The organism is Pontibacter sp. FD36, assembly GCF_015686655.1.
Taxonomy (GTDB): domain Bacteria; phylum Bacteroidota; class Bacteroidia; order Cytophagales; family Hymenobacteraceae; genus Pontibacter.
This window is the reverse complement of the sequence record NZ_JADPMP010000006.1, coordinates 230,687-288,357: the sequence shown is the minus strand read 5'-3', so window position 1 is coordinate 288,357 and position 57,671 is coordinate 230,687. Positions and strand designations below refer to the sequence as shown.

Annotated in this window: 47 protein-coding genes and 1 pseudogene (2 of these 48 running past the window's edge); 20 read left to right on the top strand and 28 right to left on the bottom strand. The window is 50.8% G+C overall.

Going from position 1 to position 57,671, the window contains the following annotated elements:
• Together I0P70_RS10490 and cmk are read right to left on the bottom strand one after the other, a co-directional pair.
• Positions 1–136, bottom strand: partial view of a 4-hydroxy-3-methylbut-2-enyl diphosphate reductase gene (locus tag I0P70_RS10490; RefSeq protein WP_196117451.1) — the 5' portion only. Its footprint begins 749 nt before the window's first position; the window shows 136 of its 885 coding nt (coding positions 1–136); its start codon is at positions 134–136; its stop codon lies beyond the left edge, outside the window.
• 12 nt (positions 137–148) lie between these two features.
• On the bottom strand, positions 149–850 hold the full coding sequence (gene cmk / locus I0P70_RS10485) for a (d)CMP kinase (protein ID WP_196117448.1): 702 nt from the start codon (positions 848–850) through the stop codon (positions 149–151).
• 259 nt (positions 851–1,109) lie between these two features.
• Here cmk and ade point away from each other — a divergent pair, with 259 nt between their 5' ends.
• Both ade and I0P70_RS10475 read left to right on the top strand, forming a co-directional pair.
• Positions 1,110–2,744 (top strand): adenine deaminase, encoded by a 1,635-nt coding sequence (gene ade, locus I0P70_RS10480; protein ID WP_196117446.1) that lies wholly within the window; start codon positions 1,110–1,112, stop codon positions 2,742–2,744.
• A gap of 20 nt (positions 2,745–2,764) precedes the next feature.
• Complete coding sequence (locus I0P70_RS10475) at positions 2,765–3,640, top strand: sulfite exporter TauE/SafE family protein (RefSeq protein WP_230392118.1); 876 nt, start codon at positions 2,765–2,767, stop codon at positions 3,638–3,640.
• A 165-nt stretch (positions 3,641–3,805) separates the two neighbouring features.
• On the opposite strand, the gene I0P70_RS10470 is transcribed toward I0P70_RS10475, so the two are convergent.
• Positions 3,806–4,243 (bottom strand): response regulator, encoded by a 438-nt coding sequence (locus I0P70_RS10470; RefSeq protein WP_040574137.1) that lies wholly within the window; start codon positions 4,241–4,243, stop codon positions 3,806–3,808.
• Positions 4,244–4,418: 175 nt separating this feature from the next.
• Positions 4,419–5,402 (bottom strand): annotated as a pseudogene (locus I0P70_RS10465) (PLP-dependent cysteine synthase family protein); the annotation flags it as partial.
• A gap of 224 nt (positions 5,403–5,626) precedes the next feature.
• Between I0P70_RS10465 and sucD the strand changes: the two are divergent.
• Positions 5,627–6,520 carry a succinate--CoA ligase subunit alpha gene (gene sucD, locus I0P70_RS10460; protein WP_007659826.1) on the top strand — a complete coding sequence of 298 codons (894 nt, stop codon included), beginning with the start codon at positions 5,627–5,629 and terminating at the stop codon, positions 6,518–6,520.
• A gap of 82 nt (positions 6,521–6,602) precedes the next feature.
• Here sucD and I0P70_RS10455 read toward each other — a convergent pair whose 3' ends face one another.
• Positions 6,603–7,550 (bottom strand): hydrogen peroxide-inducible genes activator, encoded by a 948-nt coding sequence (locus I0P70_RS10455; RefSeq protein ID WP_196117443.1) that lies wholly within the window; start codon positions 7,548–7,550, stop codon positions 6,603–6,605.
• A 201-nt stretch (positions 7,551–7,751) separates the two neighbouring features.
• Between I0P70_RS10455 and I0P70_RS10450 the strand changes: the two genes are divergently transcribed.
• A complete protein-coding gene (locus tag I0P70_RS10450) occupies positions 7,752–8,225 on the top strand; it encodes a Dps family protein (RefSeq protein ID WP_196117441.1) in 474 nt (157 codons plus the stop codon).
• 92 nt (positions 8,226–8,317) lie between these two features.
• Here I0P70_RS10450 and rny read toward each other — a convergent pair whose 3' ends face one another.
• The 6 genes from rny to I0P70_RS10420 all read right to left on the bottom strand — a co-directional run bounded on the left by rny (position 8,318) and on the right by I0P70_RS10420 (position 15,680).
• On the bottom strand, positions 8,318–9,883 hold the full coding sequence (gene rny / locus I0P70_RS10445) for a ribonuclease Y (protein ID WP_196117438.1): 1,566 nt from the start codon (positions 9,881–9,883) through the stop codon (positions 8,318–8,320).
• 119 nt (positions 9,884–10,002) lie between these two features.
• The gene (locus I0P70_RS10440; protein ID WP_007659821.1) at positions 10,003–10,287 is read right to left on the bottom strand and encodes a cell division protein ZapA; all 285 of its coding nucleotides are present in this window, start codon (positions 10,285–10,287) and stop codon (positions 10,003–10,005) included.
• Positions 10,288–10,377: 90 nt separating this feature from the next.
• Entirely contained in the window at positions 10,378–10,674 is a 297-nt protein-coding gene (locus tag I0P70_RS10435) for a hypothetical protein (RefSeq protein ID WP_196117436.1), read from the bottom strand.
• Positions 10,675–10,676: 2 nt separating this feature from the next.
• Positions 10,677–13,094, bottom strand: coding sequence for a phenylalanine--tRNA ligase subunit beta (gene pheT / locus I0P70_RS10430; RefSeq protein ID WP_196117434.1), 2,418 nt, complete (start codon positions 13,092–13,094; stop codon positions 10,677–10,679).
• Positions 13,095–13,385: 291 nt separating this feature from the next.
• On the bottom strand, positions 13,386–14,018 hold the full coding sequence (locus tag I0P70_RS10425) for a DUF1684 domain-containing protein (RefSeq protein WP_196117432.1): 633 nt from the start codon (positions 14,016–14,018) through the stop codon (positions 13,386–13,388).
• A gap of 39 nt (positions 14,019–14,057) precedes the next feature.
• The gene (locus I0P70_RS10420; RefSeq protein WP_196117430.1) at positions 14,058–15,680 is read right to left on the bottom strand and encodes a glycerol-3-phosphate dehydrogenase/oxidase; all 1,623 of its coding nucleotides are present in this window, start codon (positions 15,678–15,680) and stop codon (positions 14,058–14,060) included.
• A gap of 241 nt (positions 15,681–15,921) precedes the next feature.
• Between I0P70_RS10420 and I0P70_RS10415 the strand changes: the two genes are divergently transcribed.
• The 8 genes from I0P70_RS10415 (at position 15,922) to I0P70_RS10380 (ending at position 22,800) form a co-directional block, all read left to right on the top strand.
• Positions 15,922–16,866 (top strand): polysaccharide deacetylase family protein, encoded by a 945-nt coding sequence (locus I0P70_RS10415; protein ID WP_196117558.1) that lies wholly within the window; start codon positions 15,922–15,924, stop codon positions 16,864–16,866.
• A gap of 52 nt (positions 16,867–16,918) precedes the next feature.
• Positions 16,919–18,778 (top strand): pyruvate kinase, encoded by a 1,860-nt coding sequence (locus I0P70_RS10410; protein ID WP_196117428.1) that lies wholly within the window; start codon positions 16,919–16,921, stop codon positions 18,776–18,778.
• A gap of 54 nt (positions 18,779–18,832) precedes the next feature.
• Positions 18,833–20,509 (top strand): right-handed parallel beta-helix repeat-containing protein, encoded by a 1,677-nt coding sequence (locus I0P70_RS10405; protein ID WP_196117427.1) that lies wholly within the window; start codon positions 18,833–18,835, stop codon positions 20,507–20,509.
• A gap of 139 nt (positions 20,510–20,648) precedes the next feature.
• Positions 20,649–20,822 (top strand): hypothetical protein, encoded by a 174-nt coding sequence (locus I0P70_RS10400; protein ID WP_196117425.1) that lies wholly within the window; start codon positions 20,649–20,651, stop codon positions 20,820–20,822.
• Positions 20,823–20,913: 91 nt separating this feature from the next.
• Complete coding sequence (locus I0P70_RS10395) at positions 20,914–21,360, top strand: hypothetical protein (protein ID WP_196117423.1); 447 nt, start codon at positions 20,914–20,916, stop codon at positions 21,358–21,360.
• Positions 21,361–21,453: 93 nt separating this feature from the next.
• Positions 21,454–22,002, top strand: a complete 549-nt coding sequence (locus tag I0P70_RS10390; RefSeq protein ID WP_196117421.1) for a GNAT family N-acetyltransferase — start codon at positions 21,454–21,456, stop codon at positions 22,000–22,002.
• A 73-nt stretch (positions 22,003–22,075) separates the two neighbouring features.
• Complete coding sequence (locus I0P70_RS10385) at positions 22,076–22,594, top strand: hypothetical protein (RefSeq protein WP_196117419.1); 519 nt, start codon at positions 22,076–22,078, stop codon at positions 22,592–22,594.
• Between the two features lie 5 nt (positions 22,595–22,599).
• Positions 22,600–22,800: a YwbE family protein gene (locus tag I0P70_RS10380; protein ID WP_196117417.1), complete on the top strand. Its 201-nt coding sequence runs from the start codon at positions 22,600–22,602 to the stop codon at positions 22,798–22,800.
• A 127-nt stretch (positions 22,801–22,927) separates the two neighbouring features.
• Here I0P70_RS10380 and radC read toward each other — a convergent pair whose 3' ends face one another.
• Positions 22,928–23,626 carry a DNA repair protein RadC gene (gene radC / locus I0P70_RS10375; RefSeq protein ID WP_196117415.1) on the bottom strand — a complete coding sequence of 233 codons (699 nt, stop codon included), beginning with the start codon at positions 23,624–23,626 and terminating at the stop codon, positions 22,928–22,930.
• Between the two features lie 186 nt (positions 23,627–23,812).
• On the opposite strand from radC, the gene I0P70_RS10370 reads away from it, so the two are divergent.
• The 4 genes from I0P70_RS10370 (at position 23,813) to uvsE (ending at position 27,936) form a co-directional block, all read left to right on the top strand.
• Positions 23,813–25,048 carry a metallophosphoesterase gene (locus tag I0P70_RS10370; protein ID WP_196117413.1) on the top strand — a complete coding sequence of 412 codons (1,236 nt, stop codon included), beginning with the start codon at positions 23,813–23,815 and terminating at the stop codon, positions 25,046–25,048.
• 365 nt (positions 25,049–25,413) lie between these two features.
• The gene (locus I0P70_RS10365) at positions 25,414–26,109 is read left to right on the top strand and encodes a hypothetical protein (protein ID WP_196117411.1); all 696 of its coding nucleotides are present in this window, start codon (positions 25,414–25,416) and stop codon (positions 26,107–26,109) included.
• 205 nt (positions 26,110–26,314) lie between these two features.
• On the top strand, positions 26,315–26,962 hold the full coding sequence (locus I0P70_RS10360; protein WP_196117410.1) for a carboxypeptidase-like regulatory domain-containing protein: 648 nt from the start codon (positions 26,315–26,317) through the stop codon (positions 26,960–26,962).
• Positions 26,963–27,042: 80 nt separating this feature from the next.
• Positions 27,043–27,936: a UV DNA damage repair endonuclease UvsE gene (uvsE, locus tag I0P70_RS10355; protein ID WP_196117408.1), complete on the top strand. Its 894-nt coding sequence runs from the start codon at positions 27,043–27,045 to the stop codon at positions 27,934–27,936.
• A 6-nt stretch (positions 27,937–27,942) separates the two neighbouring features.
• Here the strand turns inward: uvsE and I0P70_RS10350 are convergent, their stop codons facing one another.
• The 4 genes from I0P70_RS10350 to I0P70_RS10335 form a co-directional block, all read right to left on the bottom strand.
• Positions 27,943–28,440 carry a DUF4112 domain-containing protein gene (locus tag I0P70_RS10350; RefSeq protein WP_196117406.1) on the bottom strand — a complete coding sequence of 166 codons (498 nt, stop codon included), beginning with the start codon at positions 28,438–28,440 and terminating at the stop codon, positions 27,943–27,945.
• A gap of 67 nt (positions 28,441–28,507) precedes the next feature.
• Complete coding sequence (locus I0P70_RS10345) at positions 28,508–28,738, bottom strand: hypothetical protein (RefSeq protein ID WP_230392117.1); 231 nt, start codon at positions 28,736–28,738, stop codon at positions 28,508–28,510.
• A 146-nt stretch (positions 28,739–28,884) separates the two neighbouring features.
• Positions 28,885–31,731: a pitrilysin family protein gene (locus I0P70_RS10340; RefSeq protein WP_196117404.1), complete on the bottom strand. Its 2,847-nt coding sequence runs from the start codon at positions 31,729–31,731 to the stop codon at positions 28,885–28,887.
• 267 nt (positions 31,732–31,998) lie between these two features.
• Positions 31,999–32,379, bottom strand: coding sequence for a hypothetical protein (locus I0P70_RS10335; RefSeq protein WP_196117402.1), 381 nt, complete (start codon positions 32,377–32,379; stop codon positions 31,999–32,001).
• Between the two features lie 246 nt (positions 32,380–32,625).
• Between I0P70_RS10335 and I0P70_RS10330 the strand changes: the two genes are divergently transcribed.
• The gene (locus tag I0P70_RS10330) at positions 32,626–32,778 is read left to right on the top strand and encodes a hypothetical protein (protein WP_196117400.1); all 153 of its coding nucleotides are present in this window, start codon (positions 32,626–32,628) and stop codon (positions 32,776–32,778) included.
• A 122-nt stretch (positions 32,779–32,900) separates the two neighbouring features.
• On the opposite strand, the gene I0P70_RS10325 is transcribed toward I0P70_RS10330, so the two are convergent.
• From I0P70_RS10325 to I0P70_RS10280, 10 genes are all read right to left on the bottom strand, one after another.
• Positions 32,901–34,199 (bottom strand): sugar MFS transporter, encoded by a 1,299-nt coding sequence (locus I0P70_RS10325; protein WP_196117397.1) that lies wholly within the window; start codon positions 34,197–34,199, stop codon positions 32,901–32,903.
• Positions 34,200–34,322: 123 nt separating this feature from the next.
• Positions 34,323–36,662, bottom strand: a complete 2,340-nt coding sequence (locus I0P70_RS10320; protein ID WP_196117395.1) for a glycoside hydrolase family 20 protein — start codon at positions 36,660–36,662, stop codon at positions 34,323–34,325.
• A gap of 365 nt (positions 36,663–37,027) precedes the next feature.
• Positions 37,028–39,001, bottom strand: coding sequence for a glucosamine-6-phosphate deaminase (nagB, locus tag I0P70_RS10315; protein WP_370583197.1), 1,974 nt, complete (start codon positions 38,999–39,001; stop codon positions 37,028–37,030).
• Complete coding sequence (locus tag I0P70_RS10310; protein ID WP_196117391.1) at positions 38,989–40,242, bottom strand: ROK family transcriptional regulator; 1,254 nt, start codon at positions 40,240–40,242, stop codon at positions 38,989–38,991. The genes nagB and I0P70_RS10310 overlap by 13 nt, the downstream gene beginning before the upstream one ends.
• Before the next feature lie 375 nt (positions 40,243–40,617).
• Positions 40,618–41,826 carry a C40 family peptidase gene (locus I0P70_RS10305; protein ID WP_196117389.1) on the bottom strand — a complete coding sequence of 403 codons (1,209 nt, stop codon included), beginning with the start codon at positions 41,824–41,826 and terminating at the stop codon, positions 40,618–40,620.
• A gap of 83 nt (positions 41,827–41,909) precedes the next feature.
• Entirely contained in the window at positions 41,910–43,169 is a 1,260-nt protein-coding gene (locus I0P70_RS10300) for a DUF819 domain-containing protein (RefSeq protein ID WP_196117387.1), read from the bottom strand.
• Positions 43,170–43,229: 60 nt separating this feature from the next.
• On the bottom strand, positions 43,230–44,312 hold the full coding sequence (locus I0P70_RS10295) for an aminotransferase class I/II-fold pyridoxal phosphate-dependent enzyme (protein ID WP_196117384.1): 1,083 nt from the start codon (positions 44,310–44,312) through the stop codon (positions 43,230–43,232).
• On the bottom strand, positions 44,312–45,331 hold the full coding sequence (locus tag I0P70_RS10290; protein WP_196117382.1) for a dipeptide epimerase: 1,020 nt from the start codon (positions 45,329–45,331) through the stop codon (positions 44,312–44,314). The genes I0P70_RS10295 and I0P70_RS10290 overlap by 1 nt, the downstream gene beginning before the upstream one ends.
• A 250-nt stretch (positions 45,332–45,581) precedes the next feature.
• Positions 45,582–46,883 carry a D-alanyl-D-alanine carboxypeptidase gene (locus tag I0P70_RS10285; protein ID WP_230392116.1) on the bottom strand — a complete coding sequence of 434 codons (1,302 nt, stop codon included), beginning with the start codon at positions 46,881–46,883 and terminating at the stop codon, positions 45,582–45,584.
• 28 nt (positions 46,884–46,911) lie between these two features.
• On the bottom strand, positions 46,912–47,826 hold the full coding sequence (locus I0P70_RS10280) for an N-acetylmuramoyl-L-alanine amidase (RefSeq protein WP_196117380.1): 915 nt from the start codon (positions 47,824–47,826) through the stop codon (positions 46,912–46,914).
• Positions 47,827–48,564: 738 nt separating this feature from the next.
• Between I0P70_RS10280 and I0P70_RS10275 the strand changes: the two genes are divergently transcribed.
• The 3 genes from I0P70_RS10275 (at position 48,565) to I0P70_RS10265 (ending at position 54,105) form a co-directional block, all read left to right on the top strand.
• Complete coding sequence (locus I0P70_RS10275; protein WP_196117378.1) at positions 48,565–51,612, top strand: glycoside hydrolase family 3 N-terminal domain-containing protein; 3,048 nt, start codon at positions 48,565–48,567, stop codon at positions 51,610–51,612.
• 51 nt (positions 51,613–51,663) lie between these two features.
• A complete protein-coding gene (locus I0P70_RS10270; protein ID WP_196117376.1) occupies positions 51,664–52,839 on the top strand; it encodes an acyltransferase family protein in 1,176 nt (391 codons plus the stop codon).
• Between the two features lie 522 nt (positions 52,840–53,361).
• Positions 53,362–54,105, top strand: coding sequence for a DeoR/GlpR family DNA-binding transcription regulator (locus I0P70_RS10265; protein WP_196117374.1), 744 nt, complete (start codon positions 53,362–53,364; stop codon positions 54,103–54,105).
• Positions 54,106–54,179: 74 nt separating this feature from the next.
• Here the strand turns inward: I0P70_RS10265 and I0P70_RS10260 are convergent, their stop codons facing one another.
• Both I0P70_RS10260 and I0P70_RS10255 read right to left on the bottom strand, forming a co-directional pair.
• Positions 54,180–56,987 (bottom strand): FAD-binding and (Fe-S)-binding domain-containing protein, encoded by a 2,808-nt coding sequence (locus I0P70_RS10260; RefSeq protein WP_230392115.1) that lies wholly within the window; start codon positions 56,985–56,987, stop codon positions 54,180–54,182.
• Positions 56,988–57,081: 94 nt separating this feature from the next.
• Positions 57,082–57,671: the final stretch of a sodium:solute symporter gene (locus I0P70_RS10255; RefSeq protein ID WP_196117370.1), read on the bottom strand. It continues 937 nt past the right edge of the window; only the last 590 of its 1,527 coding nucleotides appear in the window; its start codon lies off the right edge, out of view; its stop codon occupies positions 57,082–57,084.

The window sequence follows — 57,671 nt, the reverse complement described above, 5'->3', positions numbered from 1 at the left end:
TCACTTCCATGCTGTTGTGCACGATATCACCCAGACAATAGAGCTCTTCGCAGTTCTCCATTTCATCCTCCGCCATCTGAATGGCGAATTCCACACCAAAACAATAACCGGAATTCTTGTCTATCGTTACATTCATCTCTTCTTTCCTCTATTCCTGCAAAGCATAATCACTGTTGAAGATACGGGAAGTTACTTTATTAATCACAAACTCTACCTGCTCATCAATGGTCATGTGCGACGTGTCCAGTAAAAAGGCATCGTCTGCGCGGCGCAGCGGACTTTCGGCTCGGGTCGAGTCGATCAGGTCACGCTTGAGCAGGTTTTCCTTTATCTCACCGAGGTTGATCAGCTGCTTTTTAGCCAACAGTTCATCCTGACGGCGCTTGGCGCGGGTGTCCACGTCGGCTGTCATAAAGATCTTCACTTCTGCATCCGGGAACACAGCTGTACCAATATCACGACCATCCATCACCACACCGCGTTTCTTTCCCATTTTCTGTTGTTGGGCCACCATGGCGCGACGCACTTCCTTTACGACACTTACCTCACTCACCTGATTGGAGATGTACATCTTGCGGATCTCGTCTTCCACATTCAGCCCATTGAGGAATACTTCGTTTCTTTTGGCCTTTGGGTTATAATGAAAAGTAATATCTATTTTATCCAGTGCGTCCTTCACCTCCTTAGGGTTGGTGAGACTCACGTGGTGCTCCAGAAAATAAAGCGTAACCGCACGGTACATAGCCCCGGTATCGATATAAGCGTAGCCCAGTTCGGCAGCCACCAGTTTGGCCGTTGTACTTTTACCGCACGAGGAGTAGCCATCTATGGCGATTACAATTTTTTTCATGGTAAGCTCTCAGAAATTAATTCGAATCACAAGGGCAGGGCACATTGCCGCGCTTGCTCTTTTTCATGTAGGAAGCCGTCTTTTTCTGCTGTGGTGTTTTAGCTGTGCAACCCGCCAGAGTGCCGGAGGACAAAACACATGCAACGATCAGGTATGAAATTATCTTTCTCAAAACGACTTAATTTAACGCAAATATAAAGTAATTTACGGGTTCAATCCCCATCAGCGGGCATTTTATATCAACAAGACAGTCCTACCCATGCATAGCTCCTACACAATCAGCGGACGCATCATCGACCTGCACCAGCAAGAGATTTTTGAGGGAACGGTCCATGTGTCAAACGGCCGCATTTCTAAAATAGTTCGTGAGGCAACGGCCTCTTCCAGTTATATTTTACCAGGCTTTGTGGACGCCCACGTGCACGTGGAAAGTTCCATGCTCGTACCTTCCGAATTTGCCCGGCTGGCTGTGCCGCACGGCACTGTTGCCACCGTATCGGACCCGCACGAGATCGGCAATGTGCTGGGTATAGCCGGTGTGGAGTATATGGTGGAGAACGGAAAGAAGGTGCCGTTTAAGTTTTACTTCGGAGCTCCCTCCTGCGTACCTGCCACACCCTTCGAAACAGCTGGCGCCGAGATAACGGCCGTCGACATCGAAACCTTGTTTCAGCGCGACGAGATCAAATACCTGGCCGAGATGATGAACTGGCCCGGCGTGCTTCACCGCGACCCGGTAGTGATGGAAAAGATCGAGCTGGCTAAGAAATATGGCAAAGCTGTGGATGGACACGCACCCGGTTTGCGCGGTGAGCAGGCGGCGCTTTACGCATCGGCTGGCATCACCACCGACCACGAGTGTTTTACAGCTGAAGAGGCACTCGACAAGCTCGCTGTAGGCATGAAGATATTGATCCGCGAAGGCAGTGCCGCCAAAAATTTCGAGGCGCTTATACCTCTACTCGCCACCCACCCGGACAGCATTATGTTCTGCTCCGACGACAAGCACCCCGACAATCTCGTGGAAGGGCATCTGAACCTGCTCGTGAAGCGGGCCCTCGCCAAAGGCCACGATCTGTTCCATGTGCTGCGTGCCGCCTGCCTTAACCCGGTGGAGCACTACAAGCTGGAGGTCGGTCTGCTCCGTGAAGGAGACCCTGCTGACTTCATCGTGGTAAACAACCTGGACGATTTTATAATCGAAGCCACCTACATCAACGGTGAAAAAGTAGCAGATAACGGCAAATCGAACATCGCTTTTACGCAGAGCGAAGAGATCAACAACTTCAACACTGAACCCAAAACACCAGAGCAATTCAGACTACCCGGCAATAGCGCCAGCAAGATCCGGGTAATCGAGGCTTTTGACGGCCAGCTGATTACGCATCAGGTATGGGCTGATCCGAAAATCGAGAATGGTTTTATACAGTCAGATGTGGCGCAGGATGTGCTGAAGATCACAGTTGTGAACCGCTACGAGAACGCTGAACCGGCCGTGGCCTTCATCAAGAATGTAGGTATACAGCGCGGTGCCATCGCTTCCTCGGTGGGCCACGACTCGCACAACATCATTGCAGTGGGGGTGGATGACGAAAGTATTGCCCGCGCCGTGAACCTGATCATCAGCGCAAAAGGCGGTGTAGCCGCTGTGGACGGCGATAACGAACAGTTATTGCCGCTGCCGGTAGCGGGAATTATGTCAGCTGCCGATGGATACGAAGTAGCTAATGCGTACTCGGCCATCGACCGCATGAGCAAAGAGATGGGCAGCAAACTGGCTTCTCCTTTCATGACGCTCTCGTTTATGGCATTGCTCGTTATACCTTCGCTCAAACTCAGCGACAAAGGATTGTTTAACGGTGATGACTTTAAATTCGTACCTGTAGCTGAATAGTATACCTTGCCACAAAAGGTATGATACCACGGCCCTACGGGGCTTCGCAAATGGAGGAATTTATCATTTTTCTGGTCGGTGCGCTCGTGAGCGGGTTTGGCACCATTATCGGTTTCGGGGGAGGCGTGTTCATGGTGCCGATCCTGATCATCTTTTTCGGATACAACATCGAGATCGCCATCGGGGCCACTATGTCGGCACTTGTGCCGGCTTCTATCATTGCCTCTGTCTTCAACCTCCGCGACCGCAGCATCGACTACCTGGTAGGCTCGCTCATTCAGTTTCCAGCGGTAGTGGGCACGGTGCTGGGTGCCTTTATGGTAGCCTTTTTACCCGTAACAGAGCTTCAGGTGATTTTTGCGCTCTTTGTAGTGACCGTGGGAATCTTTATGGTGAAGCCTCAGCAAAAAGAAAAGCATATCCGCCACTCCGGCATGATGTACCGAATACGCCGCGTGCCGACTTCCTTTATCCGGAAGAACAGAGCCAAGCACCTGGCTTACCGGCTCAATGGCGGTGTTGTAGGAGTTTTTGGTTTTGCTTCAGGTATAATAGCCGGCCTCTTCGGTATAGGAGGCGGCTTCCTGCAAACTCCCATGATGATCAAACTGTTCCGGATACCACCTCAGATCGCCACTTCCACCTCTCTATTCATTCTGGTTATCACAAGCTTCACCGGTTTTATCAGCCACTACCTGCTTGGCAACGTCATCTGGAGCCGCAGTCTGCCGCTCATGGCAGCCTTTGCCCTTGGGGCCATCGGCGGAAACATGCTTAAGAAACGACAGGGCAAAATGCAGGATATCGAAAAGCTGATCGGCATCGGCCTGCTGCTGGCAGGATTAGGTGTTATTCTGAACCTGCTGATCAAGTCCAATTTCGGCTTTTCGTTTTAGGTATAGCTTAGAACCCTGTCGCAACAGTCTATTCATACTCAGAAACAGGTCTCCACTTGAAATCCCTATTGCGTTTCTTTCCTATACCCTCCTAAAGCAGAAAGAGCCGATGCACAGCCTGTGAACAGGCAAGCGCATCGGCTCTTCTTTGTAACATTGCTTTTTCTATGCCTCCTGTTTCGCGGAGCTAAAGTGCTTATCGATCAGATTCTTTACTTTATCTGCCGTAAGGGGCTTTGTCAGATATTCTGCTGAATACTTCTGAGCTGCATCCGTATCCTGTGGATGGGTAGAGGTAGTCAGTACGGCCAGTATAATGTTCTTTCTGAACTCCGGGTTCAACCGCTCATACAGGTCCAGCATTTCAAATCCATCCATCACCGGCATGCTGATGTCCAGGAATATCAATTCCGGCTGAAAATAATTCCCATCCGTCTGCTCGTAGTTGTTGTTACTCACATTGTACAGATAGTCGAATGCCTGCTTGCCGTTTACAAACGTGCGTATATTATCGGTCACCTGCATTCGCTCCAGCAAACGTTGGTTCAGGAAATTTGTGGTGTCGTCGTCGTCAATAAGAAGAACGCCTGATAATTTTTTCATAAATACACTATACCCAGCTTGTAATAATACGCAAGCTGTCTATTCCAAGCTGACGTTTCTGAGAAGATGAAATAATACGGTACCCGAGGCTATGTATTTACCGCAGCACAAGGTACACAATTGAAAGCCTGAAACAAATTCTAAACTTCCAATTTCGTTATAACCAGATTGTTTAGTCGATATAGCCCTGCGAGCGCATCCACTCGTCGTTGTAGATCTTGCCCAGGTAGCGTGTGCCATGGTCGGGCAGCAATACAACGATGACATCGTCCTCTGTCAGGTTGTTTTCGCGGGCGTACTCTAATGCTCCGTACACAGCTGTACCGCTCGACCAGCCTACAAAAAGGCCTTCTTCATTGGCCAGGCGGCGGGTCATCACTGCACCATCTTTGTCAGTCACCTTCACAAAAGTATCGATCACGTCAAAGTCCACATTCTTGGGCAGGATGTCTTCGCCTATACCTTCGGTGGCATAAGAGTAGATCTCATTCTCATCAAATATGCCGGTTTCTTTGTATTTCTTGAAAACCGAACCATACGTATCTATACCTACAGTGGCCAACTCCGGCTTACGCTCCTTCAGGTAACGCGAAATACCAGTTACGGTACCGCCTGTGCCTACACCTGTGATGAAGTGCGTCACTTTGCCCTCAGTCTGTTCCCAGATCTCAGGACCAGTGCTCTCATAGTGCGCTTTCCAGTTTGAGAGGTTGTCGTACTGGTTTGGGTAGAACGAGTTTGGAATCTCTTCATTGAGGCGCTTAGCCACTGAATAGTATGAATCCGGATGGTCAGGAGACACATTGGTAGGGCATACTCTTACCTCAGCGCCAACAGCACGCAGAATGTCCATCTTCTCCTTGCTCTGCTTGTCAGCCAGCGTAAAGATGCACTTGTAGCCTTTGGCGATCGCTGCCAGTGCCAGCCCCATGCCTGTATTACCGGAAGTACCTTCTATGATGGTGCCGCCCGGCTTCAGGATGCCTGCTTTCTCGGCGTCTTCGATCATTCTGATCGCCATGCGGTCTTTCACAGAGTTGCCAGGGTTCATGTACTCTACTTTGGCCAGCACTGTAGCCTTAATGCCATCAGTTACGTTGTTAAGCTTTACTAAGGGAGTGTTACCGATTGCCTCGGTTATATGTTTCAGGTATTTCATTTAGATGCTTTTTTGAGATACGGGTGCAAAGGTACGTAATTATAATCATAGTTGACAGGTATAGCTGTCTGCCTTTCGTACAACAGTGGGCATACCTATTCCCGTTCCGCCGGGCTGATTCTGAGCCTATATTAGGTTTAACTATTTTTTGGAAGGGCCACAAAAAAGGCTATTTTTGCACTACCTTATTTTAGACCATCATTCATCAACTTAATAAGATACACATGAGTGTTTTAGTAAATAAAGATTCGAAAGTGATCGTGCAGGGCTTCACTGGCTCAGAAGGCTCGTTCCACGCCTCTCAGATGATCGAGTACGGCACCAACGTAGTGGGTGGTGTTACACCGGGCAAAGGTGGCAACAATCACCTCGACCTGCCTGTTTTCAACACAGTGGAAGAAGCTGTAAAGAGAACCGGTGCTGATGTTTCTATCATCTTCGTGCCACCAGCTTTCGCTGCTGACGCGATCATGGAAGCTGCTGACGCGGGCATCAAAGTAATCGTTGCGATCACAGAAGGCATTCCTGTAAAAGACATGGTGATGGCCAAAAACTACCTGAAAGGCAAAGATGTGACCCTGATCGGTCCTAACTGCCCGGGTGTGATCACGCCAGGTGAGGCGAAAGTTGGTATCATGCCAGGTTTCGTGTTCAAGCCAGGCCGTATCGGTATCGTGTCTAAGTCAGGTACCTTGACGTACGAAGCTGCTGACCAGATCGTGAAGGCTGGCCTTGGTGTATCTACTGCCATCGGTATCGGTGGTGACCCAATCATCGGTACGCCAACCAAAGACGCTGTACAGCTGCTGATGGAAGATCCAGAGACAGACGCGATCGTAATGATTGGTGAGATCGGTGGTAACTACGAGGCTATGGCTGCGAAGTATATCAGCGAGACTGGCAACAAGAAGCCGGTAGTTGGTTTCATCGCTGGTCAGACTGCTCCCGCTGGTCGTCGTATGGGCCACGCTGGTGCAATCGTAGGTGGTGCTGATGATACAGCTGCCGCTAAAATGAAGATCATGCGTGAGAACGGTATCCACGTGGTTGACTCTCCTGCTGAGATCGGCGCTACGATGGTAGAGGTGCTGAAAAGCGCTGGCATGATCAACGCTTAATTTGGTTTGCTATACCTGTCTACAGGTATAAACATAGAAACGGGCTGCTTCGAAAGAGGCAGCCCGTTTTTTTTCTACTCTTCTAATTCCCCCTCACTCCAACCACCTGCTCTTTCTTTCGGTTGCGGATGTGGGCAGGTATAGCCGCTACAATTTCCTGCTGCAGCGCGTCGATCAGTTTCTTTTTCAGGAAGCTGCGGTGCACGACCAGACTCACCTCCCGCTGTGGCTGGGGTTCCTGGAAGGTATGAACCAGCGCCTGTTTCTCTTCAGGTATATCCAGCACTGAAAGCTCCGGCAACAAGGTGAGGCCACGCTGTGTCTCTACAATCCGCTTAAGCGTTTCCAGCGATCCGCTCTTGTAATCCAAATGCCCTGCGCCGCTTAGGCCGCTCCCAGACCGGTTGCAGATATTGAGCACCTGACTCCTGAAACAGTGTCCTTCGTTCAGGACCCACAGCTCGTCCAGATCAAGTTGCTCCGGGCTAATGGCTTTGCTTTGGGCCAGCGGATGGGCTGGGTTAATGTACGCTACAAAAGCCTCGTAGAACAGGGGAAGCTCTCTGATAGACTTATCCTCCAGTGGCGTCACCAGCAGTCCTACGTCCAGCAATTCATAGTTCAGCTTCTGCACGATCTCCTCCGTCAGCAGTTCCTGCACCACCAGCCGCACATCGGGGTACTTCTCCATAAAGCTAGTCACGAAAAGCGGGATCAGGTAGGGAGCAAGAGTCGGTATCACGCCCACCCGCAACTCGCCGCTCAGTTCCTGCTTCTGGTTCTGCACAATCTCTTTGATCTTCTTTGCCTCAGCCACTACGATGCGTGCCTGGGCTATAACCTCTTTGCCCAGCTCGGTCGGGCGCACCGGTACTCTGCTTCTATCAAAGAGCTGTACTCCTAACTCCTCTTCCAGCTTCTGCAGCTGCATGCTTAGGGTGGGCTGCGTGACAAAGCAATGCTCCGCTGCCGTGGCAAAATGACGGTGTGTATCTACCGCCAAAAGGTATTCCAATTGTACCAGTGTCATGTTAATAACCGTATAGTGGTAATATAAATGTACGTTGTAGTATACGACTTCTGCTTCTGGCTGTCCTTATATCCAAATGTCGCAACACCCGCTAAGTTATAGAACATAACTATATATCCATAGACATAATTGATTTGATTGATAACCCAACAGGCAATATATTTGTATATACAAACAATGAAAGACAAAACGCAAAGAACTATGAATAAGCTAACGAATATCGGATTGGAAAAACAAGACTCAGTAGAGATTGCTGACAAGCTGAACGAGCTCTTGGCCAACTACCACATTTACTATCAGAACCTGCGCGGTTTCCACTGGAACATCAAAGGTATACACTTCTTCCAGTTACATGCCAAGTATGAAGAACTTTACAACAGCGCTTTGGCTCGGATTGATGCCTTGGCAGAGCGTATCCTGACAATCGGACAAAAGCCGCTGCATACCTTCTCAGATTATCTGCGCGTGTCCAGCATTCAGGAAACATCAAACCTGAGCGGTGACAAGGAGACTGTGGAGGCCACGCATCAGAACCTGTCCGTGATCGTGAACCTGGAGCGCGAGATACTGGCGATGGCCGCAGAGCGCGACGACGAGGGTACGGTGGCACTCGTGAGTGAAGACATCAACGAAAATGAAAAGACGCTTTGGATGCTAAGAGCCTTCCTGAGCTAAGATAATAAGTGATGATTGGTTTTAGTTTAATGCAAAAGCCGCCTGCTACAGTTGTAACAGGCGGCTTTTTGTTTTATACCTGAGGCTATACCTTACTTGGCGTAGCTGATGGCTCTCATTTCGCGGATCACCGTGATCTTGATCTGGCCTGGGTACTGCATTTCCTTCTCGATCTTTTGAGAGATGTCGAAAGAAAGCTGTGCGGCTTTTTCATCGCTCACATTGTCGGCATCTACCATGATGCGGAGCTCACGACCGGCCTGAATGGCGTAGCACTGGTTCACCCCGTCAAACGATACGGCAGCTGCCTCCAGATCCTTCAGACGCTTGATGTACGACTCCATGATCTCGCGGCGGGCACCTGGTCTTGAACCAGAGATAGCATCGCAGGCCTGAATGAGCGGAGAAATCATTGCGGTCATCTCGATCTCGTCGTGGTGAGCGCCGATGGCGTTGCAGATATCCGGATGCTCCTTGTATTTCTTGGCCAGTTCCATACCGATAATCGCGTGTGGCAATTCCGGCTCGTCTGGCGTTACTTTACCAATGTCATGCAACAGACCGGCACGCTTGGCATGCTTCACGTTCAGACCAAGTTCTGCAGCCATCGTGGCGCACAGGTTGGCTACTTCGCGTGAGTGCTGCAGTAGGTTCTGACCGTAAGACGAACGGAAGCGCATACGTCCCACCATCTTGATCAGTTCCGGGTGCAGACCGTGTATACCTAAGTCGATGGCGGTACGCTCACCGATCTCTACGATTTCTTCCTCAATGTTTTTGCGGGTCTTCGAAACCACCTCCTCGATACGAGCCGGGTGGATACGACCGTCGGCCACTAAGCGGTGCAGCGACAGACGCGCAATCTCGCGGCGAACCGGGTCAAAACCAGAGATGATGATTGCTTCCGGCGTATCGTCCACGATAATTTCCACACCTGTAGCGGCTTCAAGGGCACGGATGTTACGGCCTTCACGACCGATGATCTTGCCTTTGATGTCGTCGCTTTCGATGTTGAAAACAGAAACGCAGTTCTCAATGGCGTGCTCCGCAGCAGTGCGCTGAATGGTCTCCACCACGATTTTCTTCGCTTCTTTTGTAGCGGTGAGTTTGGCCTGGGCTACGATGTCTTTCACATAAGAAGAAGCATGGGACTGGGCTTCGCTCTTCAAGGCTTCCACCATCTGCTCGCGGGCTTCGGCGGCGGTCAGGCCGGCGATTTTCTCCAGTTGGGCCACTACCTCGTTATGCTGCTGCTCTACATCTTCTTTGCGTTTTTTGAGCACTTCCAGTTGATGATCGAGGGCTTCTTTCTCTTTGTCGAGTTCGGCTTCGCGGCGCTTGGTCTGCTCCATTTGCTTGGCTACGTGCTGCTCGCGCTGCTTTACCTTGTTCTCATTCTGAATGATGATGTTTTTCTTCTTGTTCGACTCTTCCTCGAACTCAGACTTCAGCTTCAGGAATTTCTCCTTCGCCTCCAACATGCGGTCTTTCTTGATGCTCTCGGCGTTGATCTCAGCCTCGCGAATGATGGATTTTGCCTTCTGGCGGGCGGCTTCTTCCTGCTGCTTGTATACCTTCTGCAGCATGACACGCCCTATGTACACGCCCACTCCGAGCGCTACAATGGCAGTGATTAAAATGAATAAAATATCGGGCATAACTATAAGCTTTTATGGTTTATAAAAACTATAGCAGTACCTGCAGCAGGACAGTGAAGTGGTTTTGCGAACCACACCTTAGTTAAAGAGGCTGCTTGGGAAGCCGCCTCGGAATATGTTTACTTACTTGATGATAAGAGATCGTCCAGTACGCTCAGTTGCTCTCCCACTTTAGCCAGATGGTTGTTTTTGTCATCCTCCAGTTTCAGCTTGTCCACCATGGTCTCAAAAGCCACCATGGCCAGCAAATCCTGCTTATCCTGTATGCCAAACTGGTCTTTGAAAAAGCGCAGACGCTCGTTCAAAAGTTTACCTACAACCCGAAGCCTTTCTTCTTCTTCTTCCTTCACCCGCATCGGATACTCGCGTTCTGCGATGCGAATCTTAATTGCTAATTCACCCATCCGTTGCGTTCTTTTGGTATAGGGCTACCTCGTTTCTTTGCTTTCCTGCAATGGCCAGCCGTGTATCCGGCTTCGGCTCACTGCCTCCCGCTAGTCACGCAAGTAGGCGATACACTTATCAATTTCCCTTATATATTCGTTTAACTTCAGCTTTAACTCTGTCGAATTTGCAGTGTTTCCTGCTATCGCATCTACAATCTTAACAATATTCTCTTGATTTTGAAAATTTTTTATTTGCTGTTCTCTCTCTTCTAACAGCGCCTCCAGCGATTTAATTTCTTCCTGAGCGGCGACAAGCTTGTGTATCACGTCGTCGTGCTTGTTAAGAAGCTTGCGTACTTTGTCCTCAATGGACTGAAGCTGTTGCAGTTGTTTTTCTTTTGCCATAACTATTTGCGGATAATAGCTCCCAGCTGTTTTTCAAATTGCTGCATCAGGCGGTTCATTACGCCATCGATCACTTTGTCGGTCAAAGTTTGCTGGCGATCCAGCAACGTAAAGCTCAAGGCGTAGGCTTTCTTGCCTGCGGCAATTTTGTCGCCCTCGTACACATCAAACACGTTCACACCTTGCAAAAGCTTGCGCTCGGTGCGCAGGGCCACTTGCTTCAGCTGCTCAAAGGTCAGGTTCCTATCCACTACCAGTGACAGGTCGCGGCGCACTTCCGGGAACTTCGGCAGTTCCTCGGCTACGAGTTTGTCTTTGTATTTCTTTAGGAGATAGTCCCAGTTGAGTTCGGCGTACCATACCTGCTCTTTCACATCGACAACTTTGGTCACGGCCGCATCCAGCAAACCAACCTGCGCGATCACGGTGCCGTTCTTCACATAAGCTATACCCTGGCGCATGTAGCGGCTCTGCTCAATGGCCTGCACTTCGTAATCGGCGGCGTTGAGTTTCTGCAGCACATTCTGCACCACACTGGCCAGATCATGGAAAGCCACTTTCTGTGCAGGCTGCTTCCAGCTTTCGGCTGTGGTGTTGCCTACCATATAAAGCGCCAGTTTACGGCTCTCCTTGTAGCCATCTTCCAGCTGCTCGTATACCTTGCCGAGTTCGTATATCTTCAGGTCACGCTGACGGCGGTTGATGTTGTAGCGGAGCACTTCCAGACCCGAGAACACCATGCTTTTGCGCAGCACGTCGAGGTCCTCACTATTGTAATTGAGCACCTTCACCAGTCCGGCCGTCTCCCCGTCTCCGCCAGCGGCATAGTATTTGGAGTTGGTGATGGAGTTAGTGATGATCTCGTGGAAACCGTTTGCCGAGATGTAGTCCAATATCGTCTTGTTGACATCTTCCGGATAAGGTTTCGGGAAGCTAGCCATGTACATAGTGGCCATGTGCTCGCTCACCTCGATGTTGTTGAAGCCGTAGATGCGCAGGATCTCCTCCACCAAGTCAGCTTCGCGGGTCACATCGACTTTAAACGGAGGCACCGATACGTGCAGCTTCTCTTCCGTTTCGCCGGTGATTTCTATACCTAAATCGGTCAGGATAGCTTTCATGCGCTCGGCACCGATGTGCTGGCCGATAAGCGAATGGGCTCGTTCGATGTCCAGCGTCAGTTCTAAGTTTTGAACAGGCTGTGGGTATACATCCACAATTTCAGAGCTGATCTCACCGCCCGCTACTTCCTGCACCAGCAATGCGGCACGTTTCAGAGCAGTGATCACCATGTTTGGATCGGTACCACGCTCGAAGCGGAAAGACGCATCAGTTTTAAGGCCGTGCGCCATACCTGTGCGGCGGATGTAGTCAGGTGAGAAATAGGCACTCTCAATGAAAATGCTTGTCGTTTCGTCTGAAACACCAGACTCCTGTCCACCAAACACGCCGCCAATGGCCATTGGCTCTTCAGCATTGCAGATTATCAGGTCATTAGCCTTGAGCTTACGCTCTACACCATCCAGGGTCACGAACTTGCTGTCAGCCTCGGCGGTCTTCACCACAATCTTATCGCCTTTGATCTTGTCCGTATCGAAAGCATGCAGGGGCTGCCCCAGCTCGTGCAGCACGTAGTTGGTTACGTCCACGATGTTGTTGATCGGAGCCAGGTCGATGGCACGCAGGCGCTTTTGCAGCCACTCTGGTGAAGGGCCTACTTTCACGCCGCTCACGGTGACACCGGCGTAGCGCGGACAGGCCTCTGTATTTTCAATCACCACCTCGATCGGGCGGGAATTGTTATGCACTGTAAAGTCCTCCACAGAAGGCAAGGTATAAGGCACGCGCAGCAGCGCTTTCAGGTCACGGGCCACGCCTAAGTGCGAAGCGGCATCGGCACGGTTTGGCGTCAGGCCGATCTCGAACACCTTGTCAGAGCGCAGTCCGAAGTACTCAGCGGCAGGTGTACCGTTTGGCAGGTCAGTGTCGAGCACCATAATACCGGCATGCGAAGTACCTACGCCAATTTCATCTTCGGCGCATATCATACCCTCGGAAGCAGCACCGCGTATCTTCGATTTCTTGATTTTGAAAGCCTCACCGCCTGTTGGGTAGAGTGTGCTGTTCACGATCGCTACCACCACTTTCTGTCCAGCGGCCACGTTGGGCGCACCGCATACGATCTGGCTTGGCTCACCTGTACCGATGTCCACAGTCGTTATACTTAGACGGTCGGCGTCAGGGTGACGCTCACAGGTCAGTACTTCGCCTATCACGATGCCCTCCAGGCCTCCTTTTACCTGATCGAAGTTATGGATTGCCTCCACCTCCAGACCTGCGCCTGTCAGCAAGGCACCTGTTTCTTCAGCGGTTTTATCTATATGAATGAGTTGTTTCAGCCAGTCGAATGAAATCAGCATGGTTATTTCTGTTGTTCTGTAAGGTATAGCCTCGTTCGGTTGAAGCTAATTCCCAAAATTAAGGATTTTTCTTTGCTCTTCGACAAAAGACATCAGTACAAAAGCCTACATGTTCATAGAATTTTGGCCCAGGGACAGTTTCCCCGAAGCCAGGTCACACAAGATACACTTCGTAATTAGCCCAATTGCTTTACTCCTGCCGCTCATCCCAACACTGCTTCGGATTTGCAGGTCTTTGTCAGTTCATCGAAGTTAAGCCAGGTGACAAGCTTCATGTCTGGCTAAAAGCCTCTACTCCACCACCGGATGTACTTTTTCGTAGTTTTTCTCGCCAGCCTCCACCGCTACGCTCAGGCGATTCTCTTTGGGTGGCACAGGACATACGTACTCAGGATTATAAGCACAGAAAGGACTGTAGGCGCGGTTAAAGTCGAGGGTTGCCGTTGTAGCCCCTTCTTTGAACGGCACATCCAGGTAGCGGCCGCCGCCATAGGTGTCGAAACCGTTTGTTTTGTCAGTGAAGGGCACAAATAACTTTTCCTCCTGCTCTTTTACTTTTTTATAGAGTGTGAGGCGCTGCGGCTCACCGTGCAGCTCGAAATTGGCAAAAGCGTAACGCAGGTAGGCTTCGGTGCTGCCGTTGGTCATAGGCATGTGCAGCGTGTCTTTGGGCTCAATATCCTCCAGCTTCACCTTCACGCGGTAGTCCAGGTTGGGTTCGTAGTACACCAGGTTGGTGAACATCCTGCGGTCGGCTTCCTCAAAAGGACTGTTAGTGCGGCTCCTGAACGACAGGTCTTTGTCTTCGCGCTCTTTCTGCAGCGGAATCAGATAATTGTCGTCACTCATAAAGGACTCACGCACAAAATAAAAAAGTACCAGCGCGATGCCGGCTATAATAATGAGCTTAATGGGTCGTTGCATTGGGTCAGGTGATTTTACTGCAATTTCGGAAAAATTTCGTCAAAGTGCCCGCACGGCAGACTTTTCAGTGGCTTGCGGCAGGTAGTACTTCGCCAGCAACTCGAAGGCTGCCACCTGCTCCCGCTGCCACACCTCGTCGTGATTGAGTTCCCGAGCCAGGACAGTAGCTACTACAGGCGCCATTTCCAAGGCGGCACGTGCATCCAGAAAAAGTACTCTTAATCGCCGCGCCAGCACATCTTCCACGGTGCGGGCCATTTCGTGGCGCACCGCCCAGACTACTTCAGCCAGGGTATAGCTAAAGTCAGGGTGCAGCTTTTGCGCCAACTCAGGCTCAGACTGCGTCAGGGCTTGCAGATCAGGCGCATCGCTGCCATAAGCGGACAGCCCGGGAGGCAGTGAACTGCTCCAACCGCTTCGCTCAGGTATAGCACCATGGATGGCCAGCTTTTTGGTAATACAAGTTTTATCGGGCAGACCCGCTACCTGAATAGCCTCGTTCACGGTTTCTTCGGCCATCTGGCGGTACGTGGTCCACTTCCCCCCTGTGATAGTGATTAATCCTGAAGATGCCACCAGCAACTTATGACTGCGGGAAATCTCTTTGGTATTGCCTGTTTTGCTATCGGGAGCGGCCAGGGGGCGCAGTCCGGCATGCACACTTAGCACATCTTGCCGCGTTGGGGCTTTCAGTAGATAAGCCCCTGCAGTTTGTAGAATAAAGTTGATCTCGGCATCGAGCGCCACAGGTTCCAGGCTCAGTTCCTGCAGCGGTGTATCGGTCGTGCCAACCAGCACCTGGCCCTGCCAGGGAATGGCAAAAAGCACGCGCCCATCAGGCGTTTCAGGTATCATCATGGCTGTATCGCCTGGCAGAAAGGACTTGTCGAGCACCACGTGTACGCCCTGACTGGGCATCACCAGCGGTTTTTGGTCAGGCTGATCAAATTGCAAGATCTTGTCCACATACACGCCTGTGGCATTCACTACCGCTTTGGCCTTTAAGGTATAGGGCTGGCCACTTTCCACCTCCTGTGCTTCTACCCCGGTCACTTTTCCATCAGCACCTTTCATTAAGCCAGTCACACGAACATAATTCAGCACCGTGCCGCCCTGTTCGGCACAGGTCTGAGCGATGTTCAGGGCGAGGCGGGCGTCGTCGAACTGCCCGTCGTAGTACACAATACCGCCTTTCAGATTTTCGGATTTTATGGTGGGCATCTGCTCAAACACGGTTTTGCGGCTCCACCAGGAGGTGCGACCCAGGCTATACCTACCCGCCAGCAGATCGTAGAGCGTTAGGCCCGTGCCATAGAAAAAACGTTGCCACCAGCTGTAACAGGGGATAACGAAGGGCTGCACCGACACCACATGCGGGGCGTTGCGCAGAAGGAGCCCCCGCTCCCGAAGTGCTTCGAACACCAACCGGATATTGCCCTGCGCCAGGTAACGCACCCCACCATGCACCAACTTGGTACTGCGACTCGAGGTACCCTTTGCAAAGTCGGACTGCTCAAGTAAGAGCGTCTTATACCCACGCGAAGCAGCATCCAGAGCTGTTCCCAAACCTGTGGAGCCGCCGCCGATCACGAGCACATCCCACTTAGGCACCTCAGCAAGCTGCCGCAGCATGGCTTCACGGTTAAAGGGTATAGCTGGCATCGATTTTCAGGTATAGTAGGTAGATTTCTGGAATATGATAGCTCCATCAAGATAAGTAATTTTCGCTTTATAAACCTTTCTCAATATTAGGTTTCGAAAGGTGTTGCGCAATTCAACTGTACATTAAGCCTTCCTGCTTGCAGACATGCATCTCCATCGTGCTTCACTATAAATTATCAGAGCGAATGACGTGGAATCAACACAGAAAATCGCTAACATTATACCGCTTACAAATCTTACCATGAACTACCCTTACTCCCGCCTTCGCTTACCAATCATCACCTTTTTATCTACTTTTCTGTTCAGTCTGCCATCTTGTATGCAGGGGGGTAAAACTGCCGAGGCTCAGTCGCCAGTTGAAGCCGCTATACCTGTTTATTCCAATGCTAACAATACCGCTACACCTACTCCTGACACTCTGACTTTACAGGCAGCTATGCCTGAACAATCGGCTCAGCCTGCTGCTGTTGTGACAAGCTCCATAGCCGATGCCGAGACCATCATTGCCCGCAAGCAGGTCCCTATTCTGTGTTACCACCAGGTGCGCGACTGGCGCGAGAAGGATTCCAAGCAAGCCAAAGATTATATCATACCGGAAGAACGTTTCAAAGAACACATCAAAATTCTGGCCGATAGCGGCTATCAGACCGTGCTGCCTGACCAACTCAAGGCTTACCTGACCACAGGCGCCCCACTTCCCGAAAAGCCCGTGATGCTCACTTTTGATGACACCAGCCTGGGACAATACACCGTGGCCGCACCTGAACTCGAGAAGTACGGTTTCAAGGGAGTTTTCTTCATCATGACCGTGTCGCTGGGCCGACCCAACTACATGAGCAAGGCGCAGGTAAAAGAGCTTTCAGACCGCGGGCACGTGATTGGCTCGCATACCTGGGACCACCAGAACGTGAAAAAATACCAAGGCCAGGACTGGGTAAAACAGGTGGAAAAACCGTCACGGCAGCTCACCGAGATCACAGGTAAACCGACTGAGTACTTTGCCTACCCTTTTGGGCTTTGGAACCCAGAGGCTATACCTGAACTCAAACAAAGGGGCATGGCCGGAGCTTTTCAACTCGCTGGTAAGCGTGATCCGCAGGACCCGCTACACAGCATCCGCCGCATTATCGCTAGCGGGTATTGGAGTGCGCCATCTTTGCAAAGGGCCATGATCAACAGTTTTTAAAAAACCCTACCCGCCTCTCTTCAGTTTGATAATATGCCATACCTCTACCACGATGCAAACAGACGAGAAACACCTTCAGGAGATGATCACGCAGCTCGACCAGCTGCACCACGACGCCCTTGAACTGGAAAAGAAATTTGCCAGCGCCATTAAAAGCGTGCATCCGTCTTTCCGTAAAAGCGCCCGCAACCTGCTGCACTACCTGTCGCTGCGGCAGCACGACATTCGGCATTTGCAGGAGAGCCTATCCCGCATGGGCCTGTCATCACTGGGTCGCGCTGAGGGGCATGTGCTGGCAAGCCTGCAGGCCGTGCGCGACATGCTCTGTCAGTTGCAAAGTTGCGAGGTTATCAAGAAGCCTGTTCCTGTTTCATTTGATGAAAGCAGCGAATTACTTGAGAAGCACACCAACGATTTGCTTGGGCCCTCTCCTAAAAAACACGGCACCCGCATCATGGTCACCTTCTCGACTGACCTGGCCCATGACCACGAATTGTTGAAGCGCATGCTGCTGGCCGGTATGGACTGCGCCCGCATCAACTGTGCCCACGACAACGAGCAGGTGTGGGAAGCCATGGTGCAATCCGTCAGAAAGGCCGAGAAGGAAACAGGACGAAACTGCAAAATACTGATGGACCTGATGGGGCCGAAACTGCGCACGGGGCCGCTCAAGCCTGGCCCTGCCCTGTTGCCTATCCGCCCCATCCAGAATGAGCTGGGCCAACTCGTGTCCCCTGCCAAGGTATGGCTTGCACCGCCCGGCGAAGAAAGTGAAGTACCTGTAGATGCCAGCCTGCCCCTTGACGAAGCCTGGGTTGCGCAGCTGCAACAGGGCGATAAACTCAGGTTCAGGGACACCCGTGGTCGTAAGCGCACGCTTACCGTCATGCAGCGCAAAGAAAAAGGTGTGATCGCGCACCTGTTCAAGACCTCCTACATAGGCACAGGCACCGAGCTCACCATCAAAAAAGAAAGTGCCCTGGAACGCTCCGCCAAAGTAGGTCAGTTGCCTGCCAGCGTAGTGCCCATCTACCTGCGTAAAGACGATCTGCTGGTGCTCACCAAGGAGCAAACGCCCGGCGAACCCGCCCTCTACGATGCAGAAGGGCACGTCGTGAAGCCTGCACACATAGCCTGCACCTTGCCGGAAGTGTTCAGCCGCGTGAAAGCAGGGCACCCGATTTTGTTTGATGACGGCAAAATTGCGGGTACGATCATGGAAGTGAATGAGGACAATCTGCTGGTGAAGATTACAGAAGCAAAAGAATCGGGAAGCCGTCTGCTGTACGACAAGGGCATCAATCTGCCCGAAACTAAGCTGAACCTGGAGGGCCTTACGCAACAAGACCGCAAAAACCTGGCTTTTGTGGCAAAGCATGCCGATGCCGTGAGTTTGTCGTTCGTGAATCAGCCTGAGATGATTGAGGCGCTGCACCGGGAACTGAAAGAGCTGCAAGCTCCGCAACTGGGCATCATGCTCAAAATAGAAACCAAAGAGGGTTTTCGCAACCTGCCCCGATTACTGCTCACCGTCATGAAAAACCATCCTGCCGGTGTGATGATAGCCCGTGGCGACCTGGCTGTGGAGTGCGGCTGGGAGCGGCTGGCTGAGGTGCAGGAAGAGATTTTGTGGCTCAGTGAAGCGGCGCACATACCCGTGGTATGGGCTACGCAGGTGCTGGAGTCACTCTCCAAAAAGGGACGCCCGTCACGCGCCGAGATTACCGATGCGGCCATGTCGCAACGGGCTGACTGCGTGATGCTCAACAAGGGGCCTTATGTGCTGCGTGCCATCGAACTTCTGGACGATATTCTCAAGCGCATGCAGGAGCACCAGCACAAGAAAACATCCATGTTGCGTTTGTTGCACGTATCGGAGCTGGAGATGCCCTCCAACGATGCTACCAAATAAACCCTGACAGGTATAGCTATTAACCTCCCATACCTGCAATTGAAGAACTTAATAATGAAACAGGCCCTGGCGCTTATTTTTTATACCTGCCTATACCTTTGCTCAGCCCCCTATACCTTGGCGCATACCTATTATCTCAGTTCCAAAGGCGACGATGCCAACCCGGGCACCTCGCGTGCTTCCGCCTGGCGCAGCATCGCCAAAGCCAACAGCCACAGGTATAGCGCAGGCGACACGCTCTTGTTCGAGGCTGGCCATACCTTTGCGGGCGGGCTTTATTTTCATCCGGACAATTTTCAGGGCAAAGGCGATCCGTTAGTCATCAGCTCTTTTGGTGATGGTCGCGCTACCATCGATGCTGATACGAGTTATGGCTTCTACGCGCATAATGTGGCAGGTATAGAAATCCGCCAGCTCAACTTCAGAGGCAGCGGCCCCGACAGCAACAGCAATACCGGCATTCTGTTTTACAACAATTTGCCCGGCGACATAAAACTGAAGCATATCGTGATCGACCAGGTGGAAGTGACAGGTTTCCGCAAATCAGGTATTACCATGGGATCATGGAGCGGCAACAGCGGCTTTGAGGAGGTGCGCATTACCCGCGCCGTGGTTCACCACATCGGTTCGGAGGGCATCAACACCTGGGGTGAGTTCGACCAAAACAAAAAGGGCTATGCACATCGCAACGTATACATCGGCCATTGCCATGTGTTCCAGGTATACGGCCTGCCCTTGACCGACAAGCACAGTGGCAGCGGCATTGTGCTCTCGGATGTGGACGGCGGCACGGTAGAACACAGTGTGGTGCACAGCTCCGGTATGGGCAACACAAACTGCGGAGGTCCGGTTGGTATCTGGGCCTGGGATGCAAACAATGTTACTATCCAGTATAACGAGGCTTACAACATGAGCGCAGGCAGAGGCTGCGACGGCGGGGGTTTCGACCTGGACGGGGGCGTCACCAACTCTGTTATGCAGTACAACTACTCCCATGACAATGACGGGGCAGGCTTCCTGATCGCCCAATTTGAGTGGGCACGGCCAATGTACAACAACATCATCAGGTATAACATCTCTGAAAACGACGGCCGCAAAAACGACTACAAGGGCATCACGCTTTGGGTAGCGGACCAGTACTACAAGGGCGGCAACCGCGACTTGCTGGTATACAATAACACCGTGTTTGCCGACAAAGGCGTAGCGCCAACGGGAGGAGGCGTGTTTTTCAAAAGCGGCCAGCACCACAACGTGCACTTCTTCAACAACATTTTCTACACCCGCAACGGCGCTCCACTGCTACTTGCCGCCGACACGGCAGCACTCGACGTGCATTTTCATAATAACGCCTGGTATAGCGAAGACGGCAGCTATACCTTTGTATGGGGCGATGCCAGGTATACCTCTTTGCAGGACTTCCGTACCGTCACCGGTCAGGAAACTGATCAGAACCAGCCGACAGGTATAGCTGCTGACCCAAAGCTTACAGCACCGGGTACAGCAGGCACTATGGGATACCCGCTCAACCTGCAAACCCTGCAGGACAGGTATGGCTTGCAGAAAAAATCACCCCTTATCGGGCAAGGTATAGCTGTTGCCCTGCCAGCACCATTCATCCCTGCTGAGCAGGACATCCTTGGCCATCCCATTCATGACGCTGCGGCACCCGACATGGGTGCCATAGCCTATACCCGACCAAAGTGGTTAGAGTGGCTGAGAGAGCTTTTTTGAACTCTTGGGATTGAGAGTTGGGAGCTTAAGAGGCATAAGGTTTGGAAAGGAATCTTAAAATGGAGGAATTATATAGGTAATTCTATGTATATTTCTGCAAGCAAGCCCTGTATTTTGCTTATACCTATACCGGAAAACAATGAAATATTTTAACCTGGCGGGCATCGTTGCGGTGGTCCTGGCCATTGCGGGCCTGGTCATCAATGTCGGACATTTTTTCGAGAGCAGGTATATTGGCTGGGCCTTTATAGGAGCCGGTTTGGCCTTAGCTGTAATCAATACATGGCTGAATATCCGAAAGCATAAACGGTAGGTACGGCAGCTAATTCGCATATCAGAAAATATGCTTGCTACATTCCACTCAGCACCTCAAAACATCCCGAACATGAACCAAACTTGCCACCATGCATAGATCAAACGCCTTTTATTCGGTCGTGCTGCTTCTGCTGCTGCTCACTTTCACCCATTGTACCACCAGTAGGCAACGTCTACTCAAGCAGCAATACAAAGAGATTTATGTAGAAGAGTTTAAGCTGATTTACTTTCAGAAACTCCTCCGGGCTGGTTTCAATAACACAGAAGAAGTGAACAGTCTGATAGCATTTGACAAGAGCGGCTTTACGGAACCAGTCCTCACCTCCGAAGATTATCAGTTAATTGAGCGTATGGTACAGGCGGACCAGCAACAAATGCGAGCCGACTCTGTAGCGAGGATAGGTCGTGTGGCGGAGGGAGCAGAGGGCAAGCAAGTGTTTAGTTACATGCTTCAAAAACTGGAGGGTAAGTGGCTGGACAGTCTGGCGAAAGAGCGCTACAAGCTTTCTTATTTCCGGCATATGGCTACACCATGAAACATGCTTGTCACGCACTGACAATTTCCTAAACGAGCGCATATTTAGCATTTTATTACTCCTCAGCCGAAACTTGACCATATTTCAATATATATGTCATTTAGCACACAACCCACATTAGAAAACGATAAAGCCATACTTTATCCTTTGCAGGAAAGTGATTTTGAAGCTTTGTATGCAGTGGCGTCTGATCCTAAAATCTGGGAGCAGCACCCCAACAATGACCGCTGGAAGAAAGATGTTTTCCGGATTTTTTTTGACGGCGCCATGAAGAGTAAGGGCGCCTTTAAGATCGTGGATAAAGCAACCGGCAGTATTGCTGGCAGCACTCGCATGTACGATTACAATGCACAAAACAATAGCATACTGATTGGCTATACCTTCTATTCCACCGCCTATTGGGGCAAAGGGATCAACCATGCCGTAAAAGCACTCCTATTGGACTACTTGTTCCAACATGTGACAGAGGTATACTTTCATATTGGCGCAAACAACATTCGTTCTCAGATAGCTATAGGCCGCCTGGGTGCCGAAAAGGTTTCAGAACAACAGGTGGCGTATTTCGGAGAGTTGCCTAAATTAAACTACGTATACAAGATCGCGAAGGAAGATTGGCTCGCCAGAAAACAAGTCGCATCCTGAGCAAAATCTGTAATCTGAAGCTTATTAAACTCAGGCCTTATGCTGAACACCACATTTATTTAAACACTCTGTTATGAAAAAACTTATCTTCTCTTTCCTCTTTGCCGTTTGCAGCCTGCAGGCATTTGCGCAGCAAGAACTCATCCATCCCAAGGAGCAGCAAAAGCAAGGAATCGTGCAGCAACCACAACCATACATTGAGGTTGATGGCAAGCAGGTAGCGCAAGCAAGTCTGGTGCTTATTGCAGCCAGTCACATTGAAAGCGCCGAAGTATTGAAAGATGAAAAGGCTACAGAAAAGTTCGGCGACAAAGCCAAAGATGGAGCTGTTCTTCTGAAAACTGACCCTACAGCAAAGTGGGTCACCATACAGGATATCTACACCCACTACCGTATACCTGCTCCCCAGCAAAACCTGCGCGTGATCATCAACAACCAGTTAGTCAAAGACACCAGTCTGATACTTGCCAACCTGGAACAGATCGAAAAAGTAGAAGTGAAAAAGCAGGACATCACAGCCCCTGTACGCTGGAGCCTGAACGATGAAGAAGAATTTCTACACATCACCTCAAAACCGCAGACCAAGAAATAAATAGCATGGACGTCACCAAACGCAGCAACATCAAAATAGGCTCCCACGTGAACATCGTGCTCAAAGAAGACCAACGCACCGGCGACTTAACCGAGGGTTACGTAGAGGCCATCCTCACCAAGTCTCCCAACCACCCGCATGGCATTAAGGTCAGGCTCGAGACAGGGGAAGTTGGACGAGTCAAAGAGATTTTAGAAGAAGATTAATCAACTCTGTCATTGCGACCAAAGGGAGAAGTCTGAAGTAATGACGCTTTATACCCATACTTCTCACTAGCGTTCGAAATGACATTATTACCCGTTCTTAATTTTCAAACTTCTTAAACCTTCTAACTCAAAGCATTCCCTCATCGGCGAAGCTGTAGTAGTCGTTGTCGGTAAAGATGATGTGATCCAGGATCGGCAGATCAAGGAACTGGCCGGCTTCTTTCATCTTTTTGGTCAGGGCGATGTCGGCGCCGCTTGGCTTGATATTGCCACTCGGGTGGTTGTGCACCAGTATGATAGAACTCGCCAACTGTTCGATGGCTTTCTTGAAGATCATTTTCGGGTCGGCCACGGTACCCGCTACTCCCCCGCTGCTGATGCTCTCTTTTTTCATGACCACGTTGGCGCGGTTTAGCAAAATCACCCAGAACTCTTCGTGTGGCAGGTCAAGCAGTTGGGGTTTGATGTAGTTGTAGATGTCGGTGGAGCAGGTGATGCGGGTTTTGGCAGCAGAAGCGGTTTCTTTGCGCCGACGGCCCAGTTCCAGCGCGCTCACAATCGAAATGGCCTTCGCTTCGCCTATACCTTTTATTTTGGTCAGATCTTTTACTGTCAGTTTGGCCAGTTCGTTCAGGTCGTTGCCCACAGCCGCCAGTATGAGCTTGGCTACGTCCACAGCAGTCAGTTTTGGGGTGCCAGATCCAATCAGGATGGCAATCAGCTCAGCGTCGCTCAAGGCGGACTTGCCTTTGAGCAGGAGCTTCTCGCGCGGACGGTCTTCTTCGGCCCAGGTTTTGATGTTGAGGGTGGCGGTATCGTATGTCAAAAGTGCAGACGTAGCTTCTTCTTTCACTGCGGTACAGATTTTGTTAGAGAAATGATTGCTAAGTGAATCTGTTTCACCTGAAAATAGTTCAGAGTAGGTGGGCGGTTTGCTTACTTTTTTATCATATTATCCAATTTTAAACAAAAGCTGCCACGGTCTGTTCCTAAGCAGCTATTACCATACAACATGCAACGATTCTTTTCAATAGGAATAGTCATTTTCATCCTATTCCTGGTGGACTTTTATGTCTTTCAGGCCATCAAAACAGTCAGTCAGAATCTCTCGGCCAGTACGCAGCGCATTATCTATATTTTGCACTGGGTTGTGTTTGCCATTACGGCTGGCACATTTGCATTGGCTTCGTTTACTCGTGGCACGCCGCCAGATGCCTTTAAAACATACCTGGCCAGCACGCTTTTCATCATCTTTGCTTCTAAGCTGGTGGTTGTGCTCTTCCTGTTCGTAGATGATGCGCTTCGCCTGGGTAAGATGGTGTTCAACAACGTAAACAGCGGAGAAACGACCTTTGACCCTTCCCGAAGCAAGTTCCTAAACCAGATGGGCCTGCTCGTGGCAGCGGTGCCTTTTTCAGCTTTCATTTACGGCATGGTGAAAGGCGCTTATGATTACCGTGTAAAGCGCATTACACTCCGCTTTCCTAACCTGCCGGCTGCTTTTGAGGGCTTCAAGATGCTGCAGATCTCAGATATGCACACAGGCAGCTTTACTTCTACGGAACCGTTGAAAGAGGCTGTGCGCCTTATCAACAAACAAGAGGCGGACCTGGTATTCTTCACGGGCGACCTGGTGAACAATGTGGCCACTGAGTTGATGCCGCATGTAGACACACTGAAGGAGATCCGGGCGAAACAGGGCGTTTTCTCAGTTCTCGGCAACCACGATTACGGGGACTACGTGAGTTGGGAGAGCCGTGAGGCGAAGACGCAGAACCTGCAAACACTGGTAGACACCCAGCGCCGCATGGGCTGGGACGTGCTACTGAACGAGAACCGCCGCATCGAAAAAGACGGAGAGCACATCTCGATCCTAGGTGTGGAGAACTGGGGCAACCGGGCGGGCTTTCCGAAATATGGTGATCTAAGTAAGGCCTACACTGGTGCAGAGAGCAGTCCGTTCAAAGTACTGCTTTCGCACGACCCTTCACACTGGGATGGTGAGATCAATCAGAAGTATAATGACATAGACCTGACTCTCTCGGGTCATACCCATGGCATGCAGTTCGGGGTGAACATACCTGGTTTGAAATGGAGTCCGGTGCAGTACGTATACGAGCAGTGGGCCGGTCTGTACAAGCGTGGCAGACAGCACCTGTATGTGAATACCGGACTTGGTTTTATCGGCTACCCGGGACGTGTGGGCTTCCTGCCCGAGATTACAGTTTTTGAACTGAGAAGGGCCTAAGCAATAGTTAACTACAATAATCACATAGAAAGAGCCGGCTTAACTGTCGGCTCTTTTTTTATATCAGTAGATACAGCTCCACGTAAGCTACACCTAAATACATGTTTTATCATATTTCCATCTTCCCCTCAATTGAATCACCGATCATGGCGTCTAATAGATAACATCTTTTTTAAACAGGCTTCAACTGCACCAAAAAACATCTCCAAACAAATTTTAACGACAGCCATAAGCAGCTATTACCAAGCGCCATATAAACCTATCGAACCATCCGCCGTAAAACACTAGAGCAAGCCATATTTGTTTTATACTATTTCAAAGCAAATACAACAGGCTTTTATAAGTTTAATTTAGAGTATAAGAAGATGAAAAAGATATTTTATTCGATAGCTGTAGTGAGTGCCATGATGTTTGCGTCTTGTAGTGAAGACAGGGGCAGAACCTATGAAACAGCAGACGCAAACCAGGATGAAAACGTAAACCAAAGCCATATCAGAGGCAATGAAACAGCCATAGGCACCACGACAGATATGTCAAACTCTGATGCCATGTGGCGCAGCAACTCTGAGCGTATAGCCGGCCAGATGGCTACGGATATGCGTCTCGACACGGCAACCCAAAATCAAGTACAGCAAGTACTGTATGAACGTGAGCGTCGCCTAAGCGAATTGGAGTACAACTACAATGAAACCAACCGTATGGGTGGCCAGGTAGCGGAAGATGTAGACAACACAGCTACTACTAACAAGGACCGTTATGACATGGATGGAGGCACGATGACCGACACCCGAACCAATATGAATACGAACGCCCAAAACAATGCGGCTGGTACAACTGGTACAACAGATTTGGATACGGAGCGTGAGCGCATCATGCAGGATACAGACCGTGAGTTACAATCCATCCTAACCCAGGAGCAATATAACCAATACCAGGAAAAACGCGCCAACTATTGGGGTATGAGCAATGACGGCACTAACCAGCTCGATAACTCAGGCAGCAATACCAACTTGCCTAGAAGCAACTCAAATGCTGGCAATGGCACAGATAATAACCAATAGGTTATCTGGCCGTATAAATAGTATTGAAAGCCCATAGCGCCCGTAGCTATGGGCTTTCGCTTTTAGTGCCCGCTTTCCATTAAATTTTGTAATTTAGCACCATGCCGCGGCGCAGTTATATATTTTGGCAGCGGCATACTTTTTAGCCTTTTCCGGCGTATTGACATTAATCCCTTGCCACCGCTAAAGTGGCCGCAGCTGAAACATGCCCTTATACCTGCTACGACTACTGCTTCTTTCTGCCCTGTTGCTTGTGAGTGCACTCCCGGCACTGGCGCAGCGCAATATACGCGTGAGCGGTACCGTGCTCGAACCCGACAAAACCACCCCTATACCTGGCGCAGGAGTCATCCGCTATGGCACGAACTATGGCGTTATTTCTGACGCAGAGGGCAAGTTCCTCATTGATATCGACCAGAGTGACACGCTGCTGATCCGTGCCGTTGGCTTTAAGCCTCTGTTATACCTGCCCCGTAACCTGCCCGTTTCAGAGCTCCGCGTCAACATTGTGTTGCAGCCTGACAGTGTAATGCTCGGCGAAGTGGAGATCACCAGCCGGCCATCCGAGGAAATGATACAGCGGGCGCTGCGCAACATGAAAACGGAAGAGCCTGAGTATGTAAAGCGCAAAGGCTATCGTCCTGAACTAGAGCCTGGTCCTCCACCTCCTCCTGTCGCCCCTACCCCACTCAGCCCTATTTCGCTGTTGTATGATATGTTTTCTAAAGAAGGAAAGCAAAACCAGAAACTGCAGCAGTTGCTGCTGATCCAGGAACTGAAGCGCCGCAGAGAGGAAAAGGAGAACTACAACCGCTTCTTTAAGGACAACACCGGCTACGAAATAGACCGGTAAAGTATCTATTCCTGAAATTAGATTTCATCAAAACCATTTGCTTGTGCGTAGGTTAAGGTATAGCCATACCTCTATACCTTATGAAAATCGGATATCCTTGCATTAACGAGACCCTGGACTGTTCCTCTTCCCGCACATTTCGGTTAGCCTCTTACTCTGAAGAACGTTTAATTCAGACAGTGGAGCAAAACCTGAGCTGTCTGCGCCGCATACTGGAATTCAATGTGGAGCATGGACTGTACTTTTTCAGGCTCACGTCCGATCTGGTGCCTTTTGCATCGCACCCCGTCAACACTTACAACTGGCAGGAGCACTTTAAACTGACCCTGCGCCGGCTTGGTGATTACATTAAGCGCCACAATCTCCGTATATCCATGCACCCTGATCAATTTGTGGTGCTTAACTCCCCTACCCCTCAAACAGTGCAAAACAGTATAGCCGAACTGGTATACCAGGGTAGCATCCTCGACCTGATGGGGCTAGACACCACCGCTAAGTTACAGATACACGGTGGCGGTGCCTATGGTGACAAGGAGTCTGCGCTCAATCGCTTTGCAGAGGTATACCACACCATGCTGCCTGAGGCGGTAAAGGCCCGCCTCTGCGTAGAGAACGACGACCGCACCTATAGCCTCACCGACTGCCTGGTGCTGCACGAACTAACAGGTATACCTATCATTTTCGATAACCTGCACCACGAGTGTGTGAACAACGGTGAACCGATGCGGGAGGCAGTGATGCTGGCTGCCCAGACCTGGCAACCCGAACGTGACGGTGTGCTGATGGTAGACTACAGTGCCCAATCGCCTGGAGAGCGCAAAGGCAAGCATGTACAAAGCATCGGCGAACAGGCTTTCCACGACTTCCTGGTGGAAACTGAGGGCATCGACATGGATATCATGCTGGAGATAAAAGACAAGGAAGCCAGTGCTCACAAGGCAGTGGCTGTGGCAAAGGCGTTGGGCAGAATATAAACCTGCTTAGAACCAGCCCTGCACCAGCTGGTACACGAAAGCCAGCAGCTCCCAGATGGCCCATATCAGCAGAATGAAGATCACGACAATGCCGATGATGACACCTAGGATGATGTTTTTGCCACTGCCCTGGTACTTGCCCTCTTCGTAGTGCGCCCGGAGCATGCGCACATTACGTTCATTTGCTTTGAAGGCAAAGTCAAAGATATTCCCAAGGATGGGTATACTGCCAAACAGGGCATCCAATGCCACGTTGAGGAGCATCAGGGTAACCATCTTGCCACTGGCGCCATAGCGGGCCATGGTGAGGATCAGCATAGCCGACACACTAAACGAAGCCAGGTCGCCCACCACAGGAAAAAGCCCAAGAATGGGATCCAGCCCAAATCGCCAGTTAGTGCCCGGCAAGCGGAACTGGTTGTCCATCAGGTGGGTGATCCGCTCAACCCATTTCAGGTTTTCGGTGCGGGGTGTGCGTGTATAGTGCGTGTTTGCCGTTTCCATAGCTGCCTATACGTAAGCTGTATATAAATGTATCAGCAACATCTTCTGATAGCTTCTTCTGAAAGATCTACCAGTCAGCATTTCTGCGTGTCGCTACCTTGTTGTTCCTGGGCTTGTAAGACGATTTTGCCTTCCACTTTTTGTGCACTCTGTCCGGCTTGCCTTTGATGTAACGCATGCTGCCCCTATCGTCCATCAGAATAGCATTAGAGCTTCTATTTAAAGATGAACAGGAGTAATTAATTGTAGTCCCCGTCAGCATAACTAATAGAACCAGGTATGGAAGTACTCTTTTCATAAGCTTTCCTAATTTTATAACTAATATAATTTATTCATTTTACATGAATAAATTATATTAGTTATAAAATTATACAAAAAAGTGCTGCATGCAGCAGGCCGAAACCATGCTACATGCAGCACCTAAAATTTTAATTATGGACTTGCTTACTGTGCAGGTTCCGGATTCATCACTACTTTAATGTAATTATTCATTTTCAGATAGCTTTTAGCGGCCTTGCTGATATCTTTGGAGTTAAGCTTCTCCACCAGTTCCAACTTATCGTTGATGGCAGTAGGCTGCTCGCCGTAATAGTAGGCGCTTTCGAGTGAGCTCAGCCAGGCACGGTTCTCACGCATGCTGGTTTCGATGCTGCGTCTGTCCGCCTCTTTTACTTTGGCCAGATCAGCCTCGATCGCACCGCTCTTCTGCAGCTTCTGGATCTCTTCGAAAGTGGCGGCTACCAGCTTGTCAACATTTTCGGGAGCACAGGTAAAACTGATGTTGAAGGCGTAGTTCTGGTAAGGTATCCGGCTTGTGCTGGCAGATACGCTGGTTCCATAAACGCCACCTATTTCCTCACGAAGCTTCTCTGTCAGCCTGATCTTCATTACCTCAGACAGCGCAGCCAGATGATAGCTCTTCTCTTTGCTGTACTTGGTCTGGTCACGGAAGCTGATCATCACATTGCTCTTCTGATCAGTGCCTTTCACCAGATCTTTGGTAACAACACCTTTTGGCGCACGCTTGCCTACATCCTTGAAGTTCTCTTTGCGGTTAGTAGATGGCAGGCTTCCCAGGTATGTCTGCAGCATCGGCTTCACCTGCTCTACATCAAAGTTGCCCACAAATACAAAGGTAAAGTCGCTGGCATCACTGAAACGATCTTTGTAGATCTCAAAAGCCCTGTCCAGGTTTACTTTCTGCAGATGCTCTACTGTAGGTATACTGCCAGCGCGCAAGTGGTCCTGCGTCATGATGCGGGCTACCTGGTCAGAGAAATAGTTCTGAGGACTAGCCATCAGGTTAGGCAAAATGCCATTGTACTGCGTCAGGAACGCCTGGAAGTCCTGCTCGCTCTTGCGAGGAGCCGTAAACTTCAGATGCGTCAGCTGCAGCATAGTCTCCAGGTCTTTTGGCGTCGCCATACCTGAGAGTCCTTCGCGCAACTCGGAGATGAAAGCATTGACGTTGGCACTCTTACCAGCCATTACCTTGCGCAGATCCACGGCCGACATATCCTTCAGGCCGCTGCGTGACACGATCTCGGAAGTAAACGTCGCGGTGTGGTAATCGGCATCGCTGTAAAGCGAGTGACCACCGTGGCTGTAAGCCGACATCAGGATCTCATTGTCTTTGAAATCGGTTGGCTTCAACACAACACGTACTCCGTTGGAGAGCGTTAGTTCTGTTACGCCAAGTTTCTCTATTTTGCTTTCTTTGGCGATCGTACCGGCCTTAGGTGTTTCTTCCATCAGGGCGGTTGCTGTCATTTTATCTTCGTAAGGCTGCAGGTCAGCGGTAGAGGCTTCTTTCAGGATGGCCAATACCTCTGCCTCTGTTGGCAACTTTACAGTTTCCTTATCAGGTGCGGTGATCACAACCACACGGTTATCCTCTGTGATCCACTGAGCGGCCAGCTGGTTTACTTCTGCCAGCGTGATGCCTTCCAGATGTTTCTTGATGAACTCGTATTGGAACTCTATACCTGTGGCCGGCATGTTATCGAGGAAGTTGGCTACGTACTGGTTCACGTATACCCCCGAGTTCGTTTTGCTGCGCTCGTTATAGGCCCGTTCGTAAGAAGCAAGCATCTGGGTTTTGTAACGGCTCAGCTCAGAGTCCGTAAAGCCATGGCGTTTAACGCGCTCGTTTTCCTCAGCCACTGTTCGCAGCCCACGCACCACACCCGTTTCGTTTGTGGTTAAGTAAGATGAATAAGCGTCTTTTGCGCTCAGGCCCTGCAGTGACGTGTAAGACGTGCTGGCAAACAGGAACGGCGCATCGGCCTGCTGCTGCAGTTCGCTCAGGCGCTGGTTCAGCATGCCGTTGTACATGTCGCGGGCCAGCTTGTTACGCATATCACCCAGTGTTTTCAGCTTCTGAGCGTCTTTCTTATAATGCAGTTGCATGCCAGGCATGGTCGCTTCCTTGTCGCGTACAATCGCAACAAGTGTTTCTTTGTGACTAGGAATCTCAAAGCTTTTACGCTCTTTTGGATTGGCAGAAGCCTTATACTTGCCGAAGCTCGCTTTTATCTTCTGCTCCATCGCATCCACGTCGATGTCGCCCACCACTACTACGGCCATCAGATCGGGGCGGTACCAGTCTTTGTAGAAACGACGAATCTCCTCGTGCTTAAAGGTCTTTAGCACCTCGTCAGTGCCGATTGGCAGACGCTGCGCATACTTGGAGTCTTTGAAAAGCACCGGGAAGTACTGGTAAGCCATACGCATACCGGCCTCCTGTCGCGAGCGCTTCTCTTCCACGATCACGCCACGCTCTTTGTCGATCTCCTCGCCTTCGAAAGTCACATTAAAAGCCCAGTCCTCCAGGATCAGCAAGCTCTTGTCGATGATCTCCTCCTTATCTGTAGGTATAGGCAGGATGTACACCGTCTCGTCGAAGCCGGTGTAGGCATTCAGGTGGGCGCCAAACTTTACCCCAACAGACTGCAGGTAGTTGATCAGTTCGTTCTTTTTGAAGTTTTTGGTGCCGTTAAAAGCCATGTGCTCAGCAAAGTGCGCTAGCCCCTGCTGGCTGTCATCTTCCAGAATAGAACCAGCGTTTACAGCCAGTCGCAGCTCGGCGCGCTTCTCAGGTGTACCGTTTTTCTGAATGTAGTAAGTCAGGCCATTGGCGAGCTTACCGGTACGCACATTGGGGTTGAGCGGAATAGGTTGATCCAGTTCTGCTACAGCTGTCGTCACCGGCTTCTGAGCCAGCACAACCTGCTCTACTGACGTACCCAACAGAATGGCGGTCAGAGCCAGGGTGTAAAACTTCTTGTTCATCTAAAAGATTTTTAAATTAAGGTTGTTATTCATTGCCTGGAAAAGGCGGCACGTATCTATCCTGCACAATACGTCATAGGATATGTTATAAACATAGTCATTTTAATTTCATAACACAGGATATTTATACCTATTTCCGTTTTCTATATACAAATCAGACTATTCTCACGACCAAGCCCTGACTACAGACTCTTGAGAATAAAAAAAGCAGGCCCGAAACCGGACCTGCCTATACCTGACAGTAGCAGGATGCAAGCGTGCAGCGGCTTATTTCTTGCCGCCTTTTCCTTTACCCTGATTTCCTTTGCCCTGACCACCTTTTGCTTTTCCGCCATTATGGTGATTGCCATTACCCGGCTTTCCTTTGGGAGCGGCCTGCTTCACAGTAGTATTGTTGTTATTAACGATAATCACAGTGTTGCCTCCCTTCCCCTGCTTGTGCTTGGTATGGCCTGGGTTAGTGGTGCGTGGGTGATGCGGGTTATTTGTATTCTTGGTCCAGCCTTTTTTATAGCCTCTATGTCCGGCTTTGCTGTCTTTGATAATAACTACTTGTCCGGTGTTGCTGTTTTTCTTGCGGGAGGTGGTACAAGATGCCATCGTGGCAACAGACAGTACAACCAGGAGTAAGAGTTTAAGACGTTGCATATTAAGTTTATTTTATAATTGTGAGAGTTAAAACCTATTTGGCAGGTACAAATGTATGTATTCACCTGAATACCTTGTCATGCCTGTGTCTGTATTTAGTGCTATTGTTTTAAAAACTAAACTATCCATAGCTTCCGTCCTATAAAATTAATTTCTTCAGCTTTGGGTACTTCGCCTCAACTAAGCTGAAGCCACCTGCGTACTACTCCAAGTGCCAAACTCCTGGCACTGTAAACTTGAGAAGCCATGCTGAACAGACTATATGGGGTGCTGCTGCTGACCCTACTCATCCTCGCCTTATTCAACTCCTGCGACGATAACAAGGCGCAGGCTGCAGATGCAACTACTGCAACAACAACTGTAGCTGCAGAATCAACAATCTTGCCAAATACTATATAGTAAAACGATATACCTGGGCTATACCTGCGGATATTAAGCATCGCAGCAGATTACCTATACCTCAGAAACAGCGACAGGAGCCTCTTTCGGGGCTCCTGTCGCTGTTTCTGAGTTTCTGAAAATTATCTTGTTCTGATCTTATGCCCGGCCATCGCATAGTACAGGATGAACAGGTAGCAAGGCACCATGATCCAGTAAGCCTGCTGCGAATTGATGATATCGGCGAGGGCACCATATACAAGTGGCAGAATAGCACCACCGGCTATACCCATTACCAGCAGCGAAGAGGCGGCTTTGGTAAAGCGGCCCAGGTCAGCCAATGCCAGTGGCCAGATGGCTGGCCACATAAGGGAGTTTGCCAGACCAAGCAGGGCAATGAAGCCTACTGAAACGTAACCTGAAGTGAAGATAGCTCCCAGCGAGAACGCTATACCTAAGATGGCACAGAACTTCAGCGCATTCTCCTGCTTGATATACTTTGGAATGGCAATGATACCGATGATGTAACCGACTACCATCGCAACCATGGTCGCGCTGGCAAAGTACTGTGCCGTGGTAAGCGCAATGTCATAAGACACGCCGTAGCTGATAATCGAGTCAACGGCAATTACCTCCACACCCACATATAGGAAGAGTGAGAATACGCCCAACAACAGGTGCGGGAAAGCAAACACGCTCTTTTTGCCGGTGTTAGCAGCTGCTACTGTTTCATCTTCCGCATCGGTGTCTATTTCAGGAAGGCTGGAGCGATAGATCCAGTATCCGAGTATCAACAGCACCACTACAATGCCGATATAAGGAGGTATCACCTGCAGCGCCATTTCATTCAAAGCAGCCTCACGAGCGGCGTCTGTCATACCCAGCACCTCTGACTTCAGCTTATCTGCATCTTCCAGGTTCAGGAAAAAGCCCAGGATAATCGGAGCTGCTGCACCAGCCATTTTGTTGCAAATACCCATGATGCTGATGCGCTTGGCAGCACTTTCTGCCGGACCAAGGATCGTAATGTAAGGGTTAGAAGCCGTCTGCAGGATAGCCAGACCACAGCCAATGATGAACAGGCCTGCCAGGAACATCAGGTAAACGCGGGTCATAGCGGCAGGTATGAACAGGGCCGCACCGACCGCCATCACGACCAAAGCCACCGACATGCCATTCTTAAAACCAAACTTCGTCAGCACTCTGGTAGACAGCGGCGCCATGACCAGGTAAGCGATGTAGAAAGCAAAGGTTACGAAGAAAGACTGGAACTTGGTGAGTTCACAGGCAATCTCCAGGTAGGGAATCAGCAGGGAGTTCAGCCAGGTAACGAAGCCGAAGATAAAGAACAGCGCACCGATGATGATGATCGAGCGCATGTACCCACCAGAAGCATTCTCCTGCCCGGTTTTGCTATTTGTGGAAGGGGCTACTTTAGTCATGATAAGTTTAGGTATAGATAAGGTGCAAAACTGTTCCAGGAGATTAAGCCCGGGAATAAGGGTACAATATAAAATTTATCTCGCTTATATCAGGTGTTATAACCTTTAAATTTGAGCTACAGATTACTCCACCACGATCTCGTCCAGCATCAGCCAGGTTTTCTGTCCGGCTGAAGGGTACTTATCAGGGCTCACGCCTACACTTCGGACCTTCACTTTTACAAAGCGGGCACGGGTAAGTGGCAGCGTGGCAGCTACTTCGTGGGTCGTGATGCCCTCTGCACCCAGTGGGTTTGGATCATCGATCGTGTCCACAGTCACATACCTGATACCATCCACTGACAGCGCATACTCTACCTGCACCGGCAGGAAAATACGGTAGCCAATGTTTTGCATGAAGTTCGTGCTTATTCTTTTGATCGGCTGCTCTTTCCCCAGGTCGATGATCGCCTCCACATCTGTGTCCAGGAAGCCAACCCAGTGACCATCGTACTGATCGGTCGAGCCTTTCAAGCCGTCTACCAGTTTTGCTTTCTTAGCGAAATTCTGATGAGCCGGCGTAGTGAGTGTGATGGTCTTGTTAAAGCCTTTGTGCGCCTCAAACGTACGGGTGCTCACCTTGCCCACCAGCTTGCCATTCACAAAAGACCCGGCTTTGATAGTTGAGGTTCTGTTGAGCGGGAACGGTCCTTTGTATACCTGTGATCGGGTGCTTGGCTCCGATCCGTCCAGGGTATAGTGGATGGTCACATCAGCCGCATCCGTATCAAAGGTCACGGTGGCCCGGTTGCTTGTCGAGTCTACCTCCAGTTGCTGGTTCACATTGAAAGCACTGCGAGCGTAATTGACTCCCAACGCATCATAACGCTTGTATTGCTGCGTCATGCGGTTCTGGAAACTTTTCCAGTCTTTCAGTTTGGCAGGTGTCCACAGCACTTCGCTGAGGGCGGCTATGCGCGGAAACACCATGTACTCTAAATGCTCTTCAGTGGAAACATACTCGGTCCACATGTTGGCTTGCGCGCCCAGGATGTACTTTTTCTCCTCGGCAGACAGTTCGCTTGGCGTTGGATCGTAGGCGTATACCTTGGAAAGTGGGTTATACCCGTGTATGGTGGTTGGTTCGAGGTCACGTTCGCCCTGGTAGTAGTCGAAGTAAAGAGGCGTACCCGGCGACATAACGACGTAGTGCTTTTCTTTAGCAGCAGCTATACCTCCTTTGGTACCGCGCCACGACATCACGTAAGCATTCGGTGCCAGGCCACCTTCCAGAATCTCGTCCCAACCGATGATGATGCGGCCGTTCTTGTTAGCGAACTTCTCCATGCGCTGCACAAAATAGCTCTGCAGTTCGTGTTCGTCTTTCAAACCTTCGTCCTTAATGCGCTTCTGGCATTTCGGGCATACTTTCCAGCGGGTTTTTGGTGCCTCGTCGCCCCCTACGTGAATCACTTTACTCGGGAAGAGCTCCATCACTTCCGTGAGCACATCTTCCAGGAACGCAAACGTCTGCTCGTTACCGGCACAGAAAATATCAGGAAAAATACCCCACTTCGACTCTACTTTGTGCGGACCGCCCGTGCACGAAAGCTCCGGATAAGCAGCCAGCGCCGCCAGTGCGTGACCAGGCATCTCGATCTCCGGCACTACGTTGATAAAGCGGTCCTGTGCATATTTCACCACTTCTTTGATCTGCTCCTGGGTATAATAGCCACCGTGACGGCGCTTGCGGTAAGTCTGCGGCAGGTCCCAGTAGTGCCCGATCAGGGTGCTGTCGCGCCAGGCGCCAACTTCGGTTAGTTTCGGGTGTTTTTTGATCTCGATGCGCCAGCCCTGGTCGTCCGTCAGGTGCCAGTGGAAGCTATTTAGCTTGTGCATGGCCAGGTAGTCGATGTACTGCTTCACGAACTCCACCGGGAAGAAATGGCGGGTTACGTCCAGGTGCATGCCGCGCCAGGTATAGCGGGGCTTGTCCACGATCTGGAGCGCAGGTATAAGCGCCGACTTAGATGTTTTCTGAGCTGGCAGCAGCTGACGCACAGTCTGCATACCCAGAAAAGCGCCGTGTGCTTCCTTTGCAGCCAGTGTTATGCGGCCTTGGGTAACGCTCAAGGTATAACCCTCCGCACCCAGCGTGTCGTTATCTGTCTTCAGCGTCAGATGAATCAGGTTCGTCTCTTTTTTCTTTGGCTTCTTTTGGATTACCTCGGGCCTATGTCCGATCGCGTCCTCGATGTGCTGCGCCAAAAACTCGCCTACACGCAGCAGATCGTCATTTTTGGGGTCCACATACACCTTGGTGGAGGGCTGCACCAGGAAGCCTCCTTTCTGGGTGGTCAGCTTCACGGGCTGCGGTATCAGCGAGAGCGACTCGGGTTTTACCTGCGCCTTTGAAAGCGTAGCTATACCTGCCGTAAAGAAAATCGAAAGCAAAAGGGTGAGAATGTTTTTTCTGAAAGTCATGTCAGAAACGGGTGTTATGGTTGGGTTGGTTAATGGCGATGTAATAGCTGTTTGTATGTTACTGAGACTCGGCTCCAACTTTCATTTAGTGATAAAAAGCCGTCTCCAACAAAGATAGGCTCTATACCAATGTTAAAAAGCGCCAGCCCAGCTCTATACTCTAAAAATGCGCGACTGCGTGATAAGACTTTAACTTCAAGAATTCAAGCCTATGCCACTTGCCAACAAGATCCTTACAGGATGGCAAAATTAGAATGAAATGGCCCTTTTTAACAATAGAATTAGAAGCATTTGCCCTCAGCCGAAAAAAAAACAGCTAAAACAAAGCTAAGCAATTTGCTTCGTTTTAGCTGTCATTGATCAAACTAGAATTTCCATTTCACGAAAGCTTCCATGGCTTCGTAGTTGGCAAGGCCGAGGTCGTCGTAGCTCTTGGCGGTTTCGCGGTTGCGCTCTTCGGCACGTACCCAGAACTCGCGGGCGTCATCACCCGGGAACACCGGACGGTCTTTCTGAGACTGGTGCTTAAAGATGGCATTGCGCTTGCGTTCCACTTCCTGCGGCGACAGCGGCACAGCCATCTCGATCTCGTGAGTGGCGAACTCATGCCAGGCGCCGCGGTACATCCACAGCCAGCAATCTTTAGCCCAATCCTCTGTCTCACGAAGGCGAGAGAGGGCCGCCAGCACGATATTGAAGCACACAATGTGCGTACCGTGCGGGTCAGCAAAGTCGCCGGCGGCAAACACCTGGTGCGGCTTCACCTGCTGCAGCAGTTCCATCGTCAGTTCCACGTCAATATCAGTCACCGGCTTCTTCACGGTCTTGCCTGTTTCATAGAAAGGCAGCGCCATGAAGTGGATGTGATCATCATCCAGACCGGCATAACGGGCACCGGCAATAGCCTCGCTTTTGCGAATAAAGCCCTTCACGTCACGAATTTCCTGTGTATCGAGCTGATTTGGCTGCTTGTTATCAATAAAGCCGCGCATGTCTTCGTAAATATTTTCCAGGTGATCCGTTTCCTGGCCGATGCTTTTGTTGAAGTCGATGGCAAACTCCATGTAGCGGAGCACATCGTCGTCCCACACGGCTGTGTTGCCGGAAGTCTGATACGCCACATGCACGTCGTGCCCCTGGTCTACCAGACGGATGAACGTACCACCCATGGAGATTACATCATCATCCGGATGTGGCGAGAAAATCACGACACGCTTGCGGGCAGGCTCGGCACGCTCCGGACGACGCTTGTCATCGGCATTTGGTTTACCACCTGGCCAGCCGGTGATGGTGCTTTGCAGTTTATTGAAAATATCGATGTTAATCTCGTAGGCAGTACCTTTTTCAGTGATCAGCTGCGCCATACCGTGGTTGTTGTAATCCTCCTCGGTCAGCTTCAGGATCGGCTTCTTCACCGTCTGTGACAGCCAGATCACCGCTTTTTTGATCAGGGCATCATCCCATACGCAATCTTTTACCAGCCATGGCGTGTTGAAGCGAGTCAGATCCGAAGCGGCGTCCATATCCAGCACAAACTCCACATTGTCAGACAGCTGCAGATAGGTAGCCGGCACGTCGCTTGACATCTCGCCTTCCACGGCTTTCTTGATGATCGGCGCTTTCTTTCCGCTCCAGGCCATCAGGATGATCTCCCGGGCTTTGAAGATGGTACCGATACCCATGGTGATGGCTTTGCGCGGCACATTCTCTTTACCACCAAAGTCACGGGAGGCATCGCGACGGGTCAGGTCGTCGAGCGTCACCAGACGTGTGCCTGAGTTTGGCGCAGAGCCCGGTTCGTTGAAACCGATGTGACCTGTACGGCCTATCCCCAGCAACTGCAGGTCCAGTCCGCCTACGGCTTCGATCTTGCGCTCGTACTCCAGGCAGTAGTCATGAATTCTTTCCTGCGGCAGGGTGCCATCCGGTATGTGTACGTTGTTTTTGTTGATGTCAATGTGGTCGAACAGATTCTCGTTCATGAACGTCACGTAGCTCTGCACCGCAGTCGGCTGCATCGGGTAGTACTCGTCCAGATTGAAGGTGATCACATTGCGGAAGCTCAGGCCTTCTTCGCGGTGCAGGCGCACCAGCTCGGCGTATACCTTCACCGGCGTGGCACCAGTGGCCAGACCGAGCACAGCCTTCTCGTTGCGTCCCTGCTTGTATCGGATCAACTCCGCAATGCGCTGCGCCACTTTTACGGAAGCGACATATTCATCGGAGTAAACAGTAACCGGAAGCTTTTCAAATCGGGTTTCTTCCAGAAGATTTAATCGTGCCATTTTATTTGTGCTATAATGTGATGTTGTGTTTCGTTGTTCTGTTATTTCGTTGATTCAATGCGGTGCTCAAAAATGCGCTCCATTACCGTGGCCACCGGCCCTAGTATACCTGCCTTCTGCCCCAGTTTGGAGAGTGCTATTTCAGTGCGTTCGCGCAGCTGCGTCATGCAGTACGTGTTGATCGATTGCTGTATCGGGGTGGTGAGATACTGCCTGGCTTCGGCCATTTTGCCGCCGATGATGATCAGCTCCGGGTTAAACAGCTGGATCAGCATGGCGATGCCTTTGCCCAGGTTGCGGCCTGTTTCGGCCAATATGTTGATGGCGTACTGGTCCCCTTCGTGTGCAGCCTGTATGATGGCCTGCGGTTCAATCTTCTCCGGCTCGTGGTCAGACAGCGCTTTAAGCAAAGTATCCTGTCCTGCCTGAAGCCCTTCGCGAGCCATACGTGCCAGTGCACTTCCTGAAGCCACCGTCTCCAGACAGCCCCGCTTGCCGCAGTGGCACAGCACGCCGTTGTCGATAAAAGGAATGTGCCCGAACTCGCCCGCAAAACCGGAGGTGCCCACACGCAGCTTCCCGTCCATGATGATGCCCAGACCGATGCCCCAGTCCAGTGTGAGCACCAGCACGTCGCGTTTGCTCTGCGCAGCCCCAAAGCGGTATTCTGCCAAGGTGATGCTTTTCACGTCATTTTGGATGTAGACTGGCTTGCTGAACTTCAGCGCCAGCAGATCCTGCAGCGGTGTTTCGTTCTGCCCCGTGAGCAAATAGGTATAGCTGTCGCCTTCGCGTGATGACACAAGGCCCGGCATGCTTAGGCCAATGCCCATCAGTTTGTCAGTATCTATACCTGCCGAAAGCACCAGGCTGTTGGCATGCTGGTACAACTCCTCAATAGCGCTGAGATCTTTTGAGAGATTTAGTGGAAAGGTATGGACACCGGTGATGTTGTTATTGTTCCCATCAAAAATGGCCATGCGGGTACTGAACTTTTCCATTTCAATGCTCAGCACGAAAAGAGAATTATTGCGCAGCCCATACAGCTCAGGCTTTCGCCCTCCTACTGATTCGCCACGCCCCTGCTTCTCCACCAGCCCTTCAGCCATCAATTCATTTAGCAAAGCCATGGAGGTTGGCGAACTGATATTGAAGCGGTTACAGATATCGGCGTTAGAGCGAGCGCCCTTTACATACAAGTGCCGCACGATCCTGATCTTCTGCAGATGCTTCTTCCGCTCCACGTGGTTCAGCTTCTCCAGATATCCTTCTTCCAGTGCCAGGAATGCGCTCATGCTATCAGTTTTGGTGTTATACTATAAAGTACGAGGATTAAGAGATTATATCCAAAAACTTTTGTTAAATTTTTATTAAAGTATAGATAAATTAAATAAAAAATAATGTAACAACCTGCGTCCAGACAAATTTTTAATAAAACTTAATCTGTTACCGAGGGTTAAATACTTCTCTTACCTAGGTTGAATTCATATTGAAGTAGTCGGCGAGGTTACCCTAGGCGATGTCGCGTACTTGTCCCACCTAGGTTGAATCCCTATCCTGAGCCAGGTCCACTCCATCAACAGTCATAAGTTTTGCTACATCAATAAATCACACCACAAAAAAAGGCAGTAGCTTTCGCCACTGCCTTTCTATAGGTTCCTTGCTATACCTTATTCATACAGCGGCTTCTGACGCAAATCTACCAGCGTTGCTTCCGGTGATATACGCTTGGCACGCAGGAAGCGGGCCAGTTCAGAAGCATCATGGTTTTCAGCTGACGGATTCATACTGTTGATACGCACACGTCCGGCGGAGTGAATGAATTCCTGATTACCGCCAATCCACATACCTACGTGCACCACACGCTCCGGCTTACCGTCTTTGGCAGGCACGCCAAAAAACAACAGGTCACCCGGACGCAATTCGTCCCAACCCTTGTCAGTCGGCACCAACTCGCCAATGTGCACCTGCTGCGAAGCATCACGCGGCAGCACCAGGCCGTTCATAAAGAAGATGGTTTTGGTAAAGCCGCTGCAGTCCATTCCTTTCACGGAAGTGCCGCCCCACAGGTATGGCATACCCAGCATCTCTTTGCTGGAAGCCACCAGGTTCTCCTCAGTCGGTTTACGGGTGGCTACCCACTCCTTGAAGTCCATGGCTTCGGCAGCAGACACAAATCCGGTTCGGCCATCCGGGAAAGCCACTTCATAAAAATCTTTCGTTTTGTTCTTCAACACCATCACGTCACCATACACCATATCCGACACAATCGTAGCGTTCTTGTCTCCCGTGGCGTGCGCAAAACCATAGGTTTTGGTGTAAATCAGCTTTTTGCCCTGCTGCCAGTTGTTGAAGGCTGTCTGGTCCATCAGGGCTACGCCACCGTAATCTACCCAAGCCAGGTACTGGTCAGGCGTCTGCACCAGGTACCAGCCGTTTTGCTTCTTCCATACCTTAAGCGGGGTGCCCATGGTTGCCTGTGTAGCCAGTTCGGCTGAGTGCTTTGGCTGTGAGCGCAGGTTGGCAACCGAGATCGTTACGATGGCCTGGTGCTTCCCTTCCAGTTCTGCTTCCGGCAGCACCTGTATACTGTCTACAAACGAAACATTGGCCGCCTGCAGACGCTTGAGCAGATCCGCTTTGGCTTCCGGCATGTTCGTTTCGCCACGTAGCACGTTGCCATTAGGTTCCACATCAAACAGGGCCACACGCTTATCAGGGGCGAACTGCTGACGCACTGCATCAATGTGCACCTTGACAGGAGAAACAGCGGTAGCAGCGCTTGCGGTAGTTGCATTTTCAGATGTAGCGGTTTGTGTGCCCGCACAGGCCGAAAGCACCAGTGGGAGCAACAATGCAAAAAGACTCTTTCTAATCATAGTATAGGTTTTAAAACGTGGGCAGGCGCCAAAGCCTGACAACAGCATTACATACTGAACATTAATACATTAACAATAATTCGCTACTCTGCTACGAGCTGCATGAGTATACCTGAGATATAAGCTCCATAGGTACCCACGGCATAACCCAGAATAGACAATAGCACGCCAACAGGAGCCAGTGCCGGATGGAAGGCCGCCGCCACAATCGGAGCCGAAGCCGCACCTCCCACATTCGCCTGACTACCCACAGCCAGGAAGAAGAACGGTGCCTTGATGAGTTTGCCCACGATAAAGAGCAGCAGCATGTGCATCGAAATCCAGATAAGACCCACCAGGAACAGACCCGGCTGACTCACGATGGCCGTCACATCCATCTGCATGCCGATAGTCGCCACCAGGATGTAAAGGAATATACTGGCAACACGCGAAGCACCCGCGCCTTCCAGGTTACGGGCTTTGGTAGTTGAAAGCAGCATACCAAAAGTGGTAGCCAGCACCACCAACCAGAAAAAACCGGAGGTGAGACTGAAACGAGCCAACTCTGGTGCATTCGCCTCAATCCAGGGAGCGATAATATCCGCAAAGAAGTGCGCGAGCCCTGTCAAACCGAAGCCTATACCTGCTATCAGCATCAGATCAGGCATAGTGGGCACCCGCATGATACTCTTGCGGTATTGCTCAATCTTATTTTTCAGGTTAGTTACAGCCGAACTGTCGGCCTTAAAGAAAGCGTCTATCTTTTCTGATCTCCCTGATCCGTACAATAATACTGCCATCCAGATATTAGCCACGATCACATCCACCGCAATTACGGCAGAGAACAGGTTCGGACTAGGCTGGAAGATCTCGTACATCGCCAACTGGTTGGCACCGCCGCCGATCCAGCTGCCTGCAATGGTGGTCAGTCCACGCCAGACAGCATCAGGACCCGCTCCTCCCACCACATCGGGTGCAAAAGTAGAGACGATCAGGATTGCCAGCGGACCACCAATCACAATACCGACCGTACCGGTAATGAACATAAGTCCCGCTTTATGGCGCAGTTTCCAGATCTCTTTCAGGTCGAGGCTGATAGTGAAGAGCACCAAGCTCGCTGGCAACAGGTAACGCGACGCCATCCCGTACAGTGCTGAGGTTTCACCTGAGATAATGTTCAGAGAGTTCAGCAAACTCGGAATGAGGTAACACAGCAAGAGCGAAGGCACTACCGAGTAGAATTTCCTGAAGACGGTGCGTTCGCTGGATGATGTCTTGAATATGATCGCTAATATGACGACGAGAATGCCCAGCACGACGGCATCGTTGGTGATAAGAGGTGCTGCAGCGGTAGTTTCTTCCATGCAATGTTTGATTTCCCTTTACAAAAGGAATTAGATTAAAATATTGATAAGCTTAGTGCTTTAGCCATTTGCCTGCTGCTCCACAGAGTAGCGATTGATCAACTCTGCCAGCCGCAACACATCACCCTCTCGGTGCGAACTGCTCAGGATGACCCTAGTGATCGGGTCATCGGCCGGTGTCGGATACCGGAAACTGGAGATAATCACCCCATGCTCCTGCAGGTACGCCGCTAAGCGATGGTCATGCACCCCGAACACCGGGTATTTTTCAAAGTAACTGAATTGATTCGGTCGCTCCAAATGCTGCAGGAAAAGGGCAATGTTTGAAAACAGCTTTTGACGTGCTGCTTTGAACAAAGACTCGCACTGCAGAAAGGCATACAGGTAGGCAGGTATAGCCGGTGACGCTCCGCCGAAATAGTGGCTGTGCCGCAGCTTGTCCACCAGCTCCTTGTCACCCAACACGACTCCGGCAGGTATACCCAAAGCTTTGCCCATCGAACTCGCCACCACCAGTTGCACATTAGCCTGCAGACGGGCTTTCAGCTGCGCGAATACGCCGGCACCATCTTCTCCCGTTACCCCGAAACCATGCGAATCATCCACGATCAGTGTGATTTGCTTGTCAATCGGCAAAGCAGACAGCCAACTGAAGCCGTGGTTGCGGGCTTTGAGCGGGTCGAGGGAGTTACAGACTAATATGATGTGCTCTTCCTTCGAATCCTTTACCTGCCGCAACATAGGGCCCACCCAGGCGTCATAGTCGCCGATGACTTCGTCAGTAGTGCTGCGCCAAAGGGCCGGGTGTGTGTTGGGAGCATAGATAAAATGGCCACTCCCTTGCAAAGCCTGCACCAGCGCCTGCCCGGCAAGATAGCCTGACGACATGGTGAAAGCTGCTTCGGCTCCCGCATACCTGGCCAGATATTCTTCTACCTCCCCGAACACCCGCAGTTGCAGGTTGGAGTTGCGGGAGCTGGAGTAATTGGTGCCATAGCGGGCCATCCCCTCCAGCACACAGTTCCTAAAAGCCTCGTTGACAGGTATACCAAGGTAGGAGGTCCCGCTAAAAAACAGGAACTCCTCACCGTCTACCACCAGGGTGCGGCCCGGCAGCTGGTCTGTGTATACCTTGTTGGCCATTATGCTATAAGAGCGGCGCCCGTGCCGTTCACATTTTCGCTATAGCTCACCTTGCCTTGCTCGATGGTCACACCAGTGGCAATGTCCTTGCTCAGCAGCAGGGCTCCGTCCATGTCCACATAGTCAAGCATCGGGAGCAGCTGCGCAATGGCCGATATACCTACGCTGGACTCAGTCATGCAGCCTACCATCACTTTCATGCCCAGGCTCTTGGCCTCGGCAATCATACGACGTGCAGGCGTCAGGCCGCCGCATTTGGTAAGCTTGATGTTCACGCCATGGAACAAACCGTGGCACTTGGCTACGTCAGACTCGGTAATGCAGCTTTCGTCGGCGATCAGGGGTAGTTCAGAGCGCTCGTATACCTGCTTCATTCCTTCCAGATCGTCGGCTTTCATGGGCTGCTCGATGAACTGCACGCCGAGTTCCTTCAGTTGCTTTGAGTTCTCGATCGTCTCTTCCACACCCCAGGCACAGTTAGCATCTACACGAAAAATGGCGTCGGTATGCTTGCGCAGTTCCTTGATGATGGCCACGTCCTCTTTTGTACCCAGCTTGATCTTATAAAGCGGCCACGGCATTTCCTGCAGCTTTTTCACCATGTTATCCACCGAATCGATGCCGATGGTGTAGTTGGTGAGCGGCATGTTCTTCGCCTCCAGCCCCCAGATTTTATAGAGCGGCTGCCCTTTCATTTTGCCGAACAAGTCATTGGCAGCCAGGTCCAGTGCGCAGAGAGCAAAAGGGTTGTCAGCCAGATGTGGCTGCATCTGCGCCCAGAATTCTTCCGGTGAAGTCAGCTCGGTCGATTCAATTTGCTCACGGATATTCTCCAGCGCTGCGGTCATGCTCTCAATGGTGAAGCCATAGTATGGATTGCTGGTCGCCTCGCCATAGCCTTTGTGCTCACCGTGCTGCAGCTCCACGATCATGGTTGGCTGCACATCGCGTGAGTCGTAGGAAATGGTGAAGGTATGCCGTAGCGGCAGATCAAAAGAGCGTATCGTTAGTTTCAACATAGTATTGGTTTGTTTATGTGGTCAGGTATGGGTTGTTTGTTGTTGATTGCTTGTTATTGATTGTCACTTTTAAGCCCTTGCTCGTATCCCGCAGGTGGAAGCTATCGAGCGGACTCTGGCCCCTTTTTTCTGTGCCTGGTGGCACAAGTGGCGGGACGCCACTGAATAGCGTACACTCGCGGGATGCGAGCGAGGGCTATTAATTAATACTTTTCATGCACCTCCGTCATAATACGCTCCATGGCGCTTCTTATTTCTGAGGTGATGTTTTAAAGTTGTTGTTCATAAAGCTGTACATCAACAGTTTGCCGCTCTTCGTAATGATATAGCCGCTTTGGTTGTGTACGTGAGAGAGCGTACCGGATTTGCCGAACACGAAAGGCACATCCGCTTTGTAGATGTTCCGGAAAGTACCGGGTCTGCCTCCGACCGCCAGCATGGGGAGCAACTTTTCTCTTGGGCGCTCGGCATGCAGCTTCTGCAACAGCGCAATAATGCTGCGTGGCGTAAACATGTTCATGGAAGACAGGCCTGAGCCATCAATCCATACCGGCGCATCCTGCAAATCGGACAAGTAAGTTTTCACGGCATACCGGATAGCCCGTTCTACTGACAGGGTATCCGAAAAAGTCCCGGAACTCAGTATCATCAATTGCTCGGCCATTAGATTGTCGCTCACCTGCAGCATACGTTTGAACACGGTATCGGCAGGCAGGCCGTAGAGAATTTGTCCCCCCGCAGGTATAGATCGCTTCACCAGTTTCACAGGGCGTTTCAGGGTGTCAGCCAGTAGCTGCACCGTCAGCTCAGGCGAAGTAATGAAAGGCACTTCCTGCGAGAAAGCGATTGCAGCACGCTTTGGGTTGTAGGCAATGTCGTTGCTGCGCCATGCCCTGCGGAAGGTGTCGCGGTGGGCATTCCTGGAAGTATCGGGCTTTACTTGCTCCTTAAAAAAAGCTGGTGTAACGGTATAGGCTGAGGTGCTGTCCTTTTTAAACTTTATGATGTTACCGTGAATCGGGAAAGGGCTGCGCTCCGGTTGGTAATAGTAGTTGTAATCGTCCCAGCCCCAGTTAGTAGCATAAGGCGTGCTGGTCATGGGCGCCTCGATGTAGTAGAGTTTCTCTTTGCGGTTCTTCAGGAAATCGTAGGCGATGTTGTTCTGGAGGTCCATGTGCGTGAAGGTCGGGTCACCGGTACCCCAGAAAATCAGTGAGTCGCCTTTGACCACATACTTGAGCGCAGGTATAGAGTCGCCTAGCATTTTGGAAGCCGCATAAAAGGTAAACAGTTTTGTATTGGAAGCCGGCACGAAGTACTTGTCGGCATTGTGCTCCACCACCGCCTTGCCCAGTTCCGGGTCATACAACACAAAGCCCACAAAGCTCTGTTGCAATGCCACCACTCCCATTACCTGCCGCTGTATCTCCGCCGGTCCGTAAGGCGCAGGCATTTCCGCTACGGGTTTCGCAACGCTACAGCCAAGCAGAAAGAGCAAGCTGAGACAAGGTATAAGGCGCAGGGTATAGCGGGTGAGTAATGGTCTGGTCATAGGGTGGGTGTGGTTTGATTATCCCAATTTACAAATACTTCTGATACAGGTTATACAGAATCAGTTTCTCATCCTCTGTCAAGGGAGCATTTACATCCGTCTGGATAAAGTGAATTTTGAAAGCACGTACAGCAGCCTCCGGATTACGCACATCATAACCGATGATACGCAAGGCGTCGAGTGGGTTAAAGTGCTCCGGCAATACATATTTGGGCACCGTCTCCATCACCAGCAATGGACTTTGATCGCCTTCACCACCTACAGGCACTTCGCGCAACACCTGTTCTTTTTCCAGCACGTCCTCATCAAACCATAAACCAAATCCATTATCAGCAAGCGTCTTCCACGGGAAAAGCGGACTTGGGTCTACCTTACGTACCGGAGCGATGTCGGCGTGACCGATGAAGTTTTCCGCAGGTATACCGTGCTCTTTTTTGAGCTTACCCAGCACGGCGATCAAACTATTAATCATTTCCTCCGGGAACGGTTCAGAGCCGTTGTTATCAAGCTCTATACCTATCGAAGATGAGTTGAGATCGGTGTTGCTTCCCCACTTGCTGTTGCCGCCATGCCAGGCGCGCATGTGGTCGTGCAACATCTGGTATACCTTGCCGTCGCGTCCGATCACATAATGAGAACTCACCTTCGTGGAGGGCATTGTGAAAGTTTTTAGGGTATGCTCCGTGGAGTTCTGCGCCGTATGGTGGATGATCACGAAATTCGGCTTGCGCAGGTTAAAGTTCGTCGTGCCTACCCAGTAGTCTCCCTGTGGATAGGTGTGCTCGCCGTTCGGTGCCGCAGGTGTAGATCGCAGCGACTTGGCGTACGCTTTGGCCTGCTTTTTATAAGATTTGTTGGTTGTGGCATAAGGGTTTGTGGCACAGCCTGCCAGTAGGCTGGTGCACAGCAGTAGGCCGAATGCCTGAGTGAAAATTCTTTTCATTTTTACTTATTCAGTAAAGTTGTTTATTCGATTTGGCTATACCTGTAAGTTAATGGGAATAGCTTATCTATACTTATTTGTACTTCAAGTTTAGCGTCAGCGCAAATGTGGTGACGCATGGGGCCGGTTTTTAACTGGCGTAGCGGCAGCTGTCGTAGGTATAGCAACCAGCGTTGTTCTATAGCTTCGCCTATGCGGCGGGCATGGTATGCCCTGGCCAGGCGGGCCTTACTTTTTTCCTTGATGAAAAAATCGAGGGCCCCTACCCCCAGTAAGCAAAAAAATCAAGACGCTCCAAATAGAGGGCCCCTACCCCCACTCGCTGAACGCTCAAACAGTGGAGCGCCGAAAAGCGCACTTGGCACTGTGGTCCGTTTCATGGCCAGCGTGCGAGTTAGTCTTGCTATACCTGCCAGTGGTGTATAGTAGTCACTACAATGCTTATACCTGCTAAACTTTTGATGCGTAGATTCCCCTCTCGAGAAGGGCAGGGGTGTGTTAATCGTTCATAAGAATCCTGTCAATCCTTAAATCCTGAAAATCCTGATTCTGACAACACCTCCAACTTATAGGTATACCCGCCGCAACATCGTATATTTGACTTTAGCCTTTTATAAATTGACGCCCCTAATATTGCTTTTATTTGCAGGAATTTAAAAAATTACCGCAAATAAAAATACATATACCTGAAAACTGTTAAATTGCAGTATATCTGATATTACAAAAACCTATATCACCTTGAAACCATCCTATTACTTCTCGTTGGCCTTTGTTCTGGTGCTGATTTTCGGCACAAACAACCTGCAAGGCCAGACCAACAAAGCAAAAACAGGCAAGGCTGCCGCTAAGAAAGCAACTGCTGCCAGCTATACACCGGGCCGTGATGCTGAATTCCTGCAGTACGTGAACAGCCGCTGGGTTGACTCTGTCATGAAAACCCTGACGCCGGAAGAGCGCATCGCGCAACTGATCTCGATTCCGGTGTACTCTAACAAGAACCAGGCGCACATTGACTCGATCAGCAATATCGTGAAGACCTATAAAGTCGGCGGTATGATTTTCTTTCAAGGTGGTCCGGTGCGTCAGGCTAAGATGACCAACCGCTACCAGCAGGAAAGTAAGGTGCCATTGATGATATCCATTGACGGGGAGTGGGGTCTGGCCATGCGCCTGGATAGCACCATCCGCTTCCCGTACCAGATGGCGCTTGGCGGTATCGATAACGAGCGCCTTATCTACGAGATGGGTGCTGAAATCGCTCGTCAGTGCCAGCGACTAGGCGTGCATGTGAACTTCGCGCCAACTGTGGATATTAACAACAACGCCAACAACCCCGTGATCGGCTTCCGCTCTTTCGGTGAGGAAAAGCACAATGTGGCCAGCAAGTCATTGGCTTACATGAAAGGCATGCAGGACAACCACGTGCTGGCCAGTGCCAAGCACTTCCCGGGCCACGGCGACACCAACGTGGACTCGCATTACGGTCTGCCGCTGATCAACTTCTCCCGCATCCGCCTTGACTCTATCGAACTGCACCCTTTCCGTGCACTCATGGACAAAGGCCTGGGCAGCGTGATGGTCGCGCACATGAACATTCCGGTGCTCGATAATACCCCGAACCTCGCCTCTACCCTTTCGAAGCCGATTGTAACGGACCTTCTTAAAAACGAGCTTAACTACAAAGGACTGGTGTTTACAGACGCTCTTAACATGCAGGGCGTAGCCAAGTTCTATCCTCCGGGGGTGGTAGATGTGAAAGCCCTGGTAGCTGGTAACGATGTGATGCTGAACACAATGGATGTGAAAACAACCATTCAGGAAGTAAAAAAGGCTATTGCCAACAAAGAGATCACGCAGGATGAGATTGACTTCCGCGTTCGCAAAGTGCTGGCCGCCAAGCAATGGGTAGGGCTGGACAAGTGGAAGCCGATCGAAACTAAAAACCTGATCGCCGACCTCAACAATCCGCATGCGCAATACCTGAACCGTCAGCTGACCGAGGCTTCGCTCACGCTCTTGCGCAACAAAAACCACATCCTGCCGATCCAGACGCTCGACACGTTAAAAGTAGCTGCGCTGGCAATTGGCACAAAAAAAGAAACTGCTTTCCAGCGCGACCTGGCTCGCTATACGCAAGTAGACACCTTCTTCCTGCAGCCGACCAACTCTATTGAAGAATTGTTGGCTATGAAGGAAAAACTAAAGGACTACAACCTGATCATCGCGGGTGTACACTCCCTGCAACTCAAGGCGGGCAGTAGCAATTTTGGTATCACAGCCGAGATGAACCTGTTCCTGAAAGAGCTTATCCGTAATAAGAAAACGATCGTGAGCGTGTTTGGCAACGTGTATAGCCTTGCCGAGATGGAGAGCCTCGACAAAGCTGACGCCGTTATTGCCGCTTACCAGGAGAATGCCACCACGCAGGACCTTGTTTCGCAGCTAATTTTCGGAGGTATAGGCGCTACAGGCAAATTGCCGGTGACAGTAAGCAACGCCTTCAAAATTGACGACGGTCTCCTGACCCGCGGCGGCTGGCGTATGGCTTACTCTATGCCGGAAGCGGTGGGTATAAAATCACAGGATCTGGCAGGTATAGACTCGCTTGTGCATCAGGCTATCCGTGAAGAGGCTGCCCCAGGTGCGCAGATACTCGTGGCCAAAGACGGCAAAGTGATCTATCACAAAGCTTTCGGATACCATACCTACGACAAGGAGCAACCGGTTCGTGTCGACGATATCTATGATCTTGCTTCTGTGACCAAGATCAGTACCTCCATGGCTGCACTGATGCGCCTGAAAGGGGAAGGTCGCTTTGACGAAAACCAGACGCTAGGCACCTACCTGCCAATGGCTGCCGGCACGAACAAGGCCGACCTCAACTACCGTGACATCCTCACGCACCAAGCCAGACTCAAGTCCTGGATCCCGTTCTGGAAAGAGACCGTTAAGAAAAGCGGTAACTTCAAATGGCGTACGTTTAAGGCGGATTCTACAAGAAGATTCCCAATCAAAGTAGCCAACAACCTGTACATCCACCGCAAGTATGCCGACAGGATATACAAGGAGATCATGGAGTCGCCGCTGAACGAAAAACCAGGCTATGTATACAGCGACCTCTCGTTTATCCTGGCTCCGAAAGTAGTAGAGAACATCACAGGCGTGGGCTTTGAAACCTATCTGCAGAACATGATCTACAAGCCAATCGGTGCGACAACTTTGACATTCAATCCATACAAACATTATCCTGCCTCTCGTGTAGTACCAACCGAATTTGAACCGCACTTCCGCAAGCAGCTTCTGCATGCCACTGTGCACGACGAAGGTGCTGCAATGCTGGGTGGTGTGAGTGGTCACGCTGGTTTGTTCGGCAACTCCAATGACGTAGCCAAACTGATGCACTTATACCTGAACGACGGCCTGTATGCCAACAAGCAAATTATTGTGGATGGTGTAGTAAGCCAGTATAGCAAGTGCCAGTTCTGCGACCAAGGCAACTACCGCGCTCTTGGCTTCGACCGTCCGGCCAAACCGGGTGCCCCGAACAGCAATGCCGCTCCAAGTGCTCCGGCAGAAAGCTTCGGTCACTCAGGCTTTACCGGTACTTATACCTGGGTCGATCCGGTGAACAACCTGGTGTATGTGTTCCTGAGCAACCGCGTGAACCCTACCCGCGAGAACAACAAACTGAGCAAACTCAATACCCGCACCGGTGTGCTGCAAGTGGTGTATGACGCCATGGGCAAGAGCAAAGAGAAACAGCCTGCAGAAGCTTCCGCGAATTAATTTATAGGTATAGCCGTCCCTCAATAGGGGACGGCATTATTTTTAGACCCCATGACTAAACTCTCGACCGCCCCTCCCCTGACAGACGCTGGTTTACTCAGACCGCAAACGTATGAGCGTTACCTTTCACTTGATGTGCTCCGTGGCCTCACCATCGCCTTGATGGTCGTGGTGAACAATCCCGGCAGCTGGGGCAGCATCTACGCGCCTTTCAAGCATGCTGCCTGGCACGGCTTTACAGTGACAGACCTGGTGTTTCCGTCCTTCCTGTTTGTGGTAGGCAACGCCATGAGCTTCAGTATGCGCAAGTTCGAAAGGCAGTCCGACAGTGTGTTCCTGCGCAAGGTGTTCAAGCGCACGGCCCTTATTTTCCTGATCGGTCTGTTCCTGAATTTGTTCCCTTTCGTTATGCGCAATCCGGAAGGCGCCATCGTCATGAAGGATTTCACGGCGGTTCGAATTATGGGTGTGTTACAGCGTATAGCGCTCTGCTATTTCATCGCTTCGCTGGCGGTGCATTACCTCAAGTTCAAGGGTGCCGCCATTTTCAGTGTGGTGGTATTGTTGGGCTACTGGGCTGTGATGTACTTCTTCGGCGATGCTGCTGATCCGTACAGTCTCGCTGGCAATGCCGCCCGCAAGTTCGATGACCTAATCATACCTGAAACAAACCTCTACAAAGGCTTCGGTATACCTTTCGACCCGGAAGGATTGCTGAGCACACTGCCAGCCACCGTGAATGTGATAGCGGGTTACTTTGCAGGTCTGTTTATCCAGAAAAACGGCAACAACCTGAGCACCGTCTTCAAACTCAACCTGGCTGGGGCTGCCCTGGTGGCCATCGCTTTTGTGTGGGATTTTGCTTTCCCAATCAACAAGCCGATCTGGACAAGTTCTTATGTGCTACACTCAGTGGGTCTAAGTGTGATGTTGATCGGTGCGCTGATGCTGGTGATCGAAGTATTAGGCTTTGTGAAATGGTCTTACTTTTTCGAGGCCTTCGGCAAAAACCCACTCTTCATCTTCGCTTTTGCGACACTGGTCATCAAGCTGCTTAACTTCATCCGAATAGATGATATGAGCTTGCAGAAGTGGCTTTATACCCATCTTTTCCTGAGTTGGTCCGAAGGAAAAACAGCATCTCTCCTGTTCGCACTTGCCTATATGTTAACCATGTGGGTGATCGGATTCTGGATGGATAAGAAGAAGATCTATGTAAAGGTATAAGGTATAGCATGCCTTTTTTTGAAAGCCTGTCCCATTAGTGGGGCAGGCTTTTTAATTTGTCTGAATCAGGATTTACAGGATTAAAAAGGATACATAGGATTTATATACCGTAGGGAAAGGTCGCGACTTGTCCGCGCGATGACTGTGCAATGAAACAGGATTGATATATACGGTGAACTACAGCTGACTCGGACATCCTTGTCCGAATCCTATTCTGCTGCGGACCTTCTAGTCCGCGTTTACCAGCACATGGGGACCAGGAAGTCCCCTACAGTGGGGATAGGGCCCCTGTATATAGCTTTGGGACATGGGTGTCACGAAGACCATTTGTAATCATCTAGTTTTTTGCTGGTGCACGATTGGACAGGTCACGACCTGTCCCTACACGTTAAACATTCCATTCCATAAATCCTGTCAATCCGTGGGGATAGAGGCCATCTTGAATCCTGAAAATCCTGATTCAGACAAAATAATATCAGAAAAAAATCTATATTTGATTTTTACAGATTAAATACGTCCAGAATGCTTAAGGAAGAACGGCAGGCTTTTATCATAAAGCAGATCAATCTGCACAACAAGGTGCTTTCATCAGATTTGAGTTTGAAGCTCAATGTATCGGAAGATACGGTTAGAAGAGACTTGAACGAACTGGCAGAAAGCGGTCAGATTCTGAAGGTACATGGTGGCGCTCTGTCGAAATCCTTCCATTATCCATTCAGCCAGTCGGAGGTATACGCCAAGGAGTCGAAAAAGGAAATTGCCCGCAAGGTAATTGACCTATTGAAAGACGGTATGAGCATATTGGTTGGTGGTGGTACCACTATGATCGAAGTAGCCCGTATGATTCCGGATACCCTGCGCTGTACCTTCTTTACGGTGAGTCCGCTGGTGGCTTTGGAGTTGGCCGAACGCCCAAATATCAACGTGATCCTGCTGGGCGGACAGCTTTCGAAGAACTCCCACATCATGATCGGTGCACAGGTGGTAAACCAGCTTTCTGAGATCAAAGTGGATCTCTGTATATTGGGCACCAACTCCCTCTCCGTAGAAGACGGCCTCACCGATTCTGACTGGGAAGTAGTGCAGGTAAAGAAAGCGATGATCCGATCTGCCAAGAAAACCGCCATCATGAGTATCGCCGAAAAACTCGGCTCCGACCAGAATATGAAGGTATGCGATCTCAACTCAATCCACTACCTGGTGACAGATCTGAATCCTGAAGATGCAAGTCTGAAAGAGTATGCAGCCGTAGTCGAAACAGTCTAAAAAATCATACACAGCATAAACAAAGAGGCCCGTCACTTGAACGGGTCTCTTTGTTTTGTGATGAAATAGACTTTCTACAAACACTCATCCAGCAGATAAACAATTGACTCGTAGTTACGACCAACCGCTTCTGTCATGGCCATTTCGCAGGTCTTGCCTGAAGAGTAATACCCATCATACTCTTGCTGCTTCACCTCCGCAGCTTCAGGGGCAGTCGCAGATGCAGTAAGCTCCGGCACCAGGAAACCACGGTCGCCGGCCATACCGCAGCAACCGGCGTGCATCGGCACGGTTACTTCCTCGGCCAATTGTCTGGCTATACTTACAAAACGCCCTTCCAGCCCCATTTTCTGCAGGGAGCAAACGGGGTGTAGCACCACATTTGCTTTCTTGTGCTGCACAGTGGCATTCGGAAGTATAAAATCAGCTATGTAGTCGATGCTGTCGATGATTTTGATGCTGTCGAACTTCTGCTTGTTCTCAGCGGTGAGTACCGGACGGCAGCTTTGCAGGGTTTGGGTGCAGGAGGTGATATCGAGCACCAGCGGCAGGCGGCCTTTATCGGTCCATTGCCATACCTTCTCTATTGTTTCATTGGCAGTATAAGCAAATGCCTTGCTGTATCCTTTCGAAGAGAAGATTTGGCCGCAACAGGCGCCTTGCACATCCTGCGGGATCATAAACTTCAGCCCTACCTTGTCTGATACACTTCTGAATGTGTCAATGATGTTTTTCTTACCCGACTCAGCGGCACCCATCGTTCGTGAGATACAGGTGGGAAAGTAAACCACAGCAGCTTCTGCCACAGGAGCCGTCGCATAGGCAATGGATTTGGCTATACCTGGGGCCGGGGCCAGTTGCTTTGTCCAGAGTGGAAAAGAAGGGATCATATCTTTCACTTCCTCTGTCAGCCTGGAGATTGTATTGGCACCCAGAACCTTGTTCACACCCGCTCCTGCCTGCAGTCCGAACTTCACGGTCGCAGCAACGGGTTTGAAATTCTTCGCTACCATCAAAGCCACTTGGTTGGCCAGTTCGCTGTGGTTCTCGCGGCGCAGGCGCTTCACCAGATCACCGGTATTTATATCAACCGGGCAGGCAGTGGCGCAGAGACCGTCAACGGCGCAGGTATCCAAGCCGTCATACTGGTACTGGTTCAGCAGTTCTTTGTGCTCTTTCTTCTTACCTCTGCGTTGCAGATTCAGCAATTCCCGGCGCACTACGATGCGCTGCCGGGGCGTCAGTGTGAGGTTGCGGCTCGGACACTTATGCTCACAGAAGCCACATTCCATGCAGCGGTCCACTTCCTCTTCCACCTTCGGCAGGTCCTTCAGGTTCTGGATGTGCGCGTTCTGGTCGTGGTTGATGATAACGCCTGGGTTAAGCAGGTTCTCCGGATCCACCACCTGTTTCAGCGCCTTCATGATGCGGTATACCTCCGGTCCCCATTCAGTCTCTACAAACGGCGCCATGTTGCGGCCCGTGCCGTGCTCGGCTTTCAGGGCACCTTCGTATTTCTTCACCACCAGCTTCACCACTTCTTTCAGGAAGCGGTCGTAGCGGGTTACTTCTTCGGGTGTGTCGAAGGCCTGCGTAACTACAAAGTGGATGTTACCATCCTTGGCGTGACCAAAAATGATGGCGTTACTATACCCGTGTTTGCGGAAGAGCTCCTGCAGGTCAAGGATGGCATTGCCAAGTTGAGCAACCGGTACGGCAATGTCTTCGAGCAATACGGTGCTACCGCTGGCCCGCACAGCACCTACCGCCGGGAACATGCCTTTGCGCACCTTCCACAACAAGCCTTGTTCGATTGGGTCGGTTGTGAACACAGGCTGCTCCAGCAAAGCCAACTCCGGTGCCAGCGCCATAAATTTCAGGATTTTCTCCTGCACCTCTTCGTGCGTGTTCGCCTGGAACTCCACCAGCAAAGCAGCCGCGGTGTCGGGTAAGGTCTTGATCACAGCCGGCACGCCTGCCATGTGCTCAATAGAGCGCAACGAGGCGCGGTCCATCAGCTCGACCGCCTCGGCACCCGCCTCCGTCAGTGGCACTATGGCCTGACAAGCGGCATAGATATCAGGAAAATAGAGTAGCGCAGTCGACTTAGCCGGATAATCGGGCACAGTTTGCAGCACCGCCTCAGCAATGAAGCCGAGCGTACCTTCTGCTCCTATCAGCAAATGCCCCATGATGTCGAGTGGGTGCTCGTAGTCGATGAAAGCGTTGACAGAGTAGCCAACCGTATTCTTAGTCTTATACTTGTGCCGGATCAGGTAATGTAGTTCCGGGTTGTTGCGAATCTGCTGCTTGATCTTTTGCAGGGTCAGGTATAGCTCCGGGCACTCCTCACTGAAGCGCAAGTAGTCGATCTGTTTTTCGGTGGTGAAGCACTGGCCGCTGGGCAGCACAAAGCTGATGTACTTCGTGGTGTGGTAGGAGTTCTTGCTCACGCCGCAGCACATGCCGCTGGCGTTATTCGAGAGTATGCCGCCCATCATGGCCGAGTTGATGCTGGCCGGGTCCGGACCGATCTTGCGCTTAAATGGACGTAGATGCGCATTCACGATGGCACCGATCACGCCGGGTTGCACCCGTACCTGCGCTCCCTCCTGCTCTACTTGTACCTTGTTCCAGTACTGACTCAGATCAACCAGTATGCCATCTGTTATCGATTGCCCTGAAAGGCTGGTCCCGGCTGTCCGGAAGGTCAAAGGCACCTTGTGCTGGTGCGAAAAAGCAAATAACTGTTTAATCTCCACCTCCGACACCGGCTGCACCACGGCCTTCGGCCTGAGGTAGTAAAAGCCCGCGTCAGAAGCGTAGGACACGACATCGATCAGGCGTGCCCGTATGCGCGCTTTTGGTAAAACACTCTCCAAAAGCAATGCTATATTCATAAGCATGAGGACAAAAGAACTTTAGATAAAGGACAAATACTGCCCCACTCACTGTATACCCGTTACAGGTATAAGCTTAATAAGTTGTCTGTTTTACTTTAGGACCGCGTTCAGCTTCTTCCAAAGCATCCATCATCATGCCGCCACCTGGTTTGCTTGTTACCAGCAACAGGATAAATGTAATCGCGGCATTGATCACGATCAGTTCAAAACCCATCGCATAGCCTGTCCAATCTACAGAATTGCTGTCCAGAATATATGTCAGCACTGGCGAGACCACGCAGATATACGGCACCAATTTGTCTGCCACGGCGCGTTTGTTGGCCATACCGAAAGCAAACAAGCCCAGCAACGGACCATAGGTATAGCCGGCCGCTTTGAAGATGGCGTTCACCACGGAGTCGTCGTTGATGATCTTGAACACGAGGATAACCAGCAGCATGACTACCGAGAAGCCAATGTGCACCATGTGGCGGGTGCGGATCAGTTTGATGTCATCGTGGTTGGCTTTTTTGGTGAAGTTCAGGAAGTCCACGCAGAAAGATGTAGTAAGTGCTGTCAGTGCAGAGTCAGTGGTGGCAAAGGTAGCTGCCGTAAGGCCGAGCATAAAGATGATGGCCGGAATCATGGCCATGTGGTTCAGGGCGATTTCCGGGAACAGGTGGT

Bases quoted from the DNA above. Each gene is read 5' to 3' on its own strand.
- cmk (WP_196117448.1), bottom strand. From the start codon at position 850: ATGAAAAAAATTGTAATCGCCATAGATGGCTACTCCTCGTGCGGTAAA.
- ade (WP_196117446.1), top strand. From the start codon at position 1,110: ATGCATAGCTCCTACACAATCAGCGGACGCATCATCGACCTGCACCAG.
- I0P70_RS10475 (WP_230392118.1), top strand. From the start codon at position 2,765: ATGATACCACGGCCCTACGGGGCTTCGCAAATGGAGGAATTTATCATT.
- I0P70_RS10470 (WP_040574137.1), bottom strand. From the start codon at position 4,243: ATGAAAAAATTATCAGGCGTTCTTCTTATTGACGACGACGACACCACA.
- sucD (WP_007659826.1), top strand. From the start codon at position 5,627: ATGAGTGTTTTAGTAAATAAAGATTCGAAAGTGATCGTGCAGGGCTTC.
- I0P70_RS10455 (WP_196117443.1), bottom strand. From the start codon at position 7,550: ATGACACTGGTACAATTGGAATACCTTTTGGCGGTAGATACACACCGT.
- I0P70_RS10450 (WP_196117441.1), top strand. From the start codon at position 7,752: ATGAATAAGCTAACGAATATCGGATTGGAAAAACAAGACTCAGTAGAG.
- rny (WP_196117438.1), bottom strand. From the start codon at position 9,883: ATGCCCGATATTTTATTCATTTTAATCACTGCCATTGTAGCGCTCGGA.
- I0P70_RS10440 (WP_007659821.1), bottom strand. From the start codon at position 10,287: ATGGGTGAATTAGCAATTAAGATTCGCATCGCAGAACGCGAGTATCCG.
- I0P70_RS10435 (WP_196117436.1), bottom strand. From the start codon at position 10,674: ATGGCAAAAGAAAAACAACTGCAACAGCTTCAGTCCATTGAGGACAAA.
- pheT (WP_196117434.1), bottom strand. From the start codon at position 13,094: ATGCTGATTTCATTCGACTGGCTGAAACAACTCATTCATATAGATAAA.
- I0P70_RS10425 (WP_196117432.1), bottom strand. From the start codon at position 14,018: ATGCAACGACCCATTAAGCTCATTATTATAGCCGGCATCGCGCTGGTA.
- I0P70_RS10420 (WP_196117430.1), bottom strand. From the start codon at position 15,680: ATGCCAGCTATACCCTTTAACCGTGAAGCCATGCTGCGGCAGCTTGCT.
- I0P70_RS10415 (WP_196117558.1), top strand. From the start codon at position 15,922: ATGAACTACCCTTACTCCCGCCTTCGCTTACCAATCATCACCTTTTTA.
- I0P70_RS10410 (WP_196117428.1), top strand. From the start codon at position 16,919: ATGCAAACAGACGAGAAACACCTTCAGGAGATGATCACGCAGCTCGAC.
- I0P70_RS10405 (WP_196117427.1), top strand. From the start codon at position 18,833: ATGAAACAGGCCCTGGCGCTTATTTTTTATACCTGCCTATACCTTTGC.
- I0P70_RS10400 (WP_196117425.1), top strand. From the start codon at position 20,649: ATGAAATATTTTAACCTGGCGGGCATCGTTGCGGTGGTCCTGGCCATT.
- I0P70_RS10395 (WP_196117423.1), top strand. From the start codon at position 20,914: ATGCATAGATCAAACGCCTTTTATTCGGTCGTGCTGCTTCTGCTGCTG.
- I0P70_RS10390 (WP_196117421.1), top strand. From the start codon at position 21,454: ATGTCATTTAGCACACAACCCACATTAGAAAACGATAAAGCCATACTT.
- I0P70_RS10385 (WP_196117419.1), top strand. From the start codon at position 22,076: ATGAAAAAACTTATCTTCTCTTTCCTCTTTGCCGTTTGCAGCCTGCAG.
- I0P70_RS10380 (WP_196117417.1), top strand. From the start codon at position 22,600: ATGGACGTCACCAAACGCAGCAACATCAAAATAGGCTCCCACGTGAAC.
- I0P70_RS10370 (WP_196117413.1), top strand. From the start codon at position 23,813: ATGCAACGATTCTTTTCAATAGGAATAGTCATTTTCATCCTATTCCTG.
- I0P70_RS10365 (WP_196117411.1), top strand. From the start codon at position 25,414: ATGAAAAAGATATTTTATTCGATAGCTGTAGTGAGTGCCATGATGTTT.
- I0P70_RS10360 (WP_196117410.1), top strand. From the start codon at position 26,315: ATGCCCTTATACCTGCTACGACTACTGCTTCTTTCTGCCCTGTTGCTT.
- uvsE (WP_196117408.1), top strand. From the start codon at position 27,043: ATGAAAATCGGATATCCTTGCATTAACGAGACCCTGGACTGTTCCTCT.
- I0P70_RS10350 (WP_196117406.1), bottom strand. From the start codon at position 28,440: ATGGAAACGGCAAACACGCACTATACACGCACACCCCGCACCGAAAAC.
- I0P70_RS10345 (WP_230392117.1), bottom strand. From the start codon at position 28,738: ATGAAAAGAGTACTTCCATACCTGGTTCTATTAGTTATGCTGACGGGG.
- I0P70_RS10340 (WP_196117404.1), bottom strand. From the start codon at position 31,731: ATGAACAAGAAGTTTTACACCCTGGCTCTGACCGCCATTCTGTTGGGT.
- I0P70_RS10335 (WP_196117402.1), bottom strand. From the start codon at position 32,379: ATGCAACGTCTTAAACTCTTACTCCTGGTTGTACTGTCTGTTGCCACG.
- I0P70_RS10330 (WP_196117400.1), top strand. From the start codon at position 32,626: ATGCTGAACAGACTATATGGGGTGCTGCTGCTGACCCTACTCATCCTC.
- I0P70_RS10325 (WP_196117397.1), bottom strand. From the start codon at position 34,199: ATGACTAAAGTAGCCCCTTCCACAAATAGCAAAACCGGGCAGGAGAAT.
- I0P70_RS10320 (WP_196117395.1), bottom strand. From the start codon at position 36,662: ATGACTTTCAGAAAAAACATTCTCACCCTTTTGCTTTCGATTTTCTTT.
- I0P70_RS10310 (WP_196117391.1), bottom strand. From the start codon at position 40,242: ATGAGCGCATTCCTGGCACTGGAAGAAGGATATCTGGAGAAGCTGAAC.
- I0P70_RS10305 (WP_196117389.1), bottom strand. From the start codon at position 41,826: ATGATTAGAAAGAGTCTTTTTGCATTGTTGCTCCCACTGGTGCTTTCG.
- I0P70_RS10300 (WP_196117387.1), bottom strand. From the start codon at position 43,169: ATGGAAGAAACTACCGCTGCAGCACCTCTTATCACCAACGATGCCGTC.
- I0P70_RS10295 (WP_196117384.1), bottom strand. From the start codon at position 44,312: ATGGCCAACAAGGTATACACAGACCAGCTGCCGGGCCGCACCCTGGTG.
- I0P70_RS10290 (WP_196117382.1), bottom strand. From the start codon at position 45,331: ATGTTGAAACTAACGATACGCTCTTTTGATCTGCCGCTACGGCATACC.
- I0P70_RS10285 (WP_230392116.1), bottom strand. From the start codon at position 46,883: ATGACCAGACCATTACTCACCCGCTATACCCTGCGCCTTATACCTTGT.
- I0P70_RS10280 (WP_196117380.1), bottom strand. From the start codon at position 47,826: ATGAAAAGAATTTTCACTCAGGCATTCGGCCTACTGCTGTGCACCAGC.
- I0P70_RS10270 (WP_196117376.1), top strand. From the start codon at position 51,664: ATGACTAAACTCTCGACCGCCCCTCCCCTGACAGACGCTGGTTTACTC.
- I0P70_RS10265 (WP_196117374.1), top strand. From the start codon at position 53,362: ATGCTTAAGGAAGAACGGCAGGCTTTTATCATAAAGCAGATCAATCTG.